Origin of the sequence: Actinoplanes campanulatus (assembly GCF_014647795.1) — a bacterium.
GTDB classification, from domain to species: Bacteria; Actinomycetota; Actinomycetes; order Mycobacteriales; family Micromonosporaceae; genus Actinoplanes; species Actinoplanes campanulatus.
In genome coordinates this window covers 56,551-113,561 of sequence record NZ_BMPW01000026.1, presented here as the reverse complement: position 1 = coordinate 113,561, position 57,011 = coordinate 56,551, and the positions used below count along the sequence as shown (strand labels likewise).

Here is a 57,011-nt window from a genome sequence, read left to right as displayed (position 1 = left end):
TCGCCGACCACGCCGATCGCCGACAGCACATGGCCGAGCCCTTCGGGCGCCTTCCCCGCGTCCGCGCCGGCCGCCACGAGGTCGCCACCTCGCCGCTCCAGCCGTGTCTCCGCCGGGTTCAGATCCGAGTCGATCACGACGTCGGCGCCGTCCGGTGTGGACACCGTGACGCTCACCTGCCGGTCGACCGCGATCAGGATCGCCGGGTGGCCCGGTTCCATCACCGCGTACTCGCCCGCGACGAACAGCTTTCCCGGCGCGTCCGAGCGGACCGGGGGCGGGCCGCTCACCGGCCGGCCTCCGTCCGCAGCAGCGCGGCCGGGCCCGGACCGGCGGTGAGGACCGAGCAGTCCGGTACGGCGGCCCGCACCGCGTCGGCCACCCGCACGGCGTCCGCCCGGTGGCAGAGCACCTTGACGTTCGGTCCGGCGTCCATGGTCGCGTAGGCCGCGACGCCGTCCGCCCGCAGTCGCAGGACGCTGTCGAGCACGGTCACGGTGTCCGGGGACAGGTATCGCACCGCGGGGCGTGCGGCCAGCATCGTGGCGTGCATGCCGAGCGCGTTGCGCTCGGCGATCTCGCCCACCGCCGCCAGATCGCCGCGGTGCAGCGCGCCCCGCATCTCGGCCAGGTCGATCTTGCTGGACGCCGCCCAGGACTGGTAGAGCGGTGACGTGGCGACGGTACGCCGCATCGCCGCACGGCTGGACACGGCTTTGGGGCCCGCGTTCACCAGCGCGATCACCAGTGCCGGGTCCAGGCCGGTGACGGGCACCGGCTCGGCGTAGGCGCTCTGATCGGCGGCCGCACCGCCGCCCCGGCCGGCGTGGCAGATCGCGAAGCCGCCGAAGATCGACCGGGAGGCCGACGCCGAGCCCCGCCGGGCCAGCCGGGAGAGAGCGGTGGGATCGAGATCGAGACCGTACGCGGCGGCGCCCGCCATGGCCAGCGCGGCGAACCCGCTCGCCGAGGAGGCGAGCCCGGCCCCGGTGGGCACCACGTTGCGGGTGTCGACGACGGCCCGCTCGTCGCGCCCGGCCATCGCCCGCAGCAGGTCCAGGAACGTGACGACGCGCTGCCGGAAGTCGCCCGTCGCGGGTGAGCCGTCGAGGGTGACCCGATCGGTCCGCTCCTCCGGGCCGAGCGCGACGGTGGTGACGGTGGGCAGGATGTCCAGGGTCATCGACAGGCTGTCGACGTACGGGATCATCAGGCGCTCGTCGCTCTTGCCCCAGTACTTGATCAGCGCGATGTTCGGATGGGCCACCGCGGTCGCGGCAGCTGCTTTCAACTGGTTGTCAACGGTCATGGCTGGCGAACCTCCCCACCGGTACGACCCAGGACTTCACCGCGCCGGCCGCCTCGATGCCGTGCGCGACCGCTTCCGCCCGGCCTGGGTCGCCGGCCAGCGCGATCATGCAGCCACCCAGCCCACCGCCAGTGATCTTGGCGCCCAGGCCACCGGCGGCCAGCGCCGCTTCGACCATCGCGTCGATCGGCTCGGTACTGATCCCGAGATCGCGGAGCAAGCGGTGGTTCTCGGTCAGGCGGGCGCCGAACCCGGTCAGCCGGCCGTCCTCGAGATCGCGCAGCGCCGCGGTGGTCAGCTCCGACACCCGGCGTACGAATGCTTCTTTGATCTTCTCGTCCTGGTCGAACCGATCCCGCAACAGCTCCACCGCCTCCTTGGTGCTGCCCCCGGCGCCGCTGTCCGCGACGATGAAGACACCGTCGAAACGGGACGGCCCGCCGGACATGGTGATCGGCAGCTCCCGGGCGCTGCCGCCGCGGAAGAGCAGCGGGGCCGTCGCCCCGGTGGCCAGCGCGTCGATGCCGCTCGCCCGGCCGTGCGCCACCGTCTCCGACGCCTGCACGAGGTCGTAGACCGCGGCGGCGTCGAGCGGGCGGCCGAAGGCGTCGGCCAGGGCGAGCACCGCCGCCCGGGCACACGCGGCGCTGGAGCCGAGCCCCCGGCCCTGCGGGATGCCGGAGTCGATGAGCACGTCGGCGCACATGCGCCCGGTGACGGCGGTCCTCTCCCTGAACTTCTCCACCAGGTACTGCAAACCGTCGGTGACCAGTGGCGTCACCGGTGCGGGATGCTGCCCGGCGATCACGAAGGAGATCTTGTCCGGGCCGTCGCCCGGGCACGCGAACCGTGTCGCGTGCACCGTGACGGTCAGCTGCGGCATCGGCATGACCAGCGCCGGAGCGCCGTACACGACGGCGTGCTCGCCGAGCAGGATGGCTTTGCCGTGCGCGCGGCCGACACCGGGGCGGCCGGACTCGGCGCCCGTGCCACCGCGGCCGGGGAAGGTGACCAGATCCGTCGACGACATCACAGGGCCCGCTGCGTCACCTTGATCGCCATTTCGGCGAGCTGATGTTTCGCGGGGCCGGCGGCACTGCTCGCCTCCAGCACGGCCACCGCCTCGTCGGTGCGCAGCGCGATCTGCCGCTCGGTCTGCTCGACGGCGCCGACGTCGACGAGGATGGCGCGGATCCGGGCGAGGTCCGCCTCGGAGATGTCGGTGCCGACACTCGCCCGCAGGAACGCCGCCGCCTCCGGGTCCTGTTCGTCGGCCAGTTTCAGCGCGGTCGCGAGCAGCACCGTCCGCTTGCCCTCGCGCAGGTCGTCACCGGACGGCTTGCCGGTCACCTCGGGATCGCCGAAGACGCCGAGCAGGTCGTCGCGGAGCTGGAACGCGATCCCCAGACCGGCGCCGAAACTCCGGTACGCCGTGATCAGGTCGGCCGGGGCGCCGGCGATGGCCGCCCCGAACTGCAACGGACGTTCCACCGTGTACGACGCCGTCTTGTACCGGTTCACGCGCAGCGCCGCGTCGACGTCCTCGTCGTCACGGGCCTGGCTGATCAGGTCGAGCAGCTGGCCGTACATCACCTCGGAACGCACCGCGGACCACACCGGCGACACCCGGGCCTGCGCGTCGGCCGGCAGCCCGGACCCGCGGACCAGGACGTCGGCCCAGATCAGGGCCAGATCGCCGATCAGGATGGCGGTGCCCGTGCCGAAGATCTGCGAGTCACCGGAGAAGCGGCTCGCCCGGTGCCGTTCGGCGTACGTGATGTGCGCGGCGGGATGCCCGCGCCGGGTCCGGGACGCGTCGATGATGTCGTCGTGGATCAGGCCGGCCGCGTGCAGCAGCTCGAAGCCGGAGCAGGCGCTCAGCACCGCCTCGGCGCCCGGGTCCTCCGGGTCCCCGCCCGCACCGATCCAGCCCAGCCAGGCGAAGGTCGGCCGGATGCGCTTGCCGCCGCGCAGCACGAAACTCTCCAGATCGCCGACCATCACCGCGAAGTCCGGTCCGAGCGCGACGGCCTCGGCACGGCGTTCGATGAAGAAGTTCCTGATCGCGACATCGACGGCGGCCGTGGCGGCGGCCACTTCGAGATAGGTGGCGGTCATGATCTCATCTCCCGATTGCGGACACCCATGAATCCGGGTTGTTGCCCCGAGTCTTTTAGCCACGCTCGGCGAGCGTCAATGCGGAAATGAGTTTTGTACGGGGTTCGGTTCGGTGAAGGTACGGCCCGGCGCCGCCCGACAGTAAATTGCTATTGGCGGGCCGCCGGAGCCGCTCCTACCCTGGCCCGGGCGCATTCGGCGCCGCATCAATGGATTCATCTGCCGCAGGCCGCGACGAAAAAGCGCGGGGCTGCCGCACGCTTACGGGGAGGAATTGACATGAGGTACGCCAAGAGTTGGCGAAGAATCACGGCATCAGGGGTTGCCGCGCTGATCGTGCTCGCACCGGTGCGCGGTTCCGCCGCGGGAGACAGCTCCGCCGACCCGTTCAAGAGGATCGCCTGCACGGCCGGCGCCGCGCCGACCGCGGTGCCCGCCGACCCCGCTTTCCCGACGTTCCCGAAACTGCCCGGCGACCTGGCCGCCCACCCCGGGATCGGCTGGGAGGGCTGGTATTTCGTCGGCCACCTGTGCGCGGGCCCGCACCAGTTCGCCTACCAGGTGGCGTTCACCGTCGGTAAGAACACGGCGGAGACCAACATCGCCGTCACCGACCTGAACACCGGCGCCTTCCACCAGAAGTGGAGCAGCTTCCCGCTCGACCAGGTCAGCGCGTCCGGGTCGGAGATCGCGGTGCGCATGCCGACCGGGTCGCTGACCGGCACACTCGACGCGCTGTCACTGCGCGGAGTCCTGCCGAACGCCGACATCGACCTCGGCCTCCGGGCCACCGGGCCGGCGCTGTACTTCGGCGGCACCGGGCTCATCCCGTTGTGGGGAACGACCACCTACAACATCGAGCTGCCGTACTTCGCCGCCGCCGGGACGCTCACCCTCGACGGTACGAAATACCCGGTGACCGGTACGGCCTGGATGGACCATCAGTACTTCGCCGGCGACTTCTCCAAGTTCAAGAAGTGGACGTGGATGGCCGTCACCCTGGACAACGGGGACCGGATCGCGCTGCTGGACAACTACTCCACCGTCGACGAGGACCACGCCGCGACAGTGCTGCACCCCGACGGCCGCATCGAGGTCGCCGAGCTGGTGCCGCTCGCCGAGGACGCGGGCGCCTTCTGGACGAGCCCGGTGACCGGCAAACGGTTCCCGACCCGGTGGGTGGTGCGCATCCCGTCGATCGACACCAGGCTCGTGGTGGACGCGCGTCCCCGCGCGCAGGAGATCGTGCGCACCAGTGCCGCGTCCGGGGTCTACGAAGGAGCGGCCACCGCGACCGGGACCTACCGTGGCCGGCCGGCGCGGGCCCTGGTGCACGTCGAGATGCTGGGCGACTGGAGGTAGCCCGGAGAGCCGGCCGGGCCGCGACGGCCCGGCCGGCTCCGGCTCACCACCGCACGAGCATCGCGGCGGGCCGGGGGAAGGCCGGTGTGGTCCAGGTCAGCGGGTCGTCCGGGTTCACCAGGGACAGGGTCGGCAGCCGCTCGGTGAGGGTGGCCAGCAGGATCTGCATCTCCGCCCGGGCGAGTTGGGCGCCGAGGCAGTAGTGGATGCCGGCGCCGAAGGAGATGTGCGGGTTGTCCTGCCGGTCGAGGACGAGGCGGTCCGCGTCGGGGAAGACGGCGCCGTCCCGGTTGGCCGATCCGAACGCCGGCACCACGGCGTCGCCCTTGCGGATGAGCACACCGGACAGCTCCACGTCCTCCAGCGCGATCCGCATCGCGCCCAGCCCGTTGGCCACCTGGCTGTAGCGCAGCAGCTCCTCCAGCGCACGGTCCAGCACCTCGGCCGGCGCTCCCACCAGCGAACGGTAGCTCTCCGGCCGGCGCAGCAGGTGGAACAGCGCCTGGCTGATCGCGCTCGCCGTGGTGTGGTAACCGGCCATCAGCAGCGTGAGCGCGAAGACCCGCAACTCCTCGGCGGACAGCCGGTCGTCCGCCTCGTGCGCGGCCAGCAGGGCGGTGAGCAGGTCATCGGCCGGCGCACTGCGCTTGCTGTCGATCAGCGCGTCGAGATAGCCGAAGAGCTGGACGGCCGCCTCCTTGACCGCGTCCGGGCCGCCCGCCGAGCCGGAGAGGCCGACGACCGCGTCGCCCCAGATCCGGAACTGCTCACGGTCCCGGAACGGCACACCCAGCAACTCGCAGATGACCTTGATCGGCAGCGGCATGGCCACCGCGGCGACCACGTCGGCCTCCGAGGGGCCCGCGGTCATCGCCGCGATCAGCTCCTCGGTCACCTGCCGCATGTACGGCCGGAGGCTCTCCACCCGCCGGGCACTGAACGCCTTCACCACCAGCTTGCGCAGCCGGGTGTGCTCCGGCGCGTCCATCACCACGATGGACTTGAGGTCCTGGAAGATCGGCAACAGGCGCGGCGCACCGGGCTCGGTGACCGCCTGCTTGCTGAATCGCGCATCGGTGCAGACCGCCCGGACGTCGTCGTAACGGGTGACCACCCAGCCCGCGTGCCCGGTCGGCAGCAGCACGGGCGAGACGGGCTCCGTGTTCCGCAGCTCCGCATATCGTGGGGCGGGCTCCGCCGGCAACGCCGTGGCGAACGGGAACCGCTGAATCTCCTGTGTTTCGGGCACAACCGCCTCCTTGTCGATCACCTCACGTTAGGTAGGCGCGCACTGACCGAACAATGACAAGAACATGCTCCCCGCCGGGCGGCCAGATAGCAGTTCCTTGCCGACCTATTTGTGGTCGAGGCCCGCGTTTCGCTTCCGCCCTTTTTCCCGTACGCGTGACGCCGCCCCGCCATATCACGACCCTCCTGGAGGGCTACCGAGACCTGTTCGGCCGGTTCGCTGCCAGCAGCGAGCGGGTCGACTGATCGCCGTGCTGCCGACCTTCGACAGTGGCCGGCTCACGTAGGTTTCAATCGCCGCGCAGGTAGCGGGTGACCATGTCGACCAGTTCGGTGGCGAAGGTCTCGACCGGCACCGTGCTGGGGGCGGCCATCAGTTTGTGCGTGTTCATCTCGATGGTGAACAGGATCAGGTCGGCGGCCGTACCGACGTCGCCGACGCGGACGTCCGGGTGCCGGGAGAGCAGGTCGCGGATCTGGGCGGTACGGATCCGGCCGTGCCGGTCGATGGCGTCGAGAAGGTCCTGGGACAGCGGCGCCTCCTCGATCATGATGCGCAGCAGTTGCGGATCCTCACTGTGACTGTCGATCGCGTCGCGGACCAGGGCTTGGACCGTTGCCCGGAGGGTGCCTGGGGAGAGGTCGAGCCGGTCCGCCTCGGTCCACGTGCCGCGGTCGATGTGACGGATCAGCAACTGGGCGAGGATCGCGTCCTTGTTCGGGAAGTACTGGTACAGCGAGCCGATCGAGATACGGGCCCGCTCGGCGATGCGGTTGGTGGTGCCGGCGGCGTACCCGTACTCGGTGAAAACGTGAGCAGCCGCGGTGAGGATGCGCTCGCGGGTCAGTTCGGCGCGTACCTGGCGGGGCTTGCGACGTGGTTGAAGACGGCGGTCGGCCGACGGCATCTCGATACCTTCCCAGGCGGCAGAAAGCGAGTACCAGAATAGCTGAGCTATTGCTCACAATAGTGCCATGAACTGGGAAGATATGAGGTCCCTGACCACCGTCGACGAGATCGAGGCGCTCATCGGCCGCCCTCCCGCGCCGGTACTGATGAAACAGATCAGCGCGCTCGACGAGGGCTGCCGGGCGGTGCTGGCGCGCAGCCCGATCGCCGCGTTCGGCTACCGCGACGCCGACGCGACGAGCACGACGACGTTCGTCGGCGGCCGGCCCGGGTTCGCGCGCATGCTGTCACCCACCCGGATCACGTTCACCCTTCCGCCCGCGGCATGCGGGCCGGTCTCACTGTTCTTCCTGCTCCCGGGGGTCGGCGAAGTCCTGCGCGTCAACGGCTCGGTCACCACCGACGCCGTCGAGGGTCTCGTCATCGGCGTCGAGGAAGCGTTCGTGCACTGCGCGCAGGCCGTCCTGCGGTCGCGCCTGTGGCAGCCGCCAGGCCCGGCCGAGCCGGTTCCCGATGTCTCCGGCGACGGCCCGCTGAGTCGCCCCGGCGTGGCCTGTTTCCTCGCCGCCGCTCCGTTCCTCGCGCTCTCCACCTGGGGCGGCGACGGCGGCAGCGACACCAGCCCGCGCGGCGATCAGGGCTCGGTGGCACGAATCCTCGACGGGCGGACGCTTCTCATCGCCGATCGCAAGGGCAACAAACGCGCCGACGCCCTGCACAACCTCATGCACGACGACCGGCTCTCCCTGGCGGCGCTGGTGCCGGGCCGCACCGACGTGCTGCACCTGCGTGGCCGGGGAGCGGTCACCACCGACCCGGCACTGCTGCAGACGCTGGAGCTGCGCGGTTCGCCACCGCGGGCGGCCCTGCTCGTCGACGTCGAACACGCCGCACTGACCACCGGCACCGCGGTGATCGATGCCCGGCTGTGGTCGCCCGCCGCGCACGTCCGCCAGGGTGAGGCGCCGGACCTGATGATGCTGGCGACCGAACACCTCGCGGCCAACACGGCACCCCGGTTCGTGCTCACCGCGGTCCGGGTGATCCCCGGGCTGGAACGGCTGCTGCGGCGGGTGATGAACCGCGCGTACCGCTCCGGGTTGCGCAAGGAGGGGTACGCCGACGGCGCGTTGCGGGAGGTGCGGGTCACCGAGGTCCGCCGGGAGACACCGAGCGTGGTCACCGTCGTGCTGGAGGACGGTCATCCTTTCGACTTCCGGTCCGGCCAGTTCTTCACCCTTGTCGCCGAGGTGGCCGGCCGGCCGGTACGCCGCGCCTACTCGGCCTCCTCGGCACCCGGCGCGACCCGGTTGGAGGTGACCGTCAAACGCATCGACAACGGGGTGTTCTCCACGTACGTACACCGGAAGCTGCGTGTCGGAGACCGTCTGGCGGTACGCGGCCCGTCCGGCACGTTCCACCCGCGGTCCCCGGCCGAGATCGTGCTGGTCGCGGCAGGCAGCGGCGTCACCCCGATGATGAGCATGATCCGCACCCGGCTCGCCGGCCCGGACCACGGCCGGATCGCCCTGCTCTACAGCAGCCGCGACGAAACAGAGATCATCTTCAGGGCCGAACTGGACCGGCTCGCCGGCGATCACCCGGACCGGCTGGCGGTCACCCACGTGCTGACCCGCCGCGACGGCCGGATCGGCGCCGACGGCATCCGCCACTGGGTCGCCGGGCTGCAGCCGAGCCCGGACGCCCACTACTACGTGTGCGGGCCCGAGGCCCTGACCGACACCGTCCGGACCGTCCTGTCCGAGCTGCGCGTTTCCAGCGGACGGGTGCACAGCGAGCGCTTCCACAACCGCCCGGACACCGTGACGACCGAGCCGCAGGAGCTGACCGTGACCGAGAACGGGCGTCTCGCCGGGACGACGGTGGTGGCACCCGGGCAGACGCTGCTGGACGCCGGGCTCGCCGCCGGGCTGCCGATGCCGTACTCCTGCACGGCCGGCGGCTGCGGCGCCTGCACCGTCCACCTGACCGACGGCGCCGTAACCCAGACCGAGCCGGACGGAACCGTGCTGGCGTGCATGAGCTGCCCACTCTCGGCAGTGACACTCGATATCCGACGGTGACTCCAGGGCAGCTACGAGGGTGCCGGTCATGCCAGCAGGGTCAACCGGGCGCGCCCAGGCATGGAATACGCGACAGTGGAATAGGCGGTCTCAGGGACGGCTGGGCCGATCGACAGGACGGCACGGGCGGCGTCATCGCTCGACAGAACCGGCTCTGACCAGCACTGTCGTTGCCTTTCCGCGGCCGACTACAGAGAGGTCTTCAAGGAGTAGAAGAGGATTAAGGTGCAGATTCCACGCGCGGGGGCAGCCGTCTTGTCCCTGATCCTGGCCGTCACCGGTTGCAGCGCAGGCGCCGATACGTCGGCCACCGGCGACGCGACCGCCCGCGGCGCCATCGACGTGTGGTTTTCGAACAACGCGCAGGAGGTCGCCTGGGGCAGACAGGTGGTGCAGGCGTGGAATGCCGCCCATCCGGACGAGCAGGTGACGGCCCAGCAGATCCCGGCCGGTCAGACGTCGGAAGCGGTCATCTCGGCCGGCATCATCGCCGGGAACGCCCCGTGCTTGATCTACAACACGTCGCCTGCCGCCGTCCCGAACTTCCAGGCGCAGGGTGGTCTGGTGCCGCTCGACGACTTCGCCGACGGCACGAGCTACGTGACCGCGCGCTCGGGTGAGCTCGGCGCCCAGTACAGGTCCCCGAACGGCAAGATCTACCAACTGCCGTGGAAGTCGAACCCGGTGATGCTGTTCTACAACAAGACGGCGTTCGCCGAGGCGGGCATCAGCACCACCGCTCCGCCGCTGGCCACGTACACCGATTTCCTGGCCACCTCGCAGAAGGTGGTGTCGAGCGGCGCGGCCAGGTACGCCATCTTCCCGTCGCCGTCGAGCCAGTTCTTCCAGTCGTGGTTCGACTTCTACCCGATGTACGTGGCGGAAAGCGGCCAGCAACTCGTCGTCGATGCCAAGGCCACGTTCGACTCCGACGCGGGCCGGGCGGTCGCCGGCCTCTGGCAGCAGTTGTACGCCCAGAACCTGGCAGGCAAGGAGGCGTACACCGGTGACGCGTTCGCCGACGGCACCGCCGCCATGGCCAGTGTCGGCCCCTGGGCCGTCACCGCGTACCAGGACAAGGTCGAATGGGGCGTCACCGCAGTGCCGACGCGGGCCGGCTCGGCAGAGAATCAGTCCACGTTCAGCGACGCGAAGAACGTCGCCCTCTACACGGCCTGCACCAACCGCGGTACGGCCTGGGACTTCCTGAAGTTCTCCACCAGCTCCGAGCAGGACGGCGAACTGCTCGCGATGACCGGGCAGATGCCGCTGCGGCAGGACCTGGTGCGGGAGTACCCGGCGTATTTCGCGGCGAATCCGCAGTACAAGGTGTTCGCGGCCAAGGCGGCCCACGTGGTCGACGTGCCGAACACACCGGCTTCCGTCGAGGTGTGGCAGACCTTCCGGGACGCCTGGACGAACTCGGTGATCTTCGGCAAGGAGGATCCGGGCAAGGCTCTGGCGGACGCGGCCGCGAAGATCGACGACCTGGTGAATCGGTCACGGAGGTGATCTCGATGACCGCTGTCACGCCCGAGGCGAAACCGGCCACCACACGGCGGCACCGGATGACGGCCTCGGTCTTCGGCCCTCATCCGGTCGGGCTGCTGCTGAGCGCCCCGTACGCGGTGTACGTCGCCGCCGTCTTCGCGTACCCGCTGGGCATGGCTGTGTGGATCTCCTTCCACGACTACATCTTCACCGCGCCCGGGGTGAGCGTCCCCCGGCCGTTCGTGGGAATCGACAACTACACCACCGCGCTCGCCGACCCGGCCGTACGCCAATCGTTCGTCAACATCCTGATCTTCCTCGTCATCAACGTGCCGCTGACCGTGGTGCTGTCGCTGCTGCTGGCCACCGCCCTCAATGCGGCGATCCCGTTTCGCACGTTCTTCCGGGTCAGCTTCTACGTCCCGTACGTGACCGCGAGCGTGGCCGTGGTCGGCGTGTGGCTGTTCCTGTTCAGCTCCGACGGGCTGGTCAACCAGGTGCTCGGTGATCTGGCTCCGGACCCGTCGTGGCTGATCAACGAGAAGTGGGCGATGCCGTCGATCGCCCTCTTCGTGACCTGGAAGCAGCTCGGCTTCTTCATCCTGCTGTACCTGGCCGCGTTGCAGAACGTGCCGAGAGAGCTCTACGAGTCGGCGGCGGTCGACGGCGCGGGCCGCTGGCGCAGCTTTCGGGCGGTCACGATTCCGGGCGTACGGCCGGCGACGACGCTGGTCACTCTTCTGGCGATCATCACCGGCGCGAACCTGTTCACCGAGCCGTACCTGTTGACGAACGGCGGTGGCCCGAGCGGCAAGTCCGCGTCGCCGGTGCTGCTGATGTATCAACGCGGCATCGAGCAGCAGCATCCCGACGTCGCCGCGGCGATCGGTGTGCTCCTGGTCGCCGGCGTCCTGCTCCTTGCCGGGGCGCGGCGACTGCTGGAACGGAGGCGGGAATGACCAGGGGCCTCTCGTGGTGGCGCACGATCGCCTTGACTCTCGGCGCGATCACGTTCCTGTTCCCGTTCTACTACATGATCGTCGGCTCGCTGCAGGTGGCGCCGGACACGTCGCTGAGCGGCGCGCTGCCGAGGCCGGACGACCTCAGCTTCGACAACTACAGCGAGATCAACGCCGCCATCGGCCTGTGGCGGTCACTGCTCAACTCGGTGCTCGTCACCGCGGGCGTGGTCATCGGCACCCTGGTCTTCGGGGTTCTGGCCGGCTATGCGCTCGCCCAGTTGCGGTATCGCGGCCGCGGCACCCTTTTCGCCGTCATGCTGCTGCTCCAGGTCATTCCGTTCCAGCTGCTCGTCCTCCCGCTGTACGTACAGGTCGTGCGCGGCTACGGACTGGCCGACTCGTACCTGGGCATGATCCTTCCCTTCGTGATCAATTCAGTCGCGGTGTTCGTGTTCCGGCAGTTCTTCCTGCAACTGCCGGTCGAACTGTTCGAGGCGGCACGGCTCGACGGAGCGAGCGAGATCCGCGTACTGCGCTCCGTCGCCCTGCCGCTCGTCCGTCCCGCTCTGCTCACCGCGACGCTGCTGACGTTCATCGGGCCGTGGAACGAGTTCCTGTGGCCGTTCCTGATCACGAAGGAGACCGGTATGCAGCCGCTCGCGGTGGCGCTCGCCAACTACATGAGCACGGTCGCGTCGGCCGCCACCAACCCGTACGGCGCGATCCTGGCCGGCGCCTGTGTGCTGGCCGCCCCGGCGGTCCTGCTCTTCGTCGGCTTCCAGCGGCACTTCGTCTCGTCCGACGTGGGTTCCGGAGTGAAGGGTTGACGAACATGCCGATGACCCGACCCGCCCTCACCGCGGCGCTGACCGCCGTGCTCCTGGCCGGCCCGGTCCACGCCGTCGCCGCGCACGCCGTGCCGGCGGACCCGGCCGTCGCGCCGTCGCCGTACCCGGCCGTGCTGAGCAACCTGGACCACCTGGACTTCCTCGCCGACACGGTGCAGCCGCCGGCCCAGGCCGGTCACACCACCTACCGGCTCGACGGCGAACCGTCCATCGGTGTGCTTTGGGCCTACGCCGACGACCTGCCCGGCGGCGGCTACCGCCGGGTGGGCGGCGGCGCCTACGACGCGCGCACCGGCACCTACGGGCAGGGCGCGTACGACGCGGACGATGTCACCCGTGCCGCGGTGGTCTACCTGCGCCACTGGCGGCAGTTCGGTGACCGAACCAGCCGCGATCAGGCCTACCAGCAGCTGCGCGGACTGACCTACATGCAGACGGCCACCGGCCCGAACGCAGGCAATGTCGTGCTCTGGATGCAACCCGACGGGACGCTGAACCCGAGCCCGATCCCGGTCGAGACGCCGGACCCGTCCGACTCCGCGGCGTCGTACTGGCTCGCGCGCACGATCTGGGCGCTGGGCGAGGGCTACGCCGCCTTCCGTACCGCCGACCCGCCGTTCGCCGCATTCCTCAAGGACCGCCTCGACCTGTCGATCGCCGCCCTCGACGGGCAGGTGCTCGGCCGCTTCGGTGAACACCGGGTCGTCGACGGCAAGCGGATGCCCGCGTGGCTGGTGGCCGACGGCGCGGACGCCAGCGCCGAGGCGGTGCTGGGGCTGAGCGCGTACGTCCGCGCAGGCGGACCGCCCACCGCACGGGTCGCCCTGGCCCGGCTGGCCGCCGGCATCGCCGAAATGGGCGGCGGCGGCACCGGCGTCTGGCCGTACGGCGCCGTCCTGCCCTGGGCCCGGTCGCGGTCGCTGTGGCACGCCTGGGGCGCCCAGATGCCGTCGGCGCTGGCCGAGGCCTCGATCACCCTCCGCGACGGACGGCTGTTGACCCCGGCGCTGGCCGACGCCGCCGCCTTCACGCCGGGCCTGCTCACCGCGACCGGCCCGGTCAACGGCCTGCTGCCCGCCCCGACCGACAATTCCCAGATCGCGTACGGGGCCGACGCCCGCGTACAGAGTCTGCTGTCCGTGTCGAGGGCCGCCGACTCGACCGGCCTCCGTCAACTCGCCGGTGTCGCGGCAGGCTGGTTCTTCGGCCAGAATCCGGCCAACGTCCCCCTGTACCACCCGAGTACCGGCGCCACCGACGACGGCGTGAACGGCGACGGCACGGTCAACCTCAACTCCGGCGCCGAGTCGACGATCCACGGCCTGCTCACGATGCTCGCCCTGGACGCGGCGCCAGATCTGGCCGCGCTCGCGAAGGCGGCCGGCCCGGTGGTGCAGCGCGACGGCCGGCGCACGGTCGAGGCCGAGTCCGGACGGCTCGACGGCCCGGTCTCCGTCGTGACCCCGGCATCGGCGTGGACCGGCGAATCGCAGTGGAGTGGTAACGCCTACCTGCGGGTCAGGGCTGGTGGCCGAATCAGGTGGACCGTACCCGAATCCGCCCAGCCCAGACTCGTGGCAGCGGTGATCAACCGGGTGCCCGGTTCGGGCGGCGTGACGGCCTTCGCCTCACTCGGCAGTGTCAGCTACGGGGACGGGGGTGCGCAGGGCGCGTCCCCCGCGCCCGGCGCGTTGCTCCCCGTGGCGGTCACCGGGCACCTCCCGGCGGGTGTGACCGAACTGACGGCGACCGGCGTACGCGGAAGCGGTGATCTCGACGCTCTCCTGCTGACGCCGTTCGTGTCCGCCCTGGTCACCCAGCGGGCCGTACTGCTCTCCAGCGCGGCCCGGACGTCACGGCGCATGACGATCGACGTTCCCGGCACCGGGCCGGCGGTCGCCCACAGTTACGACGACCACGGCCGGCCGGCCGCCACCACCGGCGGGCGGGGCCCGATCACGCTCGACGTGCCCTCGGGCGGCTTCGTGGTGGCCGCTGAACCGGGGCCCTATCCGGTCTGCACCCCCGAGGGCGCCGGCTCGCCGCGTCGGCTCAGCGAGCGGCCGAGGGCCGGATGTTCTGGTTGAGCCGGAACAGGTTCGCCGGGTCGTAGCGGTCCTTGACCGCCACCAACCGCTCGTACGTGTCCTTCGGGTAGGACGCCCGGACACGGTCCTCGCCGGCCTCACCGGTGAAGTTGACGTACGCCGCGGCATTTGGGCCCAGGACGCCGGTCGCCGCGCGGGCCCACTCGATCGTGGCGGGAAAGCCGTCGGCGTCCATGGACCGGGCCGCCACGTTCAGGATGAAGTCCCGATCGCGGGTGCCGAACGCGGTCGCGTCGGCGGGTACCCGGCCCATCGCGCCGCCGAGATGGTGGATGTGCAACTCCGAGACGGCGTTGGGCGCCTGAGCGTACGCGTCGAGAAACGCACCGATCGTCGTGTCGTCCAGGTCGCCGAAGAACGCCGACCGGAAGTAGTTCCACATGCCGCGCGGGTACAGCGGGTCGAGCATGCACTGCATCGCCAGGTACGGCATCGGGCCGAACAGATCGACCACCGCCGGCGCCAGCTCCCGGAACGGCCGGGTCGCGGCGTCGCCGGCGCCGGGGTCGCCCGACCACATGCCGAGAACGACCACGACGGGCTTGCCGTGTATCTCCTCGGGCAGAAACGGCACCGGCGGTGCGGTGGCCAGGTTGACCGCCAAGGTCAACTCGTCCGGTGCCGTGGGCGCGGCCGCGCGGAAGCCACGCAGCACACGCTCCGCGTCCTCGCCACGATAGAAGACCGGACCGGCGAAGACCGTCGGACCGACATCGTGCAGCCGAAACTCGAACGAGGTGACGACGCCGAAATTGCCGCCGCCACCGCGGAGCGCCCACAGCAGGTCGGCATGCTCGTCCCCGCCGGCGTGCAGGTACCTGCCGTCCGCGGTCACGACGTCCGCGCCGACGAGGTTGTCGCTGGTGAGGCCGAATCGGCGGACCAGCCAGCCGAGGCCGCCGCCGAGGGCGAATCCCGCGATACCCGTCGTGGAGATCAGGCCGCCGGTGACCGCCAAGCCGAAAGCCTGCGTCTCGGCGTCGACGTCACCCCACAGGCATCCGCCCTGCGCCGTGACCGTACGCCGGCCGGGGTCGACGCGGACGCCCTTCATCGGTGCCAGATCGAGCACGATGCCCTGGTCCACCGTCGAGAAACCCGGGATGCTGTGCCCGCCGCCGCGGACCGCGAGGGGCAATCCCTCACCACGGGCGAGCGCAACCGTCTTGAGTACGTCCGCCACCCCGCGACAGCGGACGATGAGAGCCGGTCTCCGGTCATGGGCGCCGTTCCAGATCGACCGTGCCTCGTCGTAACCAGGGGCACCAGGTTGGATCATCTCGCCGCGCAGGTCCCGCGCCCACTCATCGAGAGTGGCTTCGCCAAGGACCTCCGAGCCGTTCTGCCTCATGGTCATCGTGAACTCCTGCCTCGCGATTGGTAACGCCTCGGCTCTGGAGATTTCGATCCGGAAGTGCAGGCCGCCTGTGGCGTAGACGTGACGCTCGAGGGGCTCCGGGCCACCGTCGCCGTCGCGGCCTGGCCCTGCTCGGTGAGCATACGCGCGCGGTGCCGCTCACCGGGAAGCAGTAGCGGAACAGGCGCTCATGACTTCCCCATCCCTCACCGAACTCGCCGCGGAAGGGTCACGCGGGTGGTCACGCCTTCGGTAGGCGTACCTCGACCCGGAGACCAGGGTGATTGTCGCCGAGGGTGACCGAACCGCGATGCCGGCGGACCAGCTCGCGGACGATGGCGAGGCCGAGCCCGGAGCCGCCCGCGTCGCGGGCCCGGGCGTCGTCGAGGCGGGTGAAGCGCTGGAACACCCGCTCCCGGTCGTGTTCCGGGATGCCGGGGCCGTCGTCGGTGACCACGATGAGCAGGTGCCCGTCGGCAGCGGCGGCGCTGACCGTCACCTTCTCGCGTTTGTGCCGCTCCGCGTTGTCCAGCAGGTTGGTCACCACCCGGGCCAGCGCGTCCGGCTCGGCGAGCGTGGGCAGCGGCACGCCCGGATCCTGGTACTCCACATCGGGGTAGCGCAGCGCCGCCTCGCCGACGAACTGGGCGAGATCGATCTTCTCGAGGCGGGTGGCGGGCACGCCCTCGTCCGATCGGGCCAGCAGCAGCAGGTCGTCGACCAGGCGGGACAGTCGCTGCACGTCGGCCAGGAGATCATCGGTGAGCGCCGGCCAGTCGGTGTCGTCCGGCAGGTGCTGCGCGACCTCCAATTCGGTACGGATGTTGGTGAGCGGGCTGCGCAGCTCGTGTGCGGCGTCGGCGACGAACGCGCGCTGCCGTGCGCGGGCCGCGTCGAGCCGGTGCAGCATGTCGTTGAGCGTCACGGCCAGCCGGTGGACCTCGTCGCGGGAGTCCGGCACCGGCAGCCGGCCGGCCCGGGTGCCGCCGGTGATCTCCTCGGCGCCGGCCCGCAGCGCGTCGACCGGCCCCAGCGCCGCGCCGAGCGCCCGCCACAGCCCGGCCGCCAGCAGCGCGGCCAGCAGCGGGAACAGGATCAGCAGGGTGATCCGCAGGATGTGCAGGTTCTGCGTGACGTGGTCGATGGAGCGGGCCACCAGGATGCGGACCGGCGCGGTCGGCGGACCGGCGGTGAGCTGGACGACACGGGCCTCGCCCTGGTCGTGGATCAGGTGGCCGGGGATCTGCCGACCCTCGCCGTCGCGCAGGTGGGCGAGCTCCGCGGCGCCGAGCATGGGGTTGAGGTCGTCCGCGGTGGCCGACGAGGCGAGCACCCTGTTGTCCTCGTCGATGACCTGCACCTGCACGCCCGGGGTGACCGGGATCGGGTTCGGCAGCGCGCCCTGGTCGACGAGCGCGGCCACGCCGCGGGCGGTGGCCATCGCCTCGCTCTGCACCGAGCGGACCTGGGCGTATCCCAGGACGGCGATCAGCAGGACCGCGCCGGCGGACAGCCCGAAGACGAGGCCGGCGAGGGAGACGAGCAGCAGCCGTGCCCGCAGGCTCAGCTCCTTGACGCGGCGCATCGTCTACTCGACTATCGCCAGCCGGTAACCGGCGCCACGGACCGTCTCCAGCCGCTCCCGGCCGATCTTGCGGCGCAGGTAGCCGACGTAGACCTCGACCGCGTTCGGCGCGGTGTCGAGCGCGGCGTCCCACACGTGGTCGAGCAGCTCGGTCTTGGAGACGACCTGGCCGGGATGGCGCATCAGATACTCCAGCAGGGCGAACTCGCGGGCGGTCAGGGTCACCTCGTCGCCGCGGACCAGGACCCGGCGTTCCGCCGGATCCAACTCGACATCACCGAACGCGAGCACGACGGGACGGGCCTGGGCGCCGCGGCGCAGCAGGGCGCGGAGACGGGCCAACAGCACGACGTACGAGAAGGGCTTGGTCAGATAGTCGTCGGCGCCGCAGTCGAGGCCGTCGGCCTGGTCGTACTCCCCGTCCTTGGCGCTCAGCATGAGCACCGGCAGCCAGTGCCGCTCGGCGCGCAGCTGGCGCACCACCCGGTAGCCGGAGAGGCGGGGCAGCATCACGTCCAGGATCATCGCGTCATAACCACCGTGGCGGGCCATCTCGAGACCGTCCTGGCCGTCGGCGGCGATGTCCACCGCGAAGCCCTCGGCCTGCAGGCCACGCCGTAGCGCGGCGGCCAACCGCGCCTCGTCCTCCACCACCAGCAACCGCACCCCCACACCTTGGCACGCCGGGACACGCGATCGTCAGGGACTCTCAGCGACTTCTCAGCGGCTCGGCGGCGGCCCACCCGGTCCTCCGGACGGTGGCGCTCCGGACGGGGCGCCGTCGCCGGTGAGCCGGCCGCCGGTCGGGGTGGTCGTGGTGTCCACGCCGGCCTCGAGGATGACCGTGTACCCGCTCATCGCGTCGCCGGTCACGGTGGCCAGCTGGAGCGCCCCGGAGTCGTCGCCGAACACGTTGTCGTCGTCCAGCGAGACCTGGGCGAGATTGGTGACCGAGGCCTCGTACCCGGTCTGGGTGTATGCCTCCTCGCAGATGTTCTCCGGAAGCGCGACCTGCGACGTGGCGATGACGTTCGAGGCATCGGAGATGCTCGCCCGGTCGGGGTAGACCTCGAAGTGGACGTGCGGCCAGCGGCCGCTGTAGCAGGCCGGGAAGATGCTGGTGAAGGTCACCTCGCCACGGTCGTCGGCGATCTGGACGCCGCGCAGGTAGTTCTCGCCGGTGAGGCCCTCGGAGTAGAGCGAGTAGGCGCCGGCCCGGTCGCAGTGCCACACGTAGACCGCCACGCCGGCGAAGGGTGCGCCGCCGTCGGCCAGATCCTGGACGGCGAGGGTGAGGGTCATCGGGATGCCCTCGGCGCGGGTGGTCGAGCTGCCGAAGCTGGACCGGATGTCGCTGCGGACCACGCCGCTCCGGGTCAGCACGTCGGGCCCGTTCGAGCCGTCGCCCGGGTAGGGCCCGGCGGTCTCGTCGGGGATCTCGCCGATCACCGTGTCGGTCTCGACCGTCGCCGTCTCCTCATCGCCGCAGCCGCCGAGCCCGAGGGCGACCGCGCCCAGCCCGAAGACGCGCAGTGCCTGACGGCGGCGCATGGTGGCCAGGTCGAAGGCCAGGCCCTGGTGGAGAATGTCCACGCCGGGCCGGGGCAGTGGACGCCCCTGATAGGAAGCCATTAATTACCCCTATGTCACACATAACGCTATATCGGCGGCGAACCCCTAGGGGAGCTTCTCAGCAGGATCACAGCGGCCCCGGCGCACGATTGCCCCAGAGATTCGGGAGGTGGACATCGTGTCCGTGTTGAGGTCGAGGCCGGCGCTGCGCTGGCTGGTCCCGTCGGCAGCGGCGGTGGCGGTCATCGGTGGCGGCGCAGCGGCCGGGACGATCGTGGCGAACGCCGACCCGGCACTGCCGGAGCGCAGTGCCGCACAGTTGCTCGTCGACCTGCAGAGCGCCGACCCGGAGGGTCTGTCCGGCACCCTGGTGCAGAGCGCCGACCTGGGGCTTCCGGGCATCGCGGGGCTGCTCGGCAACGTCTCCGGCGGTAGCGGCAACCTGACCAGCCTGATCGCCGGAAGCAACACCGCCCGCGTCTGGTACGCGGGTGAGGACAAGGCGCGGTTCGCGCTGCTCGGCACGAGCGGCGAGACCGACGTGATCCGCAACGGCTCCGACGTGTGGATCTGGAGCAGCAAGGACAACACCGGTACGCATGTGAAGCTCCCCGCCGACGTGGGCGGGAAGCCGGACAAGGCGCCGGCCGCGGCCGGGTTGCCGGCGACACCGCAGGAGGCCGCCGAGGCCGCCCTCGCCGCGATCGACGAGAGCACCAAGGTGGAGACGACCGGCGCGGCCGAGGTGGCCGGGCGGGACGCGTACGAGCTGGTGCTCAGCCCGCGGGACACCGCGTCGCTGGTCGGGCAGGTGCGCCTGGCGATCGACGCCGAGCAGCACATCCCGCTGCGGGTGGACGTCTACGCGAAGAACACCAGCAAGCCCGCGTTCCGGGTGGCGTTCGAGCAGATCACCTTCGAGGTTCCGGCGGACGACCAGTTCAGCTTCAACCCGCCGCCTGGTGCGAAGGTCAGCGAGGGTGGCATCGCCGACCACTCCGACAAGGCGGCTCCGGGTGTTCCGGGCGTTCCGGCCAAGCCGTCCGTCCCCGGCGCTCCGGCCGGGTCTCCGGCCGGCGAGGACGTCAAGGTCATCGGCGAGGGCTGGACGACGATCGTCGTCGGCAAGGCGCCGGTGCTCGACGAGCTGGAGGGCGCCACGTCCTCTTCCTCCTCTCCTGAGGAAGCTCAGGCGGGTCAGGTCGCCGAGCAGTTCCTCGGCACCCTGGAGAAGGTCGAGGGCTCCTGGGGCAAGGGCCGGTTGCTCCGCAGCTCGCTGTTCAGCGTGCTGCTGACCGACGACGGACGGGTGCTCGGCGGGCTGGTCTCGCCGGAGGCGCTGTACGCGGCGGCCGCCAAGTAGTCAGCTACACGCAGAACGCCCCGGTGCACGACTGCCGGGGCGTTCTTCCTTTTGCGCTCCCTACAGTTATAGAACTCTTACCGCTTTCGTGGCACACTGGAGCGGCAACAGTTCTAGAACTCTAGGGAGCGGTGATGACCGTGCTCGAATCGATGGCCCCTCCCACCGGCGGCCGCTTCGGTGATTTCGGCGGGCGCTATGTGCCCGAGTCCCTCGTCCCGGCCTGTGCGGCGCTGGAGACGGCCTTCCGGGAGGCCTGGGCCGACGCCACCTTCCACGAGCGGCTCGCCGAGCTGCGCTCCGTCTACGCCGGGCGGCCCACCGCCCTGACCCCGGCCACCACGCTCTCCGCCGACCTGGGCATCACCCTGATGCTCAAGCGGGAGGATCTGGCGCACACCGGGTCCCACAAGATCAACAATGTGCTCGGGCAGGCGCTCCTCGCCCAGCGGATGGGCAAGACCCGCCTGATCGCCGAGACCGGCGCCGGTCAGCACGGCGTGGCCACCGCGACCGCGGCCGCCCTGTTCGGCATGCGCGCGACCATCTACATGGGCGAGCGCGACATGGCCCGGCAGCGGCTCAACGTCTTCCGCATGGAGCTTCTCGGCGCCGAGGTCATCCCGGTCACCGCCGGCAGCCGCACGCTGAAGGACGCCACCAACGAGGCCATGCGCGGTTGGGTGGCCGCCGTCGAGGAGGCGCACTTCTGCCTCGGCTCGGCGGCGGGCCCTCATCCGTACCCGTGGTTGGTCCGCCAGTTCCAGCGGGTGATCGGCGAGGAGGCCCGGGCACAGGCCGCGGTCCAGCCCGATGTGGTGGTGGCCTGTGTAGGCGGCGGCTCCAACGCCGCCGGCACGTTCGCCGGGTTCGTCGACACCCGGGCGCGGCTGGTCGGCGTGGAGGCCGCCGGTGGGGCCGCCATGACCCACGGCCGGCCCGGCATCGTCCACGGCTACCGCTCCATGCTGCTCCAGGACGAGCAGGGCCAGATCCTGGAGGCCGAGTCCATCTCCGCCGGGCTGGACTACCCCGGCATCGGCCCCGAGCACGCCCATCTCGGCGCCCTCGGCCGCGCGGAGTATGTGACCGTCACCGACGACGAGGCGGTCGCCGCGCTCGGCCGCCTGGCCCGCGCCGAGGGCATCATCTGCGCGCTGGAGTCGGCACACGCGGTCGCCTGGGTGCTCCGCGCCGCCGGCACACCCGAGCTGCCGGCCGGCTCCACCGTGCTGCTCACCCTCTCCGGCCGCGGCGACAAGGACATGGCCACGCTGGCCGGCGTCACCGAGTGAGCCCACCGGCGCCTCACCCCGGTCGTGCTTCCTCCACGATCCGCCTCGCTTTCGGGACGGCTCGTGCCCGGTCGCCCTTCCCTCGCGCCCGATCGTCCGTCCCTCGCGATCCGCCTCGCCTTCGGGACGGCTCTTCCCCCTCGTCTCGGGCACGGCCCGACCGCAACTCCACGTATCCCGGCCCGTCGCTGACGGCCGCTCTCCCCGGACACCGCTGCCCTGTGTTCGTCGCCCTCTGATCAGGCCCGGCCTTGGTCCGCGGCTCATTCGTGAGACCCACAATCCCGCGCGGCACCGCCGCGTGCTTCCTCAACCGACTGGAGGTGCCGCATGAAGCGGCTCTACCCCTATCTGACCGGCGGCATCACCGAGGACTGGACCGACTACCTGCTCGCCTATCAGGAGGCGGGGGCCGATGCCATCGAGATCGGCCTGCCGTTCTCCGATCCGATGCTCGACGGCACGACCATCCAGCAAGCCTCCGACCGGGCACTGCGCCGCGGCACAACGGTCGACGCGATTCTGGCCGACCTGGCCGCGGTGCGTGACCGCATCAGCGTTCCGCTGTTCGCGATGACCTATGCGAACCTGGTCTTCCGTGACGGACCCGAGGTGTTCTGCCGGCGGCTCGCCGAGGCGGGCGTCTCCGGGCTGATCGTGCCGGACGTGCCGGTCGACGAAGCCGACGGTCTCTCCGCCGCGGCCGAGGCGGCCGGGGTCGACCTGGTCCTGCTGGCCGCCCCGGTCACCCCGCCGGAACGGCTCGCCGAGATCGCCGCGCGCAGCCGGGGCTTCGTCTACGCGGTCAGCGTGCTGGGCACCACCGGCGAGCGCGACGAACTGGCCGGCACCGCCGCGCCACTCGCCGCCCGGATCAAGGCGGTCACCGATCTGCCGGTGCTGATCGGCTTCGGCATCTCCCGTCCGGAACACGCCACCGCCGCCGCCCGGGCCGGGGACGGGGTGGTCGTCGCCTCCGCCCTGATGCGTAGGGTTCTGGACGGGGCCACACCCGGCGAGCTGTTGGACGACGTCGCCGCGCTGCGGGCCGCCGTCGACCAGGCCGACCAGGAGGTGCCCGCTGACCACGCGCACGCCGAAGTATCAGGTGATCGCGGCTGACCTGAGCAGCAAGATCCGCGCTGGGGAGCTGCCGCCGGGCTCCGCGCTGCCGCCACAGAAGGAGCTCAGCGCCCGCTACGGGGTCACGCTGGCCACGCTGCGGCAGGCGCTGAAGCGGCTGGAGGACGAAGGGCTGCTCTCCCAGCAGGCGGGGCGGGGGACGTTCGTGTTCTCACCGCGAGCTACGTACACACTCGACTCCCTGCGCGGCTTCGCCGAGGACCTGCGTGCCCAGGGGCAGACGGTGACCACCGAGATCCTCGACCAGGACACCGGAACACCCCCGGACTGGGCCGGCACGGTCCTCGGCGACGGCCCCGCGGTCCGCCTCGAACGGCTCCGGCTCGTCGCCGGGCGTCCCGCCGTCCATCAGCTCTCGTGGATCCGCGGCACCGTCCTGGCCGGCGCCGACCTGAGCGGCACCTCGCTCTACGCGGCGCTGGCCGAGCACGGCATCGGTGTCCGGCGGGCGTCCGAAGTGGTCCGGCCCGCCCTGCTGGAGGAACCGGCGGCCACGCTGCTGCGCCGCTCCCCCGGCGAGGCGGTGCTGCTGTCCGAGCGGATCTCGTACGGGCTGGACGACTCGGCCCTGGTGGTGGATCGGGCGACGATCCTGGGGTCGGCCATGGAGATCCGTACCGAGCGGGCCGTGCACGGTCTCACCCTCCACTGGAGCCGACCGGCCGTCTGATGATCAACTGGCGCTTTCCCGGTAAGGTCACGGCTCCAGCAGGCGATGACGGATCGCCGTGATCTCCGCCGGCGGGACGCCGTTGAGTAGCAGGTAGGGCACCACGCCGCCGTAGCGGGCGTCGGCGTACGTGAGGGTGTCGCGCATGGCGGCGGGATCGGTTCCCGGCGTCCGGGCGAGTCGGCCGCGATCACATCGGTGTCCACCCCGGCGATGCCGAGCAGGAGAGCCACCAGAAAGCCGGTCCGGTCCCGGCCACTGTGGCAGTGGATCACCACGGCGCCCGGCGGAGCGATGGCGATCTCGTGGACGGCGCGGGCGACGCGTTCGCCGTTGTGGTCGAGCATCGGCACGTACGTGTGGTCGGGAACCTCGTAGTCCATCGGATCGGGCAGCAGGGGCACGTTCCGGTAGATCGGGTCGGCCGCGAACGGGCTCGGTGTGCTGTCGCATTCGCGAATCCAGCGCAGATCCAGGATCAGCCCGGGACCGTGGCCGCGCAGCACACCGACCGAGGCGGCGGTCATGCGGGCATGGCTGTCGGAGCGGATCAGCGCGCCTGCACGGACCCGGCCGCCATCACGGGTGGGGGTGCCGCCCAGGTCACGGGCATTGCCGCAGTCCGGCCAGTCGAGTCGCACATCCGCGAACATAGACCGGCGTGTCCAGCGCCTGATCGGTCGCTCACGGCACGTGAACCAGAACCTCCTCGGCACGTGGTCGCGGAACCGCCGGTGCCGGGCGCTGACCGCGCAGCATGGTGTAGGCGACGGCCAGCAGCGCCACGGCGGCGAGCGCGTCGAGCCAGTAGTGGTTGCCGGTGACCACGACCACCAGCAGGGTGATCGCCGGGTGCAGCAGCCACAGGCCGCGATATCGGGTGGTGGTCGCGGCGATCAGGGCGATCGCGACGACCAGGGCCCAGCCGACGTGCAGGCTCGGCATGGCCGCGTACTGGTTGGAGATCTGATCGGTCTCCGGCGGGCCGTAGACGGCCGGGCCGTAGAGACGGCCGAGATCCAGCATCCCGGTTTCGGTCAGCATGCGGGGCGGGGCGAGCGGGACCAGGAAATGTACGCCCAGGGCACCGCCCGTGAGCAGGACCAGCACATTCCGCGTCCAGCGGTAGTGGGCGGGGCGGTAGCGGTACAGCCAGATCAGGCAGACCGCGGTCGCCGGAAAATGCACGTACGCGTAGTAGCTGTTCGCCGCCTCGACCAGGAGGTTCCAGCCGAGCAGGCTCTGCTGGGCGGCCAGTTCGCCGGGCAGGCGCAGCCAGCGTTCGGCGTCCCAGACGGCGCGCGCATTGCGGAACGCCTCGTCGACGTGGCCGTTGGCCGCCAGCCGCGCCACCTTGTAGACGAGGAACAGCACGGCGATCAGCGCGAACTCCCGCAGCGCCGACAGCCGACCCGACCCGGTCACCCCAGCCCGTCCCCGCCCCACCGACAGCTGACCCGGCCAAGTCGTCCCAGCTTGTTTCCACAACGTCGACAACCGACCCGGTCCGGTTACCCCAGCCGATCCCCAGAACGCCGACAACCGACCCGGCCAAGTTGTCCCGGCCCGTCCCCACAGCGTCGACAGCCGTCCCGGCCCTGTCTCCCCGGTCCGGTGCCACAGCGCCGACAGCCGATCCCGCCCGGCTTCCCCGGCCGATCCCCGCCCTGCCGGCAGCCGACCCGGCCTGGTTTTCCCGGACGATCCCCGCCCCGCTTCGGCCAGATGATCGGGAGCACTCAGTCCTTGGCCGGGACCGTCCAGGCGGGCGGCAGCACCCGCCGCGCGGCCCGGGCGCCCACCGGCACCCGCCGCACGACGTAGGCTCCCCGAGCGTGTGGGGCCACCGGTCCCATGGCCGCCGGCAACGCCCGCCGCTCGACGCCAACCCTCCGGCCGTCCGGCGCTACCCATTCCATGGCTGGGACCTTCCAGGCGGGCGGTCGCACCCGCCGCACGGCCCACGCGGCCGGCGGCACCCGACGCGCTGCCGGCGCCACGCTGTCTGGGCACGCGGGTACGGGACAGGGGCGGAGACTCGGAGGTATCCGCCGGGTCACTGGAATGTGAAATCGCCATGACGCTCCCCCGTCGATCAAGGGGCATAGCATCCGACGATCTTGCCGCTTGGGCAAGTTTTAATCGGAAAGATCACCGTCCGTTCGCTCGACCGCTCCGGCGGTGAGCAACACGATCAGCACCGCGAACGCGCAGGCCAGCACCGGCCACGTAGCGCTCACCGCACACCGGATGAGAATCGGCATGAGAGCGACCGCGCTGATCAGGCCGACCACGACGGCGCGGCGCATGCGGGCCGGAAGCAGGCCCACGCAGATCCACGGGAGGCGGCCGGCCGGGATCAGCACGCGGGCGGCCATGCCGACCGTCACGAACACCATGACGGCGGCGGCACCGCGGGCCAGCAGCTCCGCCGGCGCCCACCAGTGGCCGATCACGGCCAGGACGGCGGTGAGCGGGATCCCTGCGGCCAGGCCGCGGCGCAGACCTGCGAGCAGACCGCGGATCGGCCAGGTGAGGGCGGGCGCGCCGTACCGGTCGGGCCGGTCGGCGGCGAGCCGCCGGAGCCCTCGCATGGCGTCGCGGACGCGCATCCGTTCCGCGTCGAGCAGGGCCATCATCCAGCGGCCGTCGGCGTCGTCCGGATCCTCTGCCAGGGCCCGGGCCGCTGCCGCGCGGGCGGCGTCGCGGTGGCCGGCATGGCGTTCCGCTTCCGCCAGGGTCATCAGATCCGGTACGGACTGCGGCGCGATCCCGACGGCACGCCCGGCCGCCTCGCGGGCGCCGTCGAAGTCGCGGCGCAGCATGAGGCAACGGGCCACCGAGCGGTGCGTCTCCGGGGCGTCCGGGCGGAGCCGGGCCGACTCGCGGGCGGCGGCCAGCGCGTCGTCCGGCCGGGAGAGCAGCAGCAGGCACTCGGCGTGCTCGATGTGCACGGCGGCCATCTCCGGAGCCACCGCGACCGCGGCCTCGGCCGACACCAGAGCGTCCGGGTAACGGCCTTGCAGCCGCAGCAGCCCGGCGAGCAGTCCGAGCAACTCCGGGTCGGCGGGCGTCTCGCCCAGTCCCGCACGAACGGCCGACTCGGCCTGCTCGAGACGCCCGACGTCGGCAAGCGCCCGTGCCCGCGCAGCGGCACTCACCGGCCGCCGCCGTCGCCGGTCGCGATACGTGGGTTCGCCACGACCAGGGAACGGGCCACGTGCAGAAGGCGTGCGGCCAGGAGCAAGCGGATCGCGCGCGGGAATCGGACGGCGGGCCGAAGGCGGGACACGCGCGGGAACCGGACGGCGGGCCGAAGACGGACCGCGCGCGGGAACCGGACAGCGAGCAGACGGCGGGCCGCGCCCAGCACGCGCGCCGCGAACACCAGGCGCGCCGCGCCCAGGATCCGCGCCGCGAACCCGAAGCGGGTCGCGCGCAGGAATCGGGCCGCGGCCGGGAAGCCCGCCCGCAGCAGGTGGCAGCCGGCGAGTAGGACGCGAGCGACGGAAAGGACGGCCGCCGCGACGAGGGAGCGGATCATCGGATCTTGCGCTTCTTGAGGTAGGCGGCCAGATCGTCGTATTCGCCGCTCTCGTTGGCGAACATCGCCACGTTGCGGGCGGTGGCGAACCACGCGTCCGTCGACGGCCGGACCTCGCGCGCCGCGCCCAGCATGTCGGCCTGGCTGATCATGCGGACCTCTCCGGTGGCGATCGAGTCGCGCATCGCGTACTCGGCGGCGGTCTCGCAGAGGTGGGCCAGGTCGGCGCCGGAGTAGTGCTCGGTCGCGGCGGCGACGGCGGCCAGGTCGATCCCGACGACCGGGCGATCCCGCAGGTGGTATTCGAGAATGGCCTCGCGCGCGGGCCGGTCGGGTGGGAGGACCAGCACGGTGCGGTCGAGGCGGCCGGGGCGGCGCAGGGCCGCGTCGACGTCCCACGGCGCGTTCGTGGCGGCCAGCACGAACACCCCGTCGTTGCCGCCGTCGACGCCGTCCAGTTCGGTGAGCAGTTGGTTCACCACAGTACGCATGGACGACTGCAACTGGCTGCGCTTGTGCCCGAGGGCGTCGATCTCGTCGAGGAACAGCACGCACGGCGCGTGCCCGCGAGCCGACTCGAACAGGTCGTGCAGGTTGCGCTCGGAGCTGCCGATCCACATGTTCAGCACGTCGGTGATCGACAGCGAGATGAACGCCGCCCCCATCTCCCCGGCGACCGCCCGCGCCAGGAACGTCTTGCCACACCCCGGCGGGCCGTAGAGCAGCAGCCCACCGCGCAGGCTCTTGCCGAACAGGCTGCGCAGCTTGGGGTTCCGCAGCGGCCCGAGGAACGACACCTCCAGCCGCTTCTTCACCTCGGCCATGCCACCGACGTCGGCGAGCGTGACGGCGGAGCGCTCCACGTCGAAGGCCCGGTCGGCGTGCCCGCGCACCGGATCGGGCTCCCCGTCGGCCCGCGCGAACCGCGGTGGCACCACGTCCCCGAACTGCTCCTCCATGGCCGCCCAGTCGAACCCGGACCCACCCGTCGCGGGTCTCTCCGTCGCGGGTCTCTCCGTCGCCGCCTCCGGCGGCTGCGCTCCCGCCTCGGGTGCGACCGTCGCGGTCGGCGGTGCCTGCTCTCCACCGGCCGGGGGTACGGGCGGCGCTGTCCCGCCCAGCGCCCGGGCCATGACCTGCTGCGCTCCGTTATTGCCGGGTTCGCGAGCCAGGATCTGAGCGGCATGCCCGATCGCCTCCGGCCCCCGGCCGGCGGCCACCAGCATCTCGGCCAGGTGCAGCCGCAGAGTCAGGTCGTCAGGCCGTGCTTCGACGGCGGCCGCCAGGCTGTTGATCAAGGCATCGCTCATGCGGGCGATTATGCCCCCGCCACGCCGCCCACCGACCACGGACGGACCCCGACGGCTCCCCCAACGCCGATCTGTCTCCCGCACCCACCGCTCTTCCCCGGCCGCTCCCGGCGCTCGTGCCGGGGTCATCGGCCGGTCAGGGTGCGGAAGAAGGTGGTCACATCGGCGGTGAACAGGTCGGGGACCTCCAATGCGGCGAAGTGGCCGCCGCGCGGGAACTCCGTCCAGTGGCGGATGTCGTGGCGCTGCTCGGCGAGCGGGCGCACGGACTGCGTGATGTCGCCGGGCAGGACGGCCACGCCCAGCGGCACCGGGCAGGGCGCCTGCGGGCCGTCCAGGCCGGTCTCCTTGACGATGCGGGCCGCCGAACCCGCGGTGCGGAACAGCCAGTGATGGGCGACGTCCGCCACGATGCGGTCGTCGGGGACGGGCGTGGCCGGGTCGGCCCAGGTGTCGAACTTCTCCCCCAGGAAGGCGAGCAGCCCGGCCGGGGAGTCGTTCAGCGCATACGCCGGGGTCTGCGGAGTCGCGGCGAACAGGATCTGGTGCGGGTGCCGGTTGGCGGCCAGCCGCATCGTCTTGGCGAGCCGCTCCTGATCCTCGGGGCCGAGGCCCTCCGCCTGGCCGGGGGTCGGCAGGTAGTTGACGTGGACGCCGACGACCCGGTCGGGGGCGACCGCGGCGAGCGCCCGGGAGATGCCGGAGCCCCAGTCACCACCCTGGGCGCCGTAGCGCCGGTAACCGAGGCGGGCCATCAGCTCGGCCCAGGCCTCGGCGACCCGGCGCAGTCCCCAGGGCCGGGTGGTGGGCCCGGAGAGCCCGAAACCGGGGATGGCCGGGACGACGACGTGGAAATGCTCGCTGAGCGGGCCGATGACGTCGAGGAACTCGACGGTGGAGCCCGGCCAGCCGTGGGTGAGCACCAGCGGCAGGGCGCCGGGGTCGGCGGAACGGACGTGGAAGAGGTGGATCCGGTCGCCATCGATCTCGACGGCCTGCTGCGGAATGGCGTTGAGCTCGGCCTCGTGCGCCCGCCAGTCGAACCCGAGCCAGCGGTCGGCGAGCGCGCGGACCCGGTCGAGCCGGATGCCGTAGTCGCCGGGAGCGGCGTCGGGCCAGCGGGTGTGGCCGAGCCGGGCGGTCAGATCGTCGAGTTCGGATTGCGGGACCCGGACGCTGGATTCGTTCATGCGGCTAACGTTAGACTGGCGAACGTTCAGAAGTCCAACGTTAGATTGATCAACGTTAGAGAGCCCAATGTTAAAATCGCGACGTGGAAGAGCTGCCAAGCTGGGTGCTGAGTCAGGTCTCGGCGCAGGGTCACCGGATCATCGTCGAGAGGTTCGGGGCGGTGGGGGCGCGGGGCTACCACTACCGGCTGCTGCGCTCCCTGGCCACCGAGGGTCCGGCCAGTCAGGCGGCGCTCGGCCGGCGCACCGGGATCTATCTCAGCGATCTGGTCGGGGCGCTAAACGAGCTGGAGTCGGCGGGCCATGTGCAGCGGTCACCCGATCCGGCGGACCGGCGGCGCAACATCGTCGGGCTCACCGAGCGGGGGCGGGAGCGGGCCGAGGAGTTGTCGGAGCGGGCACACGCGGTCCAGGACGAGCTGCTGGCACCGCTGTCCGGCCCGGAGCGCGAGCAGCTGACCGGGCTGCTGCAGCGGCTGTTGGAGCACCATCGATCGGGTGGGTGACGGGCCGCTCACGCCCGGCGGGCGCGGCACGGCCGGGACGGTCCGGGGAGCTCGCGGGTCTCCCACGGCGGCTCACGAAGGCGTACGAAATCAAAAGAAAGACCGCCGGCGCGAAACGACGGCGGTCTTTCCCGGAGGGTTCTCTAGCCCGGTCGGCGATAGCCGGCGATGGGCCCCCGATCGATGGTCGCCATCCGCACGTGGTCTCCCGTGTGCGGAGCGTGCACCACCTGGCCGCCACCGATGTAGATGGCGACGTGGTGCACGTCGGAGTAGTAGAAGACGAGGTCACCCGGCTTCAACTCGCTCCGGCTCACCGCTGTGCCCGAGCCCCACTGGTCCTTCGTGTAGTGCTCGAGATGCACACCGACCGCGGCCCACGCCTCCTTCGTCAGGCCCGAGCAGTCGTAACTGTTCGGTCCCTCGGAGCCGAAGACATAGGGCTTGCCGATCAGGTCGCACGCCTTCTGGGCGGCACGGCCACCCTTGTCGTTGGTGTACGTGACCGGGCACGGGCCGGTGCGCAGCGGGCCGTCGTCGATGTTCGCGTCGCCGTACGCCTGGATCCGGAGCTTCTGGAGCTTCGTGATCTCCTTCTCGATCGCCGTCTTCTTCGTCGCGAGGTCCGTGTCGCGGGCGGAGATCTCGGACTCGAGCTGGTCGACCGTGGCCTTGTCGGCGGCGTACTTGTCGCGGAGCTTCGCGACGTTGGAGATCGAGGCTTCCTGGTTGTGGGCAAGCTGGTCGAGCAGCGTGAGCTTCTCCACCAGACCGTCCGGGTCACCACTCAGCAGAGCGTTGAGGTTTCCCGGCGGGCCCTGCATGTAGGCATCGACCGCCAGACCTCGCACCTGCGCCATCGCGACATCCACCTGAAGCTGAAGCGGCGTCAGCGTCTTCGCCAGCTGCTTCTGCTGCTTCCGCAGCTTGGTCAGCTTCGTGTGGTTGGCGTTGTACTCCTCGATGACGGGCTCGAGTTTGTTCCACTCCTCGTCGATCTGACCCTCGACGGTGGACGGCGAGGGAGTGGCATGGGCCGCCACCGGACCCGTGATCACCAGGCCGGCCGCGGCGAGCGCGCAAACCAGGATGCGCAACAGGCCGGCGCGACGCGCGCCATTGCGTTTCACGTTGTGTGCGTCGTCCTTTCTTCCCACTCAGCCGCCGACCGGGTTAGCTGACGGGTTCGGGCGGGAAGCATGCCCGGCCGCGCGTGGTGCCACGGCTTCACCCCACTGACCTGGGTCCCCGGTTCGCGTGTCGCGATTGGGCGGTGGTTCGCCAGATCGGCCGGATGGACGATGGGGGGCTGCCGAACCGGGGACCACCGTACTCGGATCATGCCGGCAAATGAAGGTCGCACAGCCCGCCGAACTGTACGAACAGCCGGCAATACGGAGGGTTACTAGAATGGCCAGGTATTCAGGGCACGCGCCAGCCACGGCACGACGACGATCACCGTGGGTAGCACCAACAGACCCGCGGCCGCTGCCGTCCCGGCCACCGCGAGTGCCGTCGAGCTACGGCCCGGACGATCCAGCCGCGCCAGGCGCCGCCGCCGCGATTCACCCTCCGGGTCGGCGGTCACCTCCTCGGCCAAGGGGACGGCGTCGGCGAGACGAGCCAGCGCGGCCCGCAGCGGCGCATGCCCGGTGCGGCGCCTCGCGGCATCGTCGGCCACCATCTCCAACAGCAGGTGTACGGCATCGAGCGGCGCCTTCGACCGCAGCGGCCCGGGAACGGCCTGATAGAAGGCCGTGAACGACTCCATCACCAACTCGTGCTTGTGCCGCAGGTGGGCACGCTCGTGGGCGAGGACGGCGTCGATCTGCTCCCGGTCGAGCACGTCGAGCACGCCGTCACTGAGCACCACCCGCGGGTTCCGGCCCGGCACGCAGTAGGCCAGCGGCAGCGGCGCCTCCAGCACCCGCACCTCTCCCCCGCTCAGGCCGTCATGACGTTCCACCCGATCAAGGAGGTCGACGAGCATGCGATGCCGGTCGCGCCGGGCACGGGCCCGGGAGGTCACCTTGACGAGCGAGACCACCAGCCGGGTCACGATGGTCGCGGCCACCGCCAGGGAGAACAGTAGCGCCGCGACGGTCTCCGGGTGCCGCGCGCCGGCCGCACGGACCACCTCTTCCGGGGCGGCGAGCACGACCCCGAGCGCGCAGAGCACGGCGGTCAGGGTCAGCGCCTGCCAGAGCAGCACCCCGGCGACCGGGGCGCGATCCGGCCAGCGGGCGTTCGCCAGCAGCCTCGGCACGGCAAGCGACAGTGTCAGCCCGAGGGCGCCGAGCAGGAGGGCGGTCACCGCTCGATGTTACGGCCGGCCTTCTCGATGGCCGCCCTCAGCGCTTCCGGTGGCAGCTGACCGACGAAGTAGGCGAGCGCGGCATCGCGGTCCGGCGTGGCACTCAGCGCGTCCAACATCACACCGGCTGTCATCTCCTCGCGGGTCTGCGCCGGGGCGTAACGGTAGGCACGATCCGCTCGCTGCTGAACGACCAGGCCCTTCTTGGCGAGCCGGTCGAGCACGGTCATCACCGTCGTGTACGCCAGGTCGCGGTCACGGCTGAGCAGATCGTGCACCTGCCGCACGGTGAGCGGCTCGCGTGCGTCCCACAGTTTTGCCATGACCTCGCGCTCGAGGTCGTTCCTCGCCATGTGAGGCAGTCTACTGCACAGCGTCGTACTACGAGTCGTAGTATCTACTACGAATCGTCGTAGAGGGGTTGCCATGGACGTGCTCGACCTGACTCGATTGCAGTTCGCGGTCGTGACGATCTACCACTACCTGTTCGTGCCGGTGTCGATCTGCCTGTCCGCCACCGCGGCAGGCTTCCACCTGGCCTGGCTGCGCACCGCCCGCGAGAAGTACCTGCACCTGACCAAGTTCACCGGGAAGCTGCTGATCGTCACGTTCGCGGTCGGCGTGGTCACCGGTCTGGTGCAGGAGTTCCAGTTCGGGCTCGGCTGGAGTGCGTTCGCCCGGTTCTACGGCGACGTGTTCGGGCCGACGCTGGCCATCGAGGGGATGCTCGCGTTCTTCCTCGAGGCCACGTTCCTGGCGCTGTGGTATTTCGGGTGGGACCGGCTGCCCCGCCGTCTGCACGCCGCCACCATCGTGGTCGTCGCGGTCGGCACGCTGCTGTCGGCGTACATCATCCTGGCCGCCAACTCGTTCATGCAGAACCCGGTGGCGTACGAACTGGACCCGTCGACCGGGCGGGCCGTGCTCACCAGCTTCACCGAGCTGATGACCAACGAGGTGGTGCTCGCCGCGTTCCCGCACACGATGGGCGGCGCCGCGATGGCCGGCGGCGGGCTCCTCATGGCGATCGGCATCCGGCGCACCGTCGCCGACCCCGCCTTCCGCACGCTCGCCCGGGTCGGCGCCTGGACCATGCTGATCGGCGGTGCGGTCACCGCGATCAGCGGCGACCATCTGGGCAAGGTGATGACGGCCGTGCAGCCGATGAAGATGGCCGCCGCCGAAGCCCTCTACGAGACCGCCACCGCCGCGCCGTTCTCGGTCTTCGCGATCGGCGAACTGGGCCACGACCGGCCCTTCTTCAGCATCGAGATCCCGGGCCTGCTGTCCTTTCTGGGCACCGGATCGTTCGGCGGGACCGTGCAGGGCATCGACGACCTGCAGGCGGCGTACGTCGCCCAGTACGGGCCGGGCAGTTACGTACCGATGATCCCGGTCGCGTTCTGGACCTTCCGCCTCATGATGGGCGCCGGGATCCTGGCGATGGCGGTCGCCGCCTACCACCTGTGGTCCACCTGGGAGACCACCCGGCGGATGCCGCCGCTCCCCACGTTCCTGCGGCCCGGCCAGGGCACGCCACGCTGGCTGCGCCGGTTCGTCCTGCTCGCCCCGGCGCTGCCGGCCGCAGCCAACACCTTCGGCTGGATCTTCACCGAGACCGCCCGCCAGCCTTGGCTCGCGTTCGGCATCTCGAAAGTGGAGGACGGTGTCTCCCCCGGCCTCACCAGCGCCGAGGTGATCGCCTCCCTGGCCGGATTCACCCTGATCTACGGCCTGCTCGCCATCGCCTGGTACCGCCTGGTCGTCCACCTCTCCCGCCAGCCGCTCGCCCCGGTCGCTTCCGAGCAGGAAGAGCCCGAGCCGGTTCCCGCCTACTAGGAGTCGTCTCCCATGATCACGTTCTGGTTCGCGGTCCTCGTCCTCGCCTGGGTGCTCTACTTCGTCCTCGAGGGCTTCGACTTCGGCGTCGGCGTCCTCTCCCCGGTCCTCGGCCGCGACGAGCACGAGCGCGGCGCGATCATCCGTACCGTCGGCCCGTTCTGGGACGGCAACGAGGTCTGGCTGGTCGCCGCGGTCGGCGTCACCTTCGCCGCCTTCCCCGCCTGGTACGCCGCCCTGATGTCCGCCCTCTACCTGCCGATGGTCGCCATCCTGCTGCTCCTCGCGGTCCGCGGAGTCGCCCTCGAGTTCCGCGGCAAACACGACTCGCCGTCGTGGCGCCGTCGCTGCGACCTGCTGCTCGCCGCGAGCTCCGGCGGCATCGTGCTGCTCTGGGGGGCGGTCCTCGGCGTACTGGTCGACGGCCTCGCCCTCGGCAGCGACGGCGAGGTCACCGGCACCGGGCTCAGCCGCAGCCTGGGTCCCCTGCTCAGCCCCGCCGCCGGTCTCGGCGCGCTCGCCGCGCTGCTCGCCGCCGTCCTGCTGGGCGCGACGTTCCTCGCGCTGCGCACCACCGGCCCGGTGCGCCGCCGGGCACGCGACGTGGCACGCCACACCAGCACGGCCGGCACGGTCGCCCTTCTGCTCATCGGCATCGGTACGGGTAATCGACTCGCCCTGGCGGCAGCGGCGATCGTGTTCATCGCCGGACTGCAGGCGCGGCGCTCCCGGGAGGGCACCGCCTTCACGGCCGTCGCCCTGGCCGTCGCCGGCGCGGTCGTCGCCGTCTTCACCGCACACGGCTCGGTGGTGCTGCGCAGCACTCTCGACCCGGCCTGGTCCCTGACCCGCGCCTCGGCCGCCGCCGGCCCCGAAGCCCTCCGCCTGATCACCATCGCCGGGGTGATCATCCTGCCCGGCGTCCTGGTCTATCAGGCCTGGTCGTACTGGGTCTTCCGCCGCCGTGTCGCCAGCGAGCGGGTCGCCTCGTGAATCCGGCCCACCCCGGCTCCCGGGCCACCGTTGACGAGCCGCGCTCCCCCGGCCACCTCTCGACAAACTGCCCCGAACCGGCACCCACCTCCCCTCCCCCCATACCCTCGTCCGCCACCTCAGCCGACCTTGGACGATCGACCACCGCAGCAGGTGCAGAAACGTCCAAGAACACGGAAGAGGACGATCGCAAGGCCACGACGGCGGACCTTGGACGATCGACCGCCGGGTCCGGTGGGAAGAGGCCCAAGGTCGGGAGGCGGGCCGGGCGACGGGAGTCGGGGCCGAGTGCGGCCGTGGCACAGGCGGCGACGTCGGGGGTGACGGACGCGCGGGTCTCCCGTGGGCCGGTCGATCCACGGCTGCTCCGCCACGCACGGACCAGCCGAGCCGGGATCGCCCTGCTCACGCTGATCGGGATCGGCCAGGCCGCGGCCACGATCGCCATCGCGGTGGCACTGTGCGGAATCGTGACCGGCCTCGTGACCGGCCGCTCCGTGAAGGTCTTCCCCGGGCAGCTGAGCGGGACGACCGCGATCCTCCTGCTGGCCGCCGCGTTCACGGCACGCGGCGCACTGGCCTGGGCGGAGCAGGTGGTCGCCCAGCGCACCGCCGCCACGGTCACCGACGAGCTACGCCGTTCCCTCCTGGACCGGGTGATCCGTCGCGGGCCCGCCTGGGTCGCCGCCTACGGCTCCGGCCGGCTCACGACCGTACTGGGCACCGGCCTCGACGCCCTGCGCCCATGGTTCTCGGGTTACCTGCCGGCGCTCGTGCTGGGCGTCCTCCTGCCCCCAGTCGTCATCGTGATCATGGCAGTGGTGGATCCCGCCTCCGCGGTGATCGCCCTGCTCACCCTGCCGTTGCTGCCGATCCTGGGCGCTCTGATCGGCTGGGCCACCAAGACCCGCGCCGAACGGCGCTGGGCCGCTGACGCACGCTTGGCGGGTCACTTCCTCGATGTCGTGCGCGGCCTGCCGACCCTCAAGATGTACGGGCGCGCCGAACACCAGATCGACGTCATCGCCGATCTGACCGACCGCCATCGAGCGGCGACCATGCGGGTGCTGCGGGTCGCGTTCCTCTCCTCGACCGCCCTGGACCTGGTCGGCACCCTCGCGGTCGGGCTGATCGCCGTCCAGGCGGGCCTCCGGGTGGCGGCCGGCGCCATGGACCTCGGCCCGGCCCTGCTGGTGATCCTGCTGGCGCCGGAGGCCTACCGCCCGCTGCGCGAGATGGCCGCCCGCTACCACGCCTCCACCGACGCGGGCGCGGTCATCGCCGACGTGGACGAGATCCTCACCGCCCCGTCGCCGTCAGTGACCGGTCTCGCCGACGAGGTCGGGCACACGCCCGCCCCATCGCACCGGATCCCGGCACCCGAGGGATTCCGGCCGACCGACACCGGCCGGTGGGGTGTCCGTGCCGCCGGGCTCCGGGCCCGCTACCCCGGCTCGCTCACCGACGCGCTCCACCTTCCGGAGCTGTTCGTGCACGCGGGGGAACTGGTCGCGTTGCGTGGCCCATCCGGCGCGGGCAAGACGACCGCCCTGCGCGTACTGGCCGGACTGCACCCCGCCGAATCCGGTGCGCTCGCCGTGGGCAGCACGTTCTACCTGCCGCAGCGCTCGGCGTTGCCGCACGCCCGTACGGTCGCCGACGCCTTCCCGGCCGAGACCGGCCTCGCGGACATCCTTGCCGCGCTGCGATCGGCCGGCCTGACCGGCGAGATCACCCCGGAGACGCCACTCGGCGAACAGGTCTCCGGAATCTCCGCGGGCCAGCGCCAGCGCCTGGCGTTCGCCGTGCTGCTGCACCGGGCCGCCCGGGCGATGTCCTCGTCCTCGCGCCTGGTCACCACCGCGCAGGGCCACCTCGCGCCCCGGTTCCCCCCACCGGTGGTCACGTTGCTGCTGGACGAGCCGACCGCCCACCTGGACGTGATGGCGGAGCGCCTGATCATCAGCCGCCTGCGAGACCTGGCCGCCCGGGGCTGTGCCGTCCTGGTGGTCGCCCACCGCCCGGCTCTGCTGGCCGCCGCCGACCGCATCGTCGACGTGGCCCCACCCGCCGGCCCGGCCGTGCTGACCAGCACGGTGACGGCTGTCATCCCCAATGATGCCGAACAGCCCTCCTGGTCGGCCGGGCCACCGACGGCCGCCATCCTCCGGCCCACGACCTCGTCGTCCACCCCCACCCACCAACCGGACGGTGGCGGGCAGGTCGACGAGATCATCCGGGAGGTGGCCGAGGCCGATCGGCTGGTTCAGCCGTCGCCGACCACGCCCACCCGGCCGCTGCCCTCCTCGGATCCGAAGGCGGCACCACCACCGCATGGCCCGACCCCGCCCACGGCGAGCCGGCCCGAACAACCGTCACCAGCCCGCTCGGCAACACCGCCGTCGCCGCTCCCGGGGTCAGTCGCAGACCAGCGCCTCTCGCCTCTCTCGACCACTCGCGCGGCGGTTACCGGCCGCGGCTTCCCGGGGCGGAGGGGGTGGGACCGGTTGCGGCGGCCCGGTACGGCGGTGGCAACCGGCCGCGGCTTCCCAGGGCAGCGGGCGTGGGACCGGTTGCGGCGGCCCGGTACGGCGGTAGCGACCGGCCGCGGCTTCCCAGGGCGGCAGGGGTGGAGCCGGTTGCGGCGGCCCGGTACGGCGGTCGCGCTCGGCGCCGGATCGTCGCTGGCCGGGATCCTGCTCACCGGGGCTGCGGCATGGCTGCTCGTGCGGGCCTCCGCGCTGCCGCCGGTCCTGAGTCTCTCGGCGGCGGTGGTGCTGGTGCGGGGCAGCGCCGTGGCCCGGCCGCTGTTGCGCTACCTGGAACGGCTGCTCGCGCACGACGTGGCGTTCGCCTCCTTGGGCGCCCGTCGGGCACAGGTCTACGCCGACCTGATCCCGCACGTTCCGGGGCCGCGGCTGCACCGGCGGGGCGACCTGCTCACCCGGCTCGTCGATGATGTCGACGCCCGGGTCGACGGGCTCCTCCGCGGCCGCCTGCCGATGATCACCGCCGCCGTGACGGTGACGGTCGGCGCGCTGGCGGTGGTGTGGGCGGCCCCGACGCTGGGGGTACCGATCGCGGTGGGCCTGGTCATCGCGGGAGTGCTCGCCCCGGCGATCGCCGCCCGGCAGGTGGACCGCCGGGAAGCGACGACCGGCGCGGCCCGCTCGGCGCTCCGTGACGCGGTGGTGGAGACGGTCGACGGAATCGAGGAATTGAGCGGCGGAGGCGGCCATCCGGGCGTACCACAGCAGCGAAGCCGAGCCCTTGCCGTGCTGGAGGCCCGGGCGGCCCGTGAAGCCGGGCTGGCAGCGGCGACCGCCCACCTGGGCTGGGGCGCCGCCGCTGCCGGAGTCGCAGTTCTTCTCACGCGCGGAGGTCCGTCCGCGGAGTGGAGCGCCGTGGTGCTGCTGAGCGTGATCGTGCTAGGCGAAACGGTGGTCGGCCTGGCTGAGGCAGCGATCGCCGGGCGGCGTGCCGCCGGAGCCGAGCACCGTGTCTCCGCCCTGACGGCCAGTCACCCACCGGTCAACATGGCAGTCAAGCCGGTCAGCGTAACCAGTCGAGACGTCGACAAACGCGGTCAGACCGTCAACTTGAGCGGTCCGTGCATCAACATGAACGGCCAGGTAATCAACACAGCAAATCAAGACGTCAATATTGACGACCTTGCAGTCAATGCCGACGTGTACATGAACGGTGCAGTCAATACCGACTTCGATATGGGCGACGGCGAAGTCAATACCGACTTCAACGGAATTGATGGCGCTATCCATAAGGACGTCGACATCGTCGGCGTGGATGGGCGCATCTCCGTCACGGGTCCAGAGTCAACCGCCGAAGCTTCGGAATCATCGGAGGTGCGGGCAGTCGGCGCCGCGGTCAACGGTGGCCGGGGCGCGGTTCGGGTCGAAGGGCTTGTCGCCGGGTGGGATCCGAGACGGGAGCCGGTACTCGACGGCCTGGATCTGCACCTTCCCGCGGGATCGCGGACGGTGATCACCGGACGATCAGGCTCCGGCAAGTCGACGCTAGCCGCCGTGCTCGCTGGCCTCCTGACGCCCCACGCCGGCGCGATCATCGTCGCGGCCCGCGACGCCGACACAGCCATCGTGAATGTGCCCGACACCGGCACGACAATTGTCAACGCGCCCAACGCCGGCACGGCAATTGTCAACGCGCCCGACTTCGGCACGGCCATCGTCGACGCATCCGATACCGGCACAGACACCGGCAACGCACCCGACACCAGCACGCCCTCCGCAACCGGAGACGGCACCCGCACTGCTTTCGAGGGCGGCACGCGCACCGAAGCCGAAGGCGGCACCACCACAGGTGACCCTGATGGCGACAGCACCACCACTGTCACCGCGGGTGGGCGGACAGTTCTGGTGGGGGACGACACGGGGCATGTCTTCGCGTCGAGCGTGCGGGAGAATCTGCGGCTCGGGGACCGGGACGCGAGCGATGAGCGGCTCCACGCCGTTCTTCGGCGGGTGGGGCTCGGTGAGTGGCTGGCGGGGCTGCCGGCCGGGCTGGACACCTGGCTGGGCACCGGCGGCAGCACCGTCTCCGGTGGGCAACGCCGCCGCCTCGCGACCGCACGGGCGCTCCTCGCGGATCCGGCACTGCTGATTCTCGACGAACCCACCGAAGGGATCGACGAGGACGGCGCGAACCGGCTGATGGCGGACCTACTGGGGGCGGCCGACGGGCGTACCGTGCTGGTGTTCGCGCACCGTGTGGAGGGTTTCGGGCTCGCTGACCGGGTGCTCCGCCTCAGCCGGGGCAAACTGACCGATATAACCCCTTAAGCTGGATATCGTGGCACGCACGCCTGCTCCGGGCACCCGGGAAACCATTCTGACGGCGGCCGCCGGGCTCTTCTATGAGCACGGCGTCCGCGGTGTCAGCATGGCCCAGGTGGTCGAGGCGGCCGGCTGCGGCAAGAACCTGCTCTACAAGCACTTTCCGAGCAAGGCGGAGCTGGCGGCGGCCTACCTCTCGCTGGTCCGCCATGAGCGGGAACGCTCGGTGACCGAGGCTCTGCACTGGTCCACCGATCCGGTTGATCGGCTGCTCGCGCTGACCGGGGAGGTCGCCGACATGGTTCGGCAGCCGGGTTACCGGGGGTGCGCATTTCGCAACTATCTGACCGAGTTCCCGGACGAGGATGACGAGCCCGCCCGTGTCGCCCAGGCCTATCTGGCCGACAGCCGCGCTCAATGGGATCGCCTCGTCACCGGCATCGGTGGGAGTGCGCTGCTCGCCGACCGGATCTGGCTCGTCGTGAACGGCCTGTACACCGGACCGGCCGGGCAGGCCGGCGTCGCCGTCGAATGGATCACCGAACTGGTACGCGCGGAGACCGGCAGCTCCATCAGCGCCACCCGCTGACACACCGCCCGACCGTACTACCCGCGTGGCGCCACGGCCGCAGGGATGCGCCACCCGCTGACACACCGCCCGACCGTACTACCCGCGTGGCGCCACGGCCGCAGGGATGCGCCACCCGCTGACGCACCACCCGACCGTACTACCCGCGTGGCGCCACGGCCGCAGGGATGCGCCACCCGCTGACGCACCACCCGACCACGAGGCGCGCCTCCGGGTTCGGGAGAGCGGCGGCCGAATATGCGGGTGAGCGGGTCAGGGTGACCGTTATGGTCGGCCGGTGGAACGTCTCTACCATGTCACCTCGGTTCGCAACCGGGATTCGATCCGGACGTTCGGCTGGACTCGTCGCGGATGGGCGCCGCCCGTGGCATCGCCGGCAGCCGGGGACCCGAGGTCGACGAGATCTTCCTGGCCGACGAGCACACCGCCGGCTTCTTCATCCGGATCAACAACATCGGTGGACCGGTGGACGTGTGGGCGGCCGACGGCATCGACCCGGCTTCGCTGGTCATCTCGCCGGAGGGGTTCGAATACCTTCTCGGCACGGTCTCCCCGGACCGGATCACCCTCTACCGCCAGGACGTTCCGCTCCCGTGACGACATTCCCGGATGAGGCTGTCGTGCCGGTCGACTGCGGCAGCTGTCCGCCGGGCGCGACCGCCACAGTCAGCGAGACGATCGCCTACGGCCGTCTGCACTGGTCACGGCACCATGCCTGCACGGACGGCCCGGTCCTGGAGTGCGGCCGGGACGAGCCTCCGCCGGAGGTGCGCCAGGCGCTGCTGGACCAGTGCGGCGTCTTCCGGCTGCGTCTGTCCGGGATCACCTCGCGGGTCACCGTGATGAAGGTGCTCCGGGAACGTGGCACGGCGCTCTCCGACGTCGCCGCAATGTTGACCGCATTGGCTGATCAAGGTGTGCCCGGCACCGAGATGGAGTTGCGCCTGCTGTCCATGCGTCTCGACGGGGCCGGTGTCATCACGCTCAGCCGGGAGTGCCCGTGACCGGCGACGGCCCGTACGGAGTGTGGCCGGCCCGAAATCGTCGCAGGTGATCGAGGCATGACCGCAGCACCTTCTCGAAGAGGTCCGGCTCCCGGTCCAGCGTTCCCTGGTAACGCGACTGATCCTGCTCGACGGTGAGCTCGGTCAGCGTCGCGCCGTCCGGCCCGGGGACGAGCCGCGCCTCGTAGACCTGCTGGCCCTTCCACGACCGCCACAACCGCAGTACGCCGGAGTCGTCGAGGTGAACCATCCAGCGGATCTCCATGTCGTACCAGCCGAGTCCGTCGCGTAGCAGGCCGACCGCGTCGTTGTCGAGAACGATTCCCGGTTGCACCGGGACCGGGCGCAGATCCAGGGCGGGCGTGGCCTTGCGTGCGGCCTGCCCCGCGAACAGGGGCCGCAGATCCGGTGAGGCCAGCGGATCACCGCGCGAATCCCGGCGGTCGGCGTCGGCGGGAACCCACGGGCCGGACGTCCACTCTGGGTCGTAGCCGCGCACGGCCCGCACGAACGCGTCCGGCGGACGGTAGTCGTGGGCGGTCACGTAATGCCAGATCAGGGTGGGCGCCGCGAACATCGTGCCGGGCCTGGACGGCACCCTGATCTCAGAGGATCCGAGATACAGCGTGCGCGATCGATTCACCACCTCCAGGCTCCGCGGCCGTCCGGGCGAGGGGCAGAGGGTGCAGACGTGGAAGCCGCGCATCTGGTTGATCCGGCGCCCGGCGATGATGTCGAGCAGCGCGTCCGCGAACCCGTCGGGAACGGTTCCGGTTTCGAACTCGTGCGGAGCGTCCAGCCAGCCCACGTTGAGTCGCTCATAGCCGGGCCGATAGCTGGTCGTCCCGGTCGGAAAGCCGATGATCTCCTCCGGGTGATACGTGTAGACACTCAGATCCGCGAAATGCGCCACGTCGATGTCCTATCAGAAAACCAAAACCGTTTCCGGTACGGACGTGGCCGCGATCGCCGAACTACGGCCGCTCCGCCGGCTCCACGCGGCCACCTGCCACGCCAGGCCACAGCGCGCCCGCCGCCCGAAACCAGAACAAAGACCCGAACGAACCCACCAAACACGAGCAGGCCGCAGGCCCATGCGGCCACCTGACGCCCAGACCACGACGCGCCCGCCAGCCAGCCAGAACCGGAACAAAAGCCCGAGCGAACCCAACCAAGACACGAGCAGGCCACTGGCCCACGCGGCCACCCGACGCCCCAGACCACGCGCCCGCCGACCAGAACCGAAACAAAAGCCCGAACGAGCCCACCAAGACACGGGTAGGCCGCTGACCCACGCGGCCACCTGTTTCTCGGGTCCAGGTCACGGCCGTCTGCTGGAAACGCCGGAAGGCAACCGCGCCGATGTTCCACAGGACCGCCAAGCCGGGGTGGACAGGCGGGGACAAGCCATCCTGCCGACAGGGTGGCGGGCCGGGGCAGGGAGCCTGGCCAACGAAGTGGACAGACGGGAGCCGGCGTCGGCTCACGAAAGGAACAGACCGGCGGGCGGCACGCTGGAGCACGAAGTAGACAGACCGCAGCCGTCCGCCCGAAGCACGAGAACAATAGGCGGGGCGGCGCGCTGGCGCGCGAAGTGGACAGACCGGAGCCGGCCGCCGGGCTCACGAAGCGAATAGGCCGGAGCCGGGCCGCCGGGCTCGCGACATGGATAGGCCAGGGCGGGAACCTGGCGCCTGGCTGCCGGGGTGGGCGGGCCGCGGAAACGGGATGCGTTTCCGGCTGCGGCGCGGGGAGACTGCGGAGCGGCATGGGGGGAGCGCGTCGTGCGTACGTTTGCGGAATTGGTTGTTGAAGGCTCTTCAGCGGACGTCTCCGGGTGGGATTTCGGCTGGCTGGACGGGCGGGCCACCGAGGAGCGGCCACCGTGGGGATATGCGCGGCTGCTCGCGGCCCGGCTGGCCGGGGTGTCGTCGGCGCTGGACGTGGACACCGGCGGTGGGGAGATCATCGGCGGGATGCCGGTGCTGCCGCCGCGGATGGTGGTGACCGAGGGCTGGCCGCCGAACGCCGCACGCGCCCGGCGGCTGCTGGGGCCGCGTGGAGTGATGGTCGCCGAGGTCGCGCCGGGTGATTCGCTGCCCTTCGCGGACCGGACGTTCGAGCTGGTCAGCAGCCGTCATCCGGTGCGGCCGGACTGGCCGGAGATCGCCCGGGTGCTGGTGCCCGGCGGCGCATACCTGGCGCAGCATGTCGGTCCCGCCTCGGCGTTCGGGCTGATCGAGTGGTTTCTCGGGCCGCTGCCGGCAACGAATCTCGCTCGCGATCCGGATGCCGAGGCGACCGCGGCACGACGGGCCGGGCTGGAGATCGTGGATCTGCGGACCGCGCGGTGCCGGATGGAGTTCTACGACGTCGGGGCTGTCGTCTGGATCCTGCGTAAATGCGTGTGGTGGGTGCCGGACTTCACCGTCGAGAGGTATCGCGAGCGGCTACAGGCGCTGGACGCGCACATCCGGGAACACGGGTCGTTCGCCGCGTACTCGACGCGGACGCTGATCGAAGCCCGGCGCGGCTGAACGGTCGGGCGCACGTCACCTCATGTCCATGGACGAGGACGAATCAAGTCGGCATGACATCATTGTTGTCATGACTGACCGTGGAGCGATGCTGTACGACGTCCTCCGGCACGTCCGGCCGCTCGTGCTCAACTCGGCGCGGGTGGTCGAAACGTCCCTGCGGTTCGACGATCTGACCGTCGGCATGCGGGCCGTTCTCGAGGTTCTCGCCGAACAGGGGCCGCTCACCGTCCCGGTGATCGGCGACCGCCTCGACCTGGCCCGGCAGGGCATCCAGCGACATGTCAACGACCTGATCGACCGTGGGCTGGCCGAGTCGCGGCCGAACCCGGCACACCGGCGCTCGGTGCTGATCTCCACCACCCCGGCCGGGGCGGCGTTGTTCGCGCGGATCCGTGCGGGCGAACTGGCCCGGCTCGGCACGATGGCCGCGGAGTGCGGCATCGAGGAGATCACGACGGCGCTGCGGGTCCTGGCCGCCCTGCACCGGGACATCCGGGAGGAGGCCGGTCGTTCATGAGCACCGACATCTACCGTCTCACGGGCCGGAACCGGCTGATGATCGCCGACTTCCTGGAGGGCCTGGACGACCGCACCTGGGCCGCGCCGACCCTGTGCGAGGGCTGGACGGTACGGCATCTGGCCGCCCACTTCGTCCAGCCGATGGTGATCGGTTTCGGCCGTTTCCTTCTGGCCGCCCTCCGCCATCGCGGGGACACCGACCGGACCGTCGACCACCTGACCCGGCGTCTGGCCCGGCACTCCCCCGCCGATCTGATCGCCCTGCTCCGGCAGCACGCCCCGGACGAGGTGAACCCGCCGCGGGTCGGCCCGATGGGCCCGTTCGCCGAGACGTGCGTGCACCTGCGCGACATCGCCCGCCCGCTCGGCCTGTCCGCCGATGTCCCGGCCGGGCACTGGCGGATCCTGCTCGGCTACCTGAGATCGGCCGACCCCCGCCCGGCCCCGGCCCTCGTCCCACCCGGCCGCTTGGACGGCCTCCGCCTCGCGGCCACCGACACCGACTGGGCCGCCGGGGAGGGGGCGCTGATCACCGGCCCGATCGAGGCGCTCGGCATGGCCGCCACCGGCCGTGCCGCCGCACTGTCCGACCTGACCGGTCCGGGAGCCGCCGTCCTCAGCGCCCGGCTGCGGCCGCACTGACCAAAGCCACCACCCACCGGCCGCAGCCGCACCCGACAGCCGAAGCGTCGCTCAAGACCGAAGCGTCGCCTACGGCCGAGATCCTGGTGAGAAGCGAAGGTTACCTACTCTTGGCGGGATGCGGCTGACGGAGATGAGCGGCACCTGCTACCGGACCTCGATCAGCGTGCTGGGACGGCCCGGCGGCGGCATCCGCTGGGTCCTGATCCCGACGATCCACATGGGGCATGCGGACTACTACTGGGAGATCTGGCAGCGACTTCGCACCTGTCAGGCGGTCATCGCCGAGCAGTACGACGGGCCCAGCTCGACCGGGCTCGCCTACATCACCGCGATGCGCTGGACCGGGCAGCGGGTGGCCCGGCAACTGGTGCACCAGGACATCGACTACGGCGCTCTGGACGTACCGATCATCTTTCCGGACGCGCACCTGGGGCCGGAAGCGCGGCCGGACCGTCGCCTGCCTCGCGAAACGTGGGCGGGTCTGGCCGTGATGACCCCGGTTCTCGCCATCCAGATGGCCCTCACCGGCTCCGGCCTGGTGGAGGGCATGACGTCGCTGGAACTGACCGACGAGAGCAGGCCGCGGTTCGCCGACGACTATCTGACCCGGATCATCCTCACCGAACGCGACGATCTGCTGCTCGGCGCGATCGGGGAGATCGACGGCGAGTTCGCGGCGGAGGACATGGAGGTCGCCGTCGTCTTCGGCGCCCTGCACATCCCGGTCGTGGTCCGCGAGTTGCGGAGGATCGGCCACCGGGTCGAGCCGGGCACCCGATGGCTGACCGCGATCGACTTCGACGAGCCGCCGTACCTGCGCAAGCCCAGCCTGGACGGCTGGATGGACTGGTGATCGTGGACGGATGATCTACTGGGCGGGTGAGTGATCTACGCGAGACCGTCGTCCGGTGGCAGCGCGGCTGGTCGGTGGCCCGGTCCCTGCCCCTGGCGGAGACGGTCGACGGTGGGCTGCGGTCGGACTGCCGGCAGCCGACCCGCGATGTCGAGTATCTGGCCCTCGACGTGGATCCGGCCACGCTCGCCGGGTTGGCCGGCCGGGTCGCGGCGGAGCGGACGGTGACCTGGCTGACCGTGCCGACCACCGATCCGGACGCGACGGCCGCGGCGCTGGAGGCGGCCGGGCTGGTGCTGTTGCAGAAGTCCGAGGCGATGATGGCGATCGACCTGCGGGAGCATCCCCGGCGGGAGGCGGCCGCCGGCTACCGGGTGGAGACCGTCCGGTCCGGTGCGGTGGTGACTGCCTCCGTCGTCCACGAGTCGGGTGAGGTGGCCGCGTGGGGCACCGCCGGGCTGTCCGGCACGGACGCGGTCGCCGACAAGATCGAGACGCATGCCGCCCACCGGCGCCGGGGTCTGGCCAGCACGGTGATGGGCTCGCTGGCGGCCGAGGCGGTGGCGGCGGGCGCCGAGCAGGGCCTGCTGGTCGCGAGTGTGGACGGCCAGATCGTCTACCCGCGGCTCGGCTGGCGGACGATCGCCCACGTGCTGATCGCGACCACGCCGGTCTAGAACGGGAGCGGCTCGAAGTCCTCGCCGACCTCACGGATGTCGGGATCGTCGCTCCGCCGCGCGATCTCGGTGAGACGCCGCAGTGCCGGGTAGAGGCCCAGGTGGTCCAACAGCTCGGCGAGACGGCGGAACACGCCGTCGTCGGCGTCCCCCAGCAACTCCACCACGATGTCCGGTACGGCCGAGGCGTAGGCGGTGAACGGGAGGCGGGCCACCACCTGCCGGGCGAGCAGCGCGTCCCGATCCGAGAGGGACGCCTCCACGACCGGGCGGATCAGGGCGACCGTGAACGAGGCGTCCAGCTGCGACAGCACGAACAGGGTCTGACGGCGGGTGTACGGGTCGGCCAGCGCGTCACGGACGGCGTCCACCGTGCCGTCGTGATCGTGGACGAGGCGGCCGAGCGCTCCGCTGAGGGCGGCGATCTCCTTGCCCGCTGTGCTGACCACCGCGGGAATCGGCTCCGACACCGGATGATCACCACCCTCGCTCCCAGGGCAATCCCTGAACCAATGCGCAGAATTTAGCATGGCTCATGCATTCCGTCGGGAAAAGCAACGCGTGCCCAAGGGGCCCCTGGCCACCCGCGTCCGAACCGTCGGCGTGAATGCCGAGACCTTCGGGAAGAACCGTGCCGGCGGGCAGGCGCCACCGTTTGCCGGTGAGCCCGGAAAGCTCGGGCCACCGGAAGACCGAAACACCGAGAACGATGTCCTGCGGATTCTCCGGCCGGAACGGACCGATCGGGTCCTCGCCCAGATCGGAGGGACGAATCCGGCCCGGCCCGCTCGCGTTGCCGAAGCGCCAGAACACATGATTCGTGACGACCATATTCTCTTCCTCGGGGTCTTCGGATGGGATGGCGGGCAGAAGCCGACATCGTCGGCGGGAATGCCTTCCATTGCATGGATGCGAAATGCAACGAGATCCGGACACACGGGTGTCAGGAATTCCGCATCAGTTCCGAAGAACCTCTTTCCGAGGGCCACGCTCAATGGTGGCGATGCTCGCACTGTAGGCGCAGAGGCTCGGCGCCGGACGCAGGCGCGCCAAGATGGCGAATAGCCGGTGAACGAGGTTCGCCCCGAGCAGGAAGCCGATAAAACCGAGCAGGACGCCGATCAGACGATCGAAGAAGCCGCGCGTCGACGGCGCATCCGGTTCGGCAGGACGGGGCACGAGTGTCAGTCTTCCAGACACGAGAGTCCAAGGGGGAACGGAGCGCAGTGCTTCACTCGAAATTGGCACGATCCACTACGCAGGGCCGCGGAGTTCGCGCAGGTCGAGGGCGTAGAGGAGTTTGTCGTAGCGGGCCTCACCGACCGCGACGAAGCGGTCGAGACGGCCGTACTGGTGGAAGCCGAGTTTCTTGTAGAGGGCCGCCGCGCGGGTGTTGTCGCCGCGCAGGTCGAGGGTGAGGACCTCGATCCGGTGGCGCAGCGCGGCCGCGATCAGCGTGGTCAGCAGGGTCCGCCCGAGGCCGAGTCCCTGCCGGTCCGGGTCGACGGCGAGTTTCTCCAGGTCGGCGTTGGGACGGTGGGTGGGCCGGTCGTAGCGGCGCCAGTAGCCGAATCCGGCCACCTCCTCGGCGCCGTCGGCGGGGACGACGGCCAGGGCGATCGCGGCGTCACCGGACGGGACGGCCGCGGTCAGCGTCTCCAGGAGGGCGACCACCTCGGCGGCCGGCGGCGGCTCCACCCAGCCGAGCGCCGCGCCACCGGCGACCAGGGCGCGCAGCAGCGCCACGACACCGGTGGTCTCCCCCTCGGTCAGCCCGTCGGATCCGATCAGCCGTACTTCCCAGTCGCCCACGGCGGAAGTCAATCAGAATCTCCGGTCAGCAATTCGATGACCTCGGCCTCGGTCTGTTCCGGACGCCCGGGTTCGATCACGTCGCCGCTCTCGTAGGACTCGATGACCCGCGGGTCGACGTAGGAGTCGCGGGCCACGGTGGGGGTGTTGCCGAGCAGCTCGGCCACCTCCTTCATGGCCTTGGACACGGCCTTCTTCCGTTTCGTGGCGGTCGGCTGCGGGTCCTCCCCGGCGAGCGCGACGGCCGCCTGGACGGGTACCGTGCCAGGTGCGGAAGTCCTTGGCGGTCATCTGTTCGCCGCTGATCTCGCGCAGGTAGTCGTTGACGGCGTCGGCGCGGATCTCCTGCCAGCGGCGGCGGCCCGGGTCCCAGTAGGCGAACAGGCGCTGTTCGCCGGCGCGGCGCCGTTTCAGGTCGCGGAGCACCGCGCACACCTCACCGTCGCCGACGGTGGCCGCGTGCTCGACGCCGGATTTGCCACGGTACTCCAGCAGGACGCATCCGCCCTTGGCGCGCACGTGTGCGGGCCGCAGCGTGGAGAGCCCGAACGAGGGATCCTCCGAGCGGGCCGCCGACTCCTCGCCGCCGACCCGGAACATGCCCATGTCGAGCAGCCGGACGATGGCGGCCAGCACCCGTTCCCGGCTCAGGCCGCGGCCGGTGAGGTCGGCGCGGATCCGGTCGCGGACCTCGGGCAGCCGGGCGCCGACCTCGAGGGCGTGGTCGAACTTGACCCGGTCCTGCTGTTCCCGCCACGCCGGGTGGTAGAGGTACTGCCTGCGCCCGGCCGCATCGACGCCGGTGGCCTGGATGTGGCCACGCGGGTCCGGGCAGATCCACACGTCCCTCCAGGCCGGTGGGATGACCAGGGCCCGCACACGTGCCACGGTCTCCGCGTCGCGCAGCGGTGCGCCGGAGGGATCCAGGTAGGTGAAGCCGCTACCGGCACGCCGCCGGGACAGGCCGGGTCTACGCAGGTCAGCGCGGTGCAGCCGCATGCTGGACCTCGTCGGCGGCGGCGAGCACCTCGTCGGGGGTGATCGCGAGCAGCGCGGGGTGGACCGGGCCGGGCAGGTCGCCACGTTCGCTGCGGGTGCCGTGCCAGATCGGGCGATGGTAGGGCCGGTCCGGCGGCGGTCCCCAGCGCTGCGGCGAGACCGGGCCGAACAGGGTGACCGACGGCGTCCGGTAGGCGGTGGCGAGATGGGAGACGCCGGTGTCGCCGCTGATCACCAGCCGGGCGGACGCGACCAGGGCGGCGAGTTCGCCCAGCCCGGTGCGGGCGACCGCCTCCTCCGGGAGCCCGGCGAGCGCGCAGACCCGTACACATAGGTCTCTCTCGGCGGCGGAACCGGTGATCAGCGGGTGGTGACCCGCCGCGCGCAACCGTCGTGCGACGGCCGCCCAGCGGTCCGGAGGCCATCGCCGGGCCGGGGATTTCGCGCCGGGATGGATGATCGTCATGCCGGTGGGCACGTCCGCGTGCGGCGCTTCAAGATCAAGATCAATCTCCGAGCAGGGTACGCCGTAATAGCGCACCAATCGGCACCAGCGCCGGACCTCGTGTTCGTCGTCGTGCCAGCCGGGCCCGTCGTGGTGCCCGGCCGGAGTGCAGGCGAACGCCCACAACGCGCCCGGCCGCAGCGCCGTCAGGCGGCGGTGTGATTCCGGGCCGGAGCCGTGCAGGTTGACCGCGAGCCGGGGCTCGGCGGGGGCTCCGTCGAGGGGTTCGAGCTCCCGGGCCGGGACGATCCGGTCGATACCGCCGATCGTGACGATCAGCGGGGTGAGCCAGGCGGGGGCGGCCAGGGCCAGGGTCTCGCCGGGAAAGGCGGCGCGGAGCCCGCGCAGGGCGGGCACCGCGGTCGCCAGGTCTCCCACGCCGAGCGCGCGCAGGACGAGGATCACGGGTACGAGCTCTCCGTCTCCGCCGCCACGACGAGTTCCCGGACCGCGCAGCCGGGCGGCTGGCTGAGCGCGAACAGCACCGCGGCGGCCACGTTGGCCGGATCGTTGAGGATCGCGTCCGGTCCCGGCTTGTACCTGTCCTCACGGTCGTCGAAGAACCTCGTCCGCATGCCGCCGGGGATCAGCAGCGTCACGTTGACCTGCCCGGCGAGTTCGGCGGCCAGCGCCCGGGTGAAGCCGACGACACCGAACTTGGCGGCACAGTAGGCGGTGGCGTCCGAGACGGCCTTGATCCCGAGGGTGGAGGAGATCGTCACGACACCGCCGTGCGACTGCTTGAGCGCGGGGATCGCGGCGCGGATCACCGCGGCGGTGGCGAGCAGGTCGACGGCGACGATCCGGTCCCAGATCTCGCCGGGAACGTCCGCCAGGGTGCCGGGCACGTCCATGCCGGCGGCGGTGACCACGCCGCCGAGGGTCCCGCCGGCGCGGGCGATCAGCTCGACCGTGGCCCGTTCGGCGGCGCGGGTGTCGGCCAGGTCGCACTCGATCCAGTCGACGCCCGGCTTCGGGGGTTGCCGGTCGACGACGTACGGGCGGCCGCCGGCCTTGACGACGGCGTCGACGACCGCGGCGCCCAGGCCATTGGATCCTCCGGTGACGATTACTGCGTCCATGCGCTACCTCCTGCGTGCTTCGGCGATGGTTCTGGTGGTGGAGCGGCCGTCCAGGTACGGCACGATCACGGTCTGGCCGCCCCAGCGCTGGACGATCTCGGTCTCCGGCAGCGTGTCGTAGTCGCCGCCCTTCACCCAGACGTCGGGGCGCAGCCAGGCCAGGACCGGTTCCGGGGTGGGCTCGTCGAAGACGACGACGGCGTCGACGCAGTCCAGGGCGGCGAGCAGGCAGCCGCGGTCCTCCTGGCCGGTGAGCGGGCGGTTGTCGCCCTTCAGACCGCGGACCGAGGAGTCGCTGTTGAGGCAGACGATCAGGCAGTCGCCGAGCGCGCGGGCGGCTCTCAGCGTGGCCAGGTGGCCGGTGTGCAGCAGGTCGAAGCAGCCGCCGGTGGCGACGACGGTGCCGCCGCGGGTCCGCACCTCGGCGGCGAGCCGACCGGCTTCGGCGGCGCCGATCCGGCCCTCGTGTGCGGCTTTCCCCGACATTTCGGGATCTCCGGCTACGTAATCCGATGCTGCGGCAACCGCCGCACCGACCGCCTCCGAGACCAGGGCGCCCTCCGCCAGAGCCACCGCGGCCGCGACGGCGAACGCGTCCCCGGCACCGCAGGTGTCACCGGACGACGCCGCCGGAACCGGCACCACCAGCGGTGTCGGGCCGCCCTGGCAGAGCACCGCGCCGGCCGCGCCGCGGGTCACCACCACCGCCGCGGCCTGCCAGCGCTGCCGCAGCGCGTGCCCGGCCCGCTGGGCGGTGGCCAGCCCGGACCCGTCGCCGGCGTCGCCGGACAGCCGCCGTGCCTCGGCCTCGTTCGGGGTGACGAGACGGCAGTTCGGCACCGGCGGCGGCCCGTTCGGGTGCGGATCCCACACCACCGGCGCCTTCGACTCCTCGACGGCGGCCCGCAGCGCCGGATGCCGGGCCACCCCGCGGCCGTAGTCGCTGACCAGGATGGCGCCCGCGTCGCGCAGCACGTCGAGCGCTGCGGCCGGGACGTCGCCGGGCGGCCGGGGCGGGCCACCACGGTCCAGTCGCAGCAGCACCTGGCCGGCGGCGCGCAGCCGGATCTTCTCCGGGGTGCCTCCGGGCAGCGGGAGCGCGTACACCCGAATGCCGGCGGCCGTGAGCAGCTCGCTCAGCCGGGCCCCGGCGGCGTCCGGGGCGAGCGCCGTGACCAGCGCGACCTCGATTCCCCGCCGGGCGGCGAGCAGGGCCGCCAGGCCCGCGCCGCCGGGCCGCTCCGACACCCGCTCCTCGTCCAGGACCGGGGCGGGCGCGTCCGGGGCGATCCGGGTGACGGTGCCGTGCACCTCCCGGTCGAGCAGGGTGTCCCCGACGACCACCAATCTCATGCGCTGACCATCTCCTCCAGCTCGTCGCGGCCCAGGTCCGAAGGGGCCAGATGCCGGTCCACGTACTCGCACATCACGTGCACCGAGACCAGGTGCAGCTCCTGGACGACCTGGCTGTCCGGCGACGGGCAGCACAGCGCCTCGTGACAGATGTCGGCGAGCGGGTTGGGCCGTTCGCCGACCATCGCCCAGGTCCGCATGCCGATCTCCTCGGCGGCGCGCGCCGCGGCCACCAGGTTGGGGCTGCGGCCGCTGGTGGAGAGCAGGAGCAGGATGTCGTCGCGCCGGCCGTGCGCCCGGACCTGGCGGGCGAACACCTCCTCGAAGCCGTAGTCGTTGCTGATCGCGGTGACCGCCGACGAGTCGGGGGTGAGCGCGATCGCGGACAGCGGGATCCGGTCCTCGCGCAGCTTGCCGACGAGTTCGGCGGCGAGATGCTGGGCCTCGGCGGCACTGCCGCCGTTGCCGGCGACCAGCAGCCGTCCACCGCCGGAGAGGTGGCGGGCCAGGGTGGCGCCCCAGCGGGCCAGGCGGCCGGCCTGTTCCCGGTACGGCAGCAGCGCCTGGACGAGCCCGGTCAGGTGGACGTCGATGGGGTTCAAGCGACTACCTCCAGGTCGGCGACGGTCGAGTAGACGGCGGTCAGCCGCTCGGCGATGCGCGGCCACGAGTAGGAGGCGGCGGCCCGGTCGGCGGCCGCGGCGGCGTAGCCGTACCGGCGGATCTCGTCCCCGGCGAGCCGGCGCAGCGCGAGGGCCAGGGCGCGCGGGTCGCGGGGCGGCACCAGGTCGCCGGTGACACCGTCGACGACCGTGTCGGTGAGCCCGCCGACCGCGGTGGCGACCACCGGCACCCCGCAGGCCATCGCTTCGAGGGGGGTGAGACCGAACGGCTCGTACCAGGGGGTGGCGGCGAGCACGTCGGCGGACCGGTACCAGGCCGGCATCTCGTGCGCCGGAACCGCGCCGGCCAGCCGGACCCGGTCGGCGACCCGGCAGTGCTCGGCGAGGGCCCGGAGCCGACGGGCGTACGGTTCGGCGTCGAGTGCCGCGGCCGGCGGACCGCCGACCACCACGAGTTCGGCGCCGGGCACGGCCGGCATGGCCCGGATGGCGTCCTCGATGCCCTTGCGCTCGACGAACCGGGCCACCGTGAGGATCCGGCTCAGCCCGGGGGTGCGCTCCACGGCCGGCCCGCGCGAGCTGAACCGTTCGGTGTTGACCCCGGACGGCACCAGCGACATCCTCGACCGCGGCACCCCGAGGGGCAGCAGCTCCTCGACCTCGTCGCGGCACTGCACGATCACCCGGTCGGCGGCCCGCCCGATGTGCCGTTCGTAGCCGATCCGCCCGGGCGGGCTGGTGTCGGCGGCGCCCTGGTAGCGGCGTTTGACGGTGCCGAGGGCGTGGAAGGTCTGCACCACCGGCACACCGCAGGAGTGCCCGGCGTCGAGGGTGGCCAGCCCGCTCATCCAGAAGTGGGCGTGCGCCACGTCCGGCATCCACTCGGCGCGCCAGTCGGCGGCCATCCACCCGGCGAAGGCGCCCATGTACGGCAGCAGCTCGTCCCTGGGCAGCACCTCGGCCGGCCCGGCCGGTACGTGGACCACGTCGGCCCGCTCCCCCATCGGCACGACCTCCGGCAGGCCGGGGCTGTCCCGGCGGGTGTAGACGCGTACCTCGTGCCCGTTCGCGGCCAGGGCGGCGGCGAGTTCGGCGACGTGCGAGTTCTGCCCGCCCGCGTCGACGCCACCGAGCGCCGCGAGCGGGCTGGCGTGTTCGGAGATCATCGCGATGCGCATGTCTCCTCCTCCAGCAGTCGGTCCCAGTCGGCGAGGAAGCGGTCGATGCCGTACCGGGCCAGGGCCACCTGCCGGGCCCGGGCGCCGAGGTGGGCCGCCTCGCCCGGTTCGTCGATGAGCCGGCGGGCGGCCTCGACCAGGGTGTCCACCCGGGTGGAGAGGATCCCGGCGTCCGGCGGGACGGCGGCGATCGCCTCGGTGGTGGCCAGGGCCAGCACCGGCATGCCCATCTGCATGGCCTCGATGAGGCTGAGCCCGAGCGACGTCCACCGGCACAGGTGCAGGTAGGCGCGCCGCCGGGCGACCTCGGCGTGCATCACGTGCTGGGGCGGGTCCTCGAAGGCGGTGACGCCGGCCAGGCCGGAGACGCCCATGCCGAAGACGTCGAGCGGGGCGACGGACGCGAACCGGGGGAACAGGTCGGTGCCGGTGACCCGCCCACGGCGTACCGGCTCGTTGGTGACCACGGCCAGGCGGGACAGCGAACCGGTCCAGCGGGCGGCCGGTTCGACGACGCCGTGCTCGATGACCGTGGTCCGGGTGCCGCCGCAGTCCCAGAACAGGTCGTTGAAGTCGGTGACGTGCGCGATGACCAGGTCGTCACGGTCGGCCAGCGGGTGCCGGGTGTCCGGCACGTCGCCCTTGGGCGTGTTGTGCTCGACGTAGATCACCGGCACGTGCGGCGGGATCAGGTCGAGTTCCCCGGGACGCTGGGCGATCGCCACGTCCACGTCACGGATCTCGTCGAGCGGCAGTTCCTCGACGGTGTCCGGCCAGTCGAAGGTACGGGCACGGCCGCGGCCCCACTCGTCGCGGGCCGGGTTGACCGGTACCAGGTACCGGTGCTTGCCCTGGACGAACGAGGTCGTCCAGGAGCCGTGCACGTGCCAGAGCAGGATGTTCACGCGGCCACCTCGTCGTGGTTCGGTTCGGGTACGGCGATGCCGAGACGGTGTACCGCCGCCAGCACGTCGTGCGGTCGGATGCCGGTCAGGCAGGGATGCCCGGGGACCGGGCAGCGGGTGGCCCGGGTGTCCCGGCAGGGTGCGCCCGGGTCGCCGAGCCGGACGGCGGGCACCCGGTAGGGGCCCCACCGGCCATAGGGGACGGTCGGCGCGTACAGGCTGATCACCGGGGTGTTGACGGCCGCCGCCAGGTGGGCCGGGCCGGTGTTCGCGACGATCAGGCAGTCGGCGCCGGAGAGCAGGCCGGCCAGCTCGGACAGCGGCATCGGCCCGGGGTCGTCGGCGGCGTCCCCGGCCACGTAGGCGGCCAGGTGCCGCTCCCCCGGCCCGCCGGTGACGACGACCCGGTGGCCCTGTGCGGCGAGGGCGGCCACGATGCGGCGCAGGTTCTCCGGCGGGCATGCCCGGGCCTCGCAGCTCGCGCCCGGGTGCACCACCAGATAGCCGCCGCGCGGCCGGCGCGCGACGGTCACCCGCAGCCGCCCGTCGTCGCCCGCCGGGAGAACGAAACCCGCGGCTGCCGCGACGCTGCGGGCACGTTCCGGTTCGGGCAGTTCATCCGGTACGCGGTGCCGCACGTCCAGCAGTGTTCCCGGGTAGTCCTCGCTGATCGCGGTGATCCGGTCGACGCCGGCCATCCGCAGCAGCAGGGCCAGTGGCAGCGCCGACTGGTGAAAGGAGGTGAACACGACGGCCTCGTCCGCGCCGACGGCCCGCAGCCGGTCGGTGAGCGCCCGCATGCCGGCCGGGTCGACCGGTCCCGGCTCGGGGTCGATCCACGGCAGCCGCCATTCGACGATCTCGTCCACTCCGGGCAGCAGTTCGGCGGCGGCCCGGCCGCGCGGGCCGCAGAGCAGCACCACCCGGTCGGCGCCGGCCGCCAGGGCACGGATCGCCGGGCCGGTGACCAGCACGTCCCCGGCCGAGTCGGAGCGGACGGCCAGGACCGTGCGGGCGACGCGCGGCCGGGGCGCCGGGCTGAGCAGCCGATGCCGGTCGAGGATCAGGTCGGCGGCCCCGGCCAGGTCGGCGGCGCGGTGCGGGGCGGCCGCCACCTCGGCCTCCAGGGTGACCCCGGTGGGGACGAGGATCCCGGCGGCCCCGGCGGCGAGCGCCGCCTCCACGTCCCGGCCGATGTCACCGACCAGCACGCAGCGCTGCGGGGTGGTGCCGAGCGCCGCCGCCGCGGCCAGCACCAGACCGGCGGCCGGTTTGCGGCACGCGCAGCCGGCCGTGTCGTCGTGCGGGCACACCTGCCACGTGCCGAACGGGCCGAGCAGTTCCTCGACCCGTTCGTTGACTGCGGCCAGCTGCTCGGCGGTGAACCGGCCGCGGGCCAGCCCGGACTGGTTGGTGACCACGCCGAGCCGCAGGCCGGCGGCGCGCAGCCGGTCGAGGGCGGCCCTGGCGCCGGGCATCGGCCGGACCTTGAACGGGTCCCCGTTGTAGGGCACGTCCACGATCAGCGTGCCGTCCCGGTCGAACAGCACCGCGTCGTAGAGCGGCGCGCTCACCGGTTCCGCCTCCAGCGCGGCACGGTGGAGCCGTCCGGCAGCGGAACGCACGGCGCCTCGGGAACCGGCCGGTGCGGCTCGGCGCCACGCCATCGGAGCCAGCCGCGCAGCCAGTGGGCGATCGCCACCGGGGGGATGACGGCGCTGGTCACCAGCATGGTGGTGACCTCGCGGGAGTCCCGGGGGCCGGGGGCGATGCGGGCCACCGCGAATTCGGCGGT

At 71.6% G+C, this 57,011-nt stretch carries 54 protein-coding genes, 2 pseudogenes and 1 riboswitch (2 of these 57 only partly in view); of the genes and pseudogenes, 22 read left to right on the top strand and 34 right to left on the bottom strand.

Annotation, left to right across the window (positions count from 1 at the left end):
• The 4 genes in view from IEZ13_RS38770 to IEZ13_RS38755 are tightly spaced (each overlapping or abutting the next) and all read right to left on the bottom strand, a layout consistent with a single transcriptional unit that may run on beyond the window.
• Positions 1-290, bottom strand: the start of a protein-coding gene (locus IEZ13_RS38770; protein WP_183222329.1) for a phosphomevalonate kinase. Its footprint begins 826 nt before the window's first position; 290 of the gene's 1,116 nt are visible here — the first part of the coding sequence; its start codon is at positions 288-290; its stop codon lies beyond the left edge, outside the window.
• Positions 287-1,309 carry a diphosphomevalonate decarboxylase gene (mvaD, locus tag IEZ13_RS38765; protein ID WP_183222328.1) on the bottom strand — a complete coding sequence of 341 codons (1,023 nt, stop codon included), beginning with the start codon at positions 1,307-1,309 and terminating at the stop codon, positions 287-289. Before mvaD ends, IEZ13_RS38770 begins: the two co-directional genes overlap by 4 nt.
• Positions 1,299-2,339: a mevalonate kinase gene (gene mvk / locus IEZ13_RS38760; protein ID WP_183222327.1), complete on the bottom strand. Its 1,041-nt coding sequence runs from the start codon at positions 2,337-2,339 to the stop codon at positions 1,299-1,301. The genes mvaD and mvk overlap by 11 nt, the downstream gene beginning before the upstream one ends.
• Positions 2,339-3,427, bottom strand: a complete 1,089-nt coding sequence (locus IEZ13_RS38755; protein ID WP_183222326.1) for a polyprenyl synthetase family protein — start codon at positions 3,425-3,427, stop codon at positions 2,339-2,341. The genes mvk and IEZ13_RS38755 overlap by 1 nt, the downstream gene beginning before the upstream one ends.
• A gap of 279 nt (positions 3,428-3,706) precedes the next feature.
• Between IEZ13_RS38755 and IEZ13_RS38750 the strand changes: the two genes are divergently transcribed.
• A complete protein-coding gene (locus tag IEZ13_RS38750) occupies positions 3,707-4,789 on the top strand; it encodes a lipocalin-like domain-containing protein (protein WP_183222325.1) in 1,083 nt (360 codons plus the stop codon).
• A gap of 43 nt (positions 4,790-4,832) precedes the next feature.
• Here the strand turns inward: IEZ13_RS38750 and IEZ13_RS38745 are convergent, their stop codons facing one another.
• The gene (locus tag IEZ13_RS38745; RefSeq protein ID WP_203833844.1) at positions 4,833-6,038 is read right to left on the bottom strand and encodes a cytochrome P450; all 1,206 of its coding nucleotides are present in this window, start codon (positions 6,036-6,038) and stop codon (positions 4,833-4,835) included.
• A gap of 289 nt (positions 6,039-6,327) precedes the next feature.
• Positions 6,328-6,945, bottom strand: coding sequence for a TetR/AcrR family transcriptional regulator (locus IEZ13_RS38740; protein ID WP_183222324.1), 618 nt, complete (start codon positions 6,943-6,945; stop codon positions 6,328-6,330).
• A gap of 67 nt (positions 6,946-7,012) precedes the next feature.
• Here IEZ13_RS38740 and IEZ13_RS38735 point away from each other — a divergent pair, with 67 nt between their 5' ends.
• The 5 genes from IEZ13_RS38735 to IEZ13_RS38715 all read left to right on the top strand — a co-directional run bounded on the left by IEZ13_RS38735 (position 7,013) and on the right by IEZ13_RS38715 (position 14,419).
• Entirely contained in the window at positions 7,013-9,031 is a 2,019-nt protein-coding gene (locus tag IEZ13_RS38735) for a 2Fe-2S iron-sulfur cluster-binding protein (protein ID WP_229795586.1), read from the top strand.
• A 225-nt stretch (positions 9,032-9,256) separates the two neighbouring features.
• Positions 9,257-10,543 carry an extracellular solute-binding protein gene (locus IEZ13_RS38730; protein ID WP_183222323.1) on the top strand — a complete coding sequence of 429 codons (1,287 nt, stop codon included), beginning with the start codon at positions 9,257-9,259 and terminating at the stop codon, positions 10,541-10,543.
• 5 nt (positions 10,544-10,548) lie between these two features.
• A complete protein-coding gene (locus IEZ13_RS38725; RefSeq protein WP_183222322.1) occupies positions 10,549-11,481 on the top strand; it encodes a carbohydrate ABC transporter permease in 933 nt (310 codons plus the stop codon).
• Positions 11,478-12,311 carry a carbohydrate ABC transporter permease gene (locus tag IEZ13_RS38720; protein ID WP_203833842.1) on the top strand — a complete coding sequence of 278 codons (834 nt, stop codon included), beginning with the start codon at positions 11,478-11,480 and terminating at the stop codon, positions 12,309-12,311. The genes IEZ13_RS38725 and IEZ13_RS38720 overlap by 4 nt, the downstream gene beginning before the upstream one ends.
• Positions 12,312-12,316: 5 nt before the next feature.
• The gene (locus IEZ13_RS38715) at positions 12,317-14,419 is read left to right on the top strand and encodes a hypothetical protein (RefSeq protein ID WP_183222321.1); all 2,103 of its coding nucleotides are present in this window, start codon (positions 12,317-12,319) and stop codon (positions 14,417-14,419) included.
• Here IEZ13_RS38715 and IEZ13_RS38710 read toward each other — a convergent pair.
• From IEZ13_RS38710 to IEZ13_RS38695, 4 genes are all read right to left on the bottom strand, one after another.
• A complete protein-coding gene (locus tag IEZ13_RS38710; RefSeq protein WP_183222320.1) occupies positions 14,385-15,797 on the bottom strand; it encodes an FAD-binding oxidoreductase in 1,413 nt (470 codons plus the stop codon). The genes IEZ13_RS38715 and IEZ13_RS38710 overlap by 35 nt on opposite strands.
• Positions 15,798-16,038: 241 nt before the next feature.
• Positions 16,039-17,382: a sensor histidine kinase gene (locus IEZ13_RS38705; protein ID WP_183222319.1), complete on the bottom strand. Its 1,344-nt coding sequence runs from the start codon at positions 17,380-17,382 to the stop codon at positions 16,039-16,041.
• A gap of 3 nt (positions 17,383-17,385) precedes the next feature.
• On the bottom strand, positions 17,386-18,048 hold the full coding sequence (locus tag IEZ13_RS38700) for a response regulator transcription factor (RefSeq protein WP_183222318.1): 663 nt from the start codon (positions 18,046-18,048) through the stop codon (positions 17,386-17,388).
• A gap of 54 nt (positions 18,049-18,102) precedes the next feature.
• Positions 18,103-18,975 (bottom strand): intradiol ring-cleavage dioxygenase, encoded by an 873-nt coding sequence (locus IEZ13_RS38695; protein ID WP_229795584.1) that lies wholly within the window; start codon positions 18,973-18,975, stop codon positions 18,103-18,105.
• A 157-nt stretch (positions 18,976-19,132) separates the two neighbouring features.
• Here IEZ13_RS38695 and IEZ13_RS38690 point away from each other — a divergent pair, with 157 nt between their 5' ends.
• From IEZ13_RS38690 to IEZ13_RS38675, 4 genes are all read left to right on the top strand, one after another.
• Positions 19,133-20,317 (top strand): LolA family protein, encoded by a 1,185-nt coding sequence (locus IEZ13_RS38690; protein WP_183222316.1) that lies wholly within the window; start codon positions 19,133-19,135, stop codon positions 20,315-20,317.
• Positions 20,318-20,451: 134 nt separating this feature from the next.
• The gene (gene trpB / locus IEZ13_RS38685; RefSeq protein ID WP_183222315.1) at positions 20,452-21,612 is read left to right on the top strand and encodes a tryptophan synthase subunit beta; all 1,161 of its coding nucleotides are present in this window, start codon (positions 20,452-20,454) and stop codon (positions 21,610-21,612) included.
• A gap of 330 nt (positions 21,613-21,942) precedes the next feature.
• Entirely contained in the window at positions 21,943-22,734 is a 792-nt protein-coding gene (trpA, locus tag IEZ13_RS38680; RefSeq protein WP_183222314.1) for a tryptophan synthase subunit alpha, read from the top strand.
• Entirely contained in the window at positions 22,721-23,425 is a 705-nt protein-coding gene (locus tag IEZ13_RS38675) for a GntR family transcriptional regulator (RefSeq protein WP_229795582.1), read from the top strand. The genes trpA and IEZ13_RS38675 overlap by 14 nt, the downstream gene beginning before the upstream one ends.
• A gap of 239 nt (positions 23,426-23,664) precedes the next feature.
• Here IEZ13_RS38675 and IEZ13_RS38670 read toward each other — a convergent pair.
• From IEZ13_RS38670 to IEZ13_RS38640, 7 genes and pseudogenes are all read right to left on the bottom strand, one after another.
• Positions 23,665-24,078: pseudogene (locus IEZ13_RS38670) on the bottom strand (tyrosine-protein phosphatase); the annotation flags it as partial.
• Between the two features lie 31 nt (positions 24,079-24,109).
• Positions 24,110-24,850: a phosphatase PAP2 family protein gene (locus IEZ13_RS38665; protein ID WP_229795579.1), complete on the bottom strand. Its 741-nt coding sequence runs from the start codon at positions 24,848-24,850 to the stop codon at positions 24,110-24,112.
• Between the two features lie 314 nt (positions 24,851-25,164).
• Entirely contained in the window at positions 25,165-25,344 is a 180-nt protein-coding gene (locus IEZ13_RS38660) for a hypothetical protein (RefSeq protein WP_183222313.1), read from the bottom strand.
• A 219-nt stretch (positions 25,345-25,563) separates the two neighbouring features.
• The gene (locus IEZ13_RS38655; protein ID WP_183222312.1) at positions 25,564-26,586 is read right to left on the bottom strand and encodes a tetratricopeptide repeat protein; all 1,023 of its coding nucleotides are present in this window, start codon (positions 26,584-26,586) and stop codon (positions 25,564-25,566) included.
• Complete coding sequence (locus IEZ13_RS38650) at positions 26,583-26,969, bottom strand: hypothetical protein (protein ID WP_183222311.1); 387 nt, start codon at positions 26,967-26,969, stop codon at positions 26,583-26,585. The genes IEZ13_RS38655 and IEZ13_RS38650 overlap by 4 nt, the downstream gene beginning before the upstream one ends.
• Positions 26,966-28,279, bottom strand: a complete 1,314-nt coding sequence (locus IEZ13_RS38645) for an AAA family ATPase (RefSeq protein WP_183222310.1) — start codon at positions 28,277-28,279, stop codon at positions 26,966-26,968. Before IEZ13_RS38645 ends, IEZ13_RS38650 begins: the two co-directional genes overlap by 4 nt.
• Before the next feature lie 125 nt (positions 28,280-28,404).
• Positions 28,405-29,469 carry an epoxide hydrolase family protein gene (locus IEZ13_RS38640; RefSeq protein WP_183222309.1) on the bottom strand — a complete coding sequence of 355 codons (1,065 nt, stop codon included), beginning with the start codon at positions 29,467-29,469 and terminating at the stop codon, positions 28,405-28,407.
• Positions 29,470-29,552: 83 nt separating this feature from the next.
• Here IEZ13_RS38640 and IEZ13_RS38635 point away from each other — a divergent pair, with 83 nt between their 5' ends.
• Entirely contained in the window at positions 29,553-29,975 is a 423-nt protein-coding gene (locus tag IEZ13_RS38635) for a MarR family winged helix-turn-helix transcriptional regulator (RefSeq protein ID WP_183222308.1), read from the top strand.
• Positions 29,976-30,118: 143 nt separating this feature from the next.
• Here IEZ13_RS38635 and IEZ13_RS38630 read toward each other — a convergent pair whose 3' ends face one another.
• The 3 genes from IEZ13_RS38630 to IEZ13_RS38620 form a co-directional block, all read right to left on the bottom strand.
• Entirely contained in the window at positions 30,119-31,105 is a 987-nt protein-coding gene (locus IEZ13_RS38630) for a C40 family peptidase (RefSeq protein WP_229795577.1), read from the bottom strand.
• A 17-nt stretch (positions 31,106-31,122) separates the two neighbouring features.
• Positions 31,123-31,258: riboswitch (cyclic di-AMP (ydaO/yuaA leader) on the bottom strand.
• A gap of 122 nt (positions 31,259-31,380) precedes the next feature.
• A complete protein-coding gene (locus tag IEZ13_RS38625) occupies positions 31,381-32,289 on the bottom strand; it encodes a M56 family metallopeptidase (protein WP_183222307.1) in 909 nt (302 codons plus the stop codon).
• Positions 32,286-32,642 carry a BlaI/MecI/CopY family transcriptional regulator gene (locus IEZ13_RS38620; protein WP_183222306.1) on the bottom strand — a complete coding sequence of 119 codons (357 nt, stop codon included), beginning with the start codon at positions 32,640-32,642 and terminating at the stop codon, positions 32,286-32,288. Before IEZ13_RS38620 ends, IEZ13_RS38625 begins: the two co-directional genes overlap by 4 nt.
• 73 nt (positions 32,643-32,715) lie before the next feature.
• On the opposite strand from IEZ13_RS38620, the gene IEZ13_RS38615 reads away from it, so the two are divergent.
• From IEZ13_RS38615 to IEZ13_RS38585, 6 genes are all read left to right on the top strand, one after another.
• Entirely contained in the window at positions 32,716-34,128 is a 1,413-nt protein-coding gene (locus IEZ13_RS38615) for a cytochrome ubiquinol oxidase subunit I (RefSeq protein ID WP_183222305.1), read from the top strand.
• 12 nt (positions 34,129-34,140) lie between these two features.
• A complete protein-coding gene (cydB, locus tag IEZ13_RS38610; protein WP_183222304.1) occupies positions 34,141-35,121 on the top strand; it encodes a cytochrome d ubiquinol oxidase subunit II in 981 nt (326 codons plus the stop codon).
• 296 nt (positions 35,122-35,417) lie between these two features.
• Positions 35,418-39,938, top strand: coding sequence for an ATP-binding cassette domain-containing protein (locus IEZ13_RS47110; protein ID WP_229795575.1), 4,521 nt, complete (start codon positions 35,418-35,420; stop codon positions 39,936-39,938).
• A 10-nt stretch (positions 39,939-39,948) separates the two neighbouring features.
• Entirely contained in the window at positions 39,949-40,521 is a 573-nt protein-coding gene (locus tag IEZ13_RS38595) for a TetR/AcrR family transcriptional regulator (RefSeq protein WP_183222303.1), read from the top strand.
• Between the two features lie 351 nt (positions 40,522-40,872).
• Entirely contained in the window at positions 40,873-41,118 is a 246-nt protein-coding gene (locus IEZ13_RS38590) for a hypothetical protein (protein WP_203833840.1), read from the top strand.
• Positions 41,115-41,525 (top strand): hypothetical protein, encoded by a 411-nt coding sequence (locus IEZ13_RS38585; protein ID WP_183222302.1) that lies wholly within the window; start codon positions 41,115-41,117, stop codon positions 41,523-41,525. The genes IEZ13_RS38590 and IEZ13_RS38585 overlap by 4 nt, the downstream gene beginning before the upstream one ends.
• Here IEZ13_RS38585 and IEZ13_RS38580 read toward each other — a convergent pair.
• Positions 41,506-42,438, bottom strand: coding sequence for a DUF7919 family protein (locus tag IEZ13_RS38580; RefSeq protein ID WP_183222301.1), 933 nt, complete (start codon positions 42,436-42,438; stop codon positions 41,506-41,508). The genes IEZ13_RS38585 and IEZ13_RS38580 overlap by 20 nt on opposite strands.
• Positions 42,439-43,309: 871 nt before the next feature.
• On the opposite strand from IEZ13_RS38580, the gene IEZ13_RS38575 reads away from it, so the two are divergent.
• The 5 genes from IEZ13_RS38575 to IEZ13_RS38555 all read left to right on the top strand — a co-directional run bounded on the left by IEZ13_RS38575 (position 43,310) and on the right by IEZ13_RS38555 (position 46,759).
• Entirely contained in the window at positions 43,310-44,062 is a 753-nt protein-coding gene (locus IEZ13_RS38575) for a class I SAM-dependent methyltransferase (protein ID WP_183222300.1), read from the top strand.
• A 70-nt stretch (positions 44,063-44,132) separates the two neighbouring features.
• Positions 44,133-44,582 (top strand): MarR family winged helix-turn-helix transcriptional regulator, encoded by a 450-nt coding sequence (locus IEZ13_RS38570; RefSeq protein ID WP_183222299.1) that lies wholly within the window; start codon positions 44,133-44,135, stop codon positions 44,580-44,582.
• On the top strand, positions 44,579-45,226 hold the full coding sequence (locus tag IEZ13_RS38565; protein WP_183222298.1) for a maleylpyruvate isomerase family mycothiol-dependent enzyme: 648 nt from the start codon (positions 44,579-44,581) through the stop codon (positions 45,224-45,226). Before IEZ13_RS38570 ends, IEZ13_RS38565 begins: the two co-directional genes overlap by 4 nt.
• Before the next feature lie 118 nt (positions 45,227-45,344).
• The gene (locus IEZ13_RS38560) at positions 45,345-46,082 is read left to right on the top strand and encodes a hypothetical protein (RefSeq protein WP_183222297.1); all 738 of its coding nucleotides are present in this window, start codon (positions 45,345-45,347) and stop codon (positions 46,080-46,082) included.
• A 26-nt stretch (positions 46,083-46,108) separates the two neighbouring features.
• Positions 46,109-46,759 (top strand): N-acetyltransferase, encoded by a 651-nt coding sequence (locus IEZ13_RS38555; protein WP_183222296.1) that lies wholly within the window; start codon positions 46,109-46,111, stop codon positions 46,757-46,759.
• Here IEZ13_RS38555 and IEZ13_RS38550 read toward each other — a convergent pair.
• From IEZ13_RS38550 to IEZ13_RS38490, 13 genes and pseudogenes are all read right to left on the bottom strand, one after another.
• Positions 46,756-47,229: a hypothetical protein gene (locus IEZ13_RS38550; RefSeq protein WP_183222295.1), complete on the bottom strand. Its 474-nt coding sequence runs from the start codon at positions 47,227-47,229 to the stop codon at positions 46,756-46,758. The two genes, IEZ13_RS38555 and IEZ13_RS38550, sit on opposite strands and share 4 nt — an antisense overlap.
• A gap of 7 nt (positions 47,230-47,236) precedes the next feature.
• Entirely contained in the window at positions 47,237-47,590 is a 354-nt protein-coding gene (locus tag IEZ13_RS38545) for a hypothetical protein (protein ID WP_183222294.1), read from the bottom strand.
• Positions 47,591-47,716: 126 nt separating this feature from the next.
• Positions 47,717-47,938, bottom strand: coding sequence for a hypothetical protein (locus tag IEZ13_RS38540; RefSeq protein WP_183222293.1), 222 nt, complete (start codon positions 47,936-47,938; stop codon positions 47,717-47,719).
• A gap of 75 nt (positions 47,939-48,013) precedes the next feature.
• A complete protein-coding gene (locus tag IEZ13_RS38535; protein ID WP_183222292.1) occupies positions 48,014-48,571 on the bottom strand; it encodes a GNAT family N-acetyltransferase in 558 nt (185 codons plus the stop codon).
• Positions 48,572-48,579: 8 nt separating this feature from the next.
• Positions 48,580-49,570, bottom strand: a pseudogene (locus tag IEZ13_RS38530) (DNA topoisomerase IB).
• Positions 49,551-50,480: a glycosyltransferase family 9 protein gene (locus IEZ13_RS38525; RefSeq protein WP_183222291.1), complete on the bottom strand. Its 930-nt coding sequence runs from the start codon at positions 50,478-50,480 to the stop codon at positions 49,551-49,553. The pseudogene IEZ13_RS38530 and the gene IEZ13_RS38525 overlap by 20 nt, the downstream one beginning before the upstream one ends.
• Positions 50,477-51,157, bottom strand: a complete 681-nt coding sequence (locus tag IEZ13_RS38520) for an SDR family oxidoreductase (RefSeq protein ID WP_183222290.1) — start codon at positions 51,155-51,157, stop codon at positions 50,477-50,479. The genes IEZ13_RS38525 and IEZ13_RS38520 overlap by 4 nt, the downstream gene beginning before the upstream one ends.
• 3 nt (positions 51,158-51,160) lie before the next feature.
• Positions 51,161-52,510, bottom strand: a complete 1,350-nt coding sequence (locus IEZ13_RS38515) for a PfkB family carbohydrate kinase (protein WP_183222289.1) — start codon at positions 52,508-52,510, stop codon at positions 51,161-51,163.
• Entirely contained in the window at positions 52,507-53,112 is a 606-nt protein-coding gene (locus IEZ13_RS38510) for a D-sedoheptulose-7-phosphate isomerase (RefSeq protein WP_183222288.1), read from the bottom strand. The genes IEZ13_RS38515 and IEZ13_RS38510 overlap by 4 nt, the downstream gene beginning before the upstream one ends.
• Entirely contained in the window at positions 53,109-54,311 is a 1,203-nt protein-coding gene (locus IEZ13_RS38505) for a glycosyltransferase (protein WP_229795573.1), read from the bottom strand. Before IEZ13_RS38505 ends, IEZ13_RS38510 begins: the two co-directional genes overlap by 4 nt.
• Positions 54,296-55,216: a glycosyltransferase gene (locus IEZ13_RS38500; protein WP_183222287.1), complete on the bottom strand. Its 921-nt coding sequence runs from the start codon at positions 55,214-55,216 to the stop codon at positions 54,296-54,298. Before IEZ13_RS38500 ends, IEZ13_RS38505 begins: the two co-directional genes overlap by 16 nt.
• Positions 55,213-56,883 carry an HAD-IIIA family hydrolase gene (locus IEZ13_RS38495; RefSeq protein ID WP_183222286.1) on the bottom strand — a complete coding sequence of 557 codons (1,671 nt, stop codon included), beginning with the start codon at positions 56,881-56,883 and terminating at the stop codon, positions 55,213-55,215. Before IEZ13_RS38495 ends, IEZ13_RS38500 begins: the two co-directional genes overlap by 4 nt.
• Positions 56,787-57,011 carry the 3' portion of a glycosyltransferase family 2 protein gene (locus IEZ13_RS38490; RefSeq protein ID WP_183222285.1) on the bottom strand. It continues 813 nt past the right edge of the window, so 225 of the gene's 1,038 nt are visible here — the last part of the coding sequence; the start codon falls outside the window, past its right edge — the gene reads right to left on this strand; the stop codon is at positions 56,787-56,789. Before IEZ13_RS38490 ends, IEZ13_RS38495 begins: the two co-directional genes overlap by 97 nt.

Coding starts and splice junctions, on each gene's coding strand:
- mvaD (WP_183222328.1), bottom strand. CDS start 1,309: ATGACCGTTGACAACCAGTTGAAAGCAGCTGCCGCGACCGCGGTGGCC.
- mvk (WP_183222327.1), bottom strand. CDS start 2,339: ATGTCGTCGACGGATCTGGTCACCTTCCCCGGCCGCGGTGGCACGGGC.
- IEZ13_RS38755 (WP_183222326.1), bottom strand. CDS start 3,427: ATGACCGCCACCTATCTCGAAGTGGCCGCCGCCACGGCCGCCGTCGAT.
- IEZ13_RS38750 (WP_183222325.1), top strand. CDS start 3,707: ATGAGGTACGCCAAGAGTTGGCGAAGAATCACGGCATCAGGGGTTGCC.
- IEZ13_RS38740 (WP_183222324.1), bottom strand. CDS start 6,945: ATGCCGTCGGCCGACCGCCGTCTTCAACCACGTCGCAAGCCCCGCCAG.
- IEZ13_RS38735 (WP_229795586.1), top strand. CDS start 7,013: ATGAACTGGGAAGATATGAGGTCCCTGACCACCGTCGACGAGATCGAG.
- IEZ13_RS38725 (WP_183222322.1), top strand. CDS start 10,549: ATGACCGCTGTCACGCCCGAGGCGAAACCGGCCACCACACGGCGGCAC.
- IEZ13_RS38720 (WP_203833842.1), top strand. CDS start 11,478: ATGACCAGGGGCCTCTCGTGGTGGCGCACGATCGCCTTGACTCTCGGC.
- IEZ13_RS38715 (WP_183222321.1), top strand. CDS start 12,317: ATGCCGATGACCCGACCCGCCCTCACCGCGGCGCTGACCGCCGTGCTC.
- IEZ13_RS38710 (WP_183222320.1), bottom strand. CDS start 15,797: ATGACCATGAGGCAGAACGGCTCGGAGGTCCTTGGCGAAGCCACTCTC.
- IEZ13_RS38705 (WP_183222319.1), bottom strand. CDS start 17,382: ATGCGCCGCGTCAAGGAGCTGAGCCTGCGGGCACGGCTGCTGCTCGTC.
- trpB (WP_183222315.1), top strand. CDS start 20,452: ATGACCGTGCTCGAATCGATGGCCCCTCCCACCGGCGGCCGCTTCGGT.
- trpA (WP_183222314.1), top strand. CDS start 21,943: ATGAAGCGGCTCTACCCCTATCTGACCGGCGGCATCACCGAGGACTGG.
- IEZ13_RS38660 (WP_183222313.1), bottom strand. CDS start 25,344: ATGGAATGGGTAGCGCCGGACGGCCGGAGGGTTGGCGTCGAGCGGCGG.
- IEZ13_RS38650 (WP_183222311.1), bottom strand. CDS start 26,969: ATGATCCGCTCCCTCGTCGCGGCGGCCGTCCTTTCCGTCGCTCGCGTC.
- IEZ13_RS38645 (WP_183222310.1), bottom strand. CDS start 28,279: ATGAGCGATGCCTTGATCAACAGCCTGGCGGCCGCCGTCGAAGCACGG.
- IEZ13_RS38640 (WP_183222309.1), bottom strand. CDS start 29,469: ATGAACGAATCCAGCGTCCGGGTCCCGCAATCCGAACTCGACGATCTG.
- IEZ13_RS38620 (WP_183222306.1), bottom strand. CDS start 32,642: ATGGCGAGGAACGACCTCGAGCGCGAGGTCATGGCAAAACTGTGGGAC.
- IEZ13_RS38615 (WP_183222305.1), top strand. CDS start 32,716: ATGGACGTGCTCGACCTGACTCGATTGCAGTTCGCGGTCGTGACGATC.
- cydB (WP_183222304.1), top strand. CDS start 34,141: ATGATCACGTTCTGGTTCGCGGTCCTCGTCCTCGCCTGGGTGCTCTAC.
- IEZ13_RS38590 (WP_203833840.1), top strand. CDS start 40,873: ATGGGCGCCGCCCGTGGCATCGCCGGCAGCCGGGGACCCGAGGTCGAC.
- IEZ13_RS38570 (WP_183222299.1), top strand. CDS start 44,133: ATGACTGACCGTGGAGCGATGCTGTACGACGTCCTCCGGCACGTCCGG.
- IEZ13_RS38565 (WP_183222298.1), top strand. CDS start 44,579: ATGAGCACCGACATCTACCGTCTCACGGGCCGGAACCGGCTGATGATC.
- IEZ13_RS38560 (WP_183222297.1), top strand. CDS start 45,345: ATGCGGCTGACGGAGATGAGCGGCACCTGCTACCGGACCTCGATCAGC.
- IEZ13_RS38545 (WP_183222294.1), bottom strand. CDS start 47,590: ATGGTCGTCACGAATCATGTGTTCTGGCGCTTCGGCAACGCGAGCGGG.
- IEZ13_RS38520 (WP_183222290.1), bottom strand. CDS start 51,157: ATGGACGCAGTAATCGTCACCGGAGGATCCAATGGCCTGGGCGCCGCG.
- IEZ13_RS38515 (WP_183222289.1), bottom strand. CDS start 52,510: ATGAGATTGGTGGTCGTCGGGGACACCCTGCTCGACCGGGAGGTGCAC.
- IEZ13_RS38505 (WP_229795573.1), bottom strand. CDS start 54,311: ATGCGCATCGCGATGATCTCCGAACACGCCAGCCCGCTCGCGGCGCTC.
- IEZ13_RS38495 (WP_183222286.1), bottom strand. CDS start 56,883: ATGGCGTGGCGCCGAGCCGCACCGGCCGGTTCCCGAGGCGCCGTGCGT.